At 64.0% G+C, this 53,824-nt stretch carries 63 protein-coding genes (2 of these 63 only partly in view); 24 read left to right on the top strand and 39 right to left on the bottom strand.

The window, feature by feature from the left end; all coding sequences use genetic code 11:
* A protein-coding gene (locus CDQ91_RS11335; RefSeq protein WP_088472838.1) for a molybdenum ABC transporter ATP-binding protein crosses the window boundary here: on the top strand, positions 1-473 show its 3' portion. It extends 148 nt beyond the left edge of the window; only the last 473 of its 621 coding nucleotides appear in the window; the start codon falls outside the window, past its left edge; the stop codon is at positions 471-473.
* Between the two features lie 38 nt (positions 474-511).
* The gene (gene phhA / locus CDQ91_RS11330; protein WP_088472837.1) at positions 512-1,381 is read left to right on the top strand and encodes a phenylalanine 4-monooxygenase; all 870 of its coding nucleotides are present in this window, start codon (positions 512-514) and stop codon (positions 1,379-1,381) included.
* A 29-nt stretch (positions 1,382-1,410) separates the two neighbouring features.
* Here phhA and CDQ91_RS11325 read toward each other — a convergent pair whose 3' ends face one another.
* Genes CDQ91_RS11325 through CDQ91_RS11310 form a run of 4 tightly spaced genes read right to left on the bottom strand, consistent with a single transcriptional unit; the run spans position 1,411 to position 5,246 of the window.
* A complete protein-coding gene (locus CDQ91_RS11325) occupies positions 1,411-1,953 on the bottom strand; it encodes a hypothetical protein (RefSeq protein ID WP_201791890.1) in 543 nt (180 codons plus the stop codon).
* A 35-nt stretch (positions 1,954-1,988) separates the two neighbouring features.
* Entirely contained in the window at positions 1,989-2,960 is a 972-nt protein-coding gene (locus CDQ91_RS11320) for a 50S ribosomal protein L11 methyltransferase (RefSeq protein ID WP_088472836.1), read from the bottom strand.
* Entirely contained in the window at positions 2,957-3,850 is an 894-nt protein-coding gene (gene bla / locus CDQ91_RS11315; RefSeq protein ID WP_164499248.1) for a subclass B3 metallo-beta-lactamase, read from the bottom strand. Before bla ends, CDQ91_RS11320 begins: the two co-directional genes overlap by 4 nt.
* Positions 3,851-3,893: 43 nt before the next feature.
* Entirely contained in the window at positions 3,894-5,246 is a 1,353-nt protein-coding gene (locus CDQ91_RS11310) for a methyl-accepting chemotaxis protein (RefSeq protein ID WP_088472951.1), read from the bottom strand.
* A 207-nt stretch (positions 5,247-5,453) separates the two neighbouring features.
* On the opposite strand from CDQ91_RS11310, the gene ald reads away from it, so the two are divergent.
* The 5 genes from ald (at position 5,454) to sdhA (ending at position 9,642) form a co-directional block, all read left to right on the top strand.
* Complete coding sequence (gene ald / locus CDQ91_RS11305) at positions 5,454-6,569, top strand: alanine dehydrogenase (protein WP_088472835.1); 1,116 nt, start codon at positions 5,454-5,456, stop codon at positions 6,567-6,569.
* Positions 6,570-6,590: 21 nt separating this feature from the next.
* The gene (locus tag CDQ91_RS11300; protein WP_088472834.1) at positions 6,591-6,827 is read left to right on the top strand and encodes a hypothetical protein; all 237 of its coding nucleotides are present in this window, start codon (positions 6,591-6,593) and stop codon (positions 6,825-6,827) included.
* Positions 6,828-7,013: 186 nt separating this feature from the next.
* Positions 7,014-7,451, top strand: coding sequence for a succinate dehydrogenase, cytochrome b556 subunit (gene sdhC, locus CDQ91_RS11295; protein ID WP_088472833.1), 438 nt, complete (start codon positions 7,014-7,016; stop codon positions 7,449-7,451).
* A complete protein-coding gene (gene sdhD / locus CDQ91_RS11290; RefSeq protein ID WP_088472832.1) occupies positions 7,451-7,843 on the top strand; it encodes a succinate dehydrogenase, hydrophobic membrane anchor protein in 393 nt (130 codons plus the stop codon). The genes sdhC and sdhD overlap by 1 nt, the downstream gene beginning before the upstream one ends.
* Positions 7,840-9,642, top strand: coding sequence for a succinate dehydrogenase flavoprotein subunit (gene sdhA / locus CDQ91_RS11285; protein WP_088472831.1), 1,803 nt, complete (start codon positions 7,840-7,842; stop codon positions 9,640-9,642). The genes sdhD and sdhA overlap by 4 nt, the downstream gene beginning before the upstream one ends.
* 44 nt (positions 9,643-9,686) lie before the next feature.
* Here the strand turns inward: sdhA and CDQ91_RS11280 are convergent, their stop codons facing one another.
* The 5 genes from CDQ91_RS11280 to leuC all read right to left on the bottom strand — a co-directional run bounded on the left by CDQ91_RS11280 (position 9,687) and on the right by leuC (position 13,365).
* The gene (locus CDQ91_RS11280) at positions 9,687-9,974 is read right to left on the bottom strand and encodes a hypothetical protein (protein ID WP_088472830.1); all 288 of its coding nucleotides are present in this window, start codon (positions 9,972-9,974) and stop codon (positions 9,687-9,689) included.
* 62 nt (positions 9,975-10,036) lie between these two features.
* Positions 10,037-10,276, bottom strand: coding sequence for a DUF167 domain-containing protein (locus CDQ91_RS11275; RefSeq protein ID WP_272897613.1), 240 nt, complete (start codon positions 10,274-10,276; stop codon positions 10,037-10,039).
* A gap of 41 nt (positions 10,277-10,317) precedes the next feature.
* On the bottom strand, positions 10,318-11,313 hold the full coding sequence (locus CDQ91_RS11270; protein ID WP_088472828.1) for an NADPH:quinone oxidoreductase family protein: 996 nt from the start codon (positions 11,311-11,313) through the stop codon (positions 10,318-10,320).
* 25 nt (positions 11,314-11,338) lie between these two features.
* The gene (leuD, locus tag CDQ91_RS11265) at positions 11,339-11,938 is read right to left on the bottom strand and encodes a 3-isopropylmalate dehydratase small subunit (protein ID WP_088472827.1); all 600 of its coding nucleotides are present in this window, start codon (positions 11,936-11,938) and stop codon (positions 11,339-11,341) included.
* Positions 11,935-13,365, bottom strand: coding sequence for a 3-isopropylmalate dehydratase large subunit (gene leuC, locus CDQ91_RS11260; protein ID WP_088472826.1), 1,431 nt, complete (start codon positions 13,363-13,365; stop codon positions 11,935-11,937). Before leuC ends, leuD begins: the two co-directional genes overlap by 4 nt.
* 91 nt (positions 13,366-13,456) lie before the next feature.
* On the opposite strand from leuC, the gene CDQ91_RS11255 reads away from it, so the two are divergent.
* Positions 13,457-13,975 (top strand): sterol desaturase family protein, encoded by a 519-nt coding sequence (locus CDQ91_RS11255; RefSeq protein ID WP_088472825.1) that lies wholly within the window; start codon positions 13,457-13,459, stop codon positions 13,973-13,975.
* Here CDQ91_RS11255 and CDQ91_RS11250 read toward each other — a convergent pair.
* The 6 genes from CDQ91_RS11250 to CDQ91_RS11225 all read right to left on the bottom strand — a co-directional run bounded on the left by CDQ91_RS11250 (position 13,972) and on the right by CDQ91_RS11225 (position 18,857).
* Entirely contained in the window at positions 13,972-14,652 is a 681-nt protein-coding gene (locus CDQ91_RS11250) for a glutathione S-transferase family protein (RefSeq protein WP_088472824.1), read from the bottom strand. The genes CDQ91_RS11255 and CDQ91_RS11250 overlap by 4 nt on opposite strands.
* A gap of 44 nt (positions 14,653-14,696) precedes the next feature.
* Positions 14,697-15,992, bottom strand: coding sequence for a serine hydrolase domain-containing protein (locus CDQ91_RS11245; protein ID WP_088472823.1), 1,296 nt, complete (start codon positions 15,990-15,992; stop codon positions 14,697-14,699).
* Positions 15,993-16,071: 79 nt separating this feature from the next.
* Positions 16,072-16,524 carry a hypothetical protein gene (locus CDQ91_RS11240; protein ID WP_237245949.1) on the bottom strand — a complete coding sequence of 151 codons (453 nt, stop codon included), beginning with the start codon at positions 16,522-16,524 and terminating at the stop codon, positions 16,072-16,074.
* Between the two features lie 27 nt (positions 16,525-16,551).
* Positions 16,552-17,469 (bottom strand): hypothetical protein, encoded by a 918-nt coding sequence (locus CDQ91_RS11235; protein WP_088472822.1) that lies wholly within the window; start codon positions 17,467-17,469, stop codon positions 16,552-16,554.
* Positions 17,470-17,496: 27 nt separating this feature from the next.
* Entirely contained in the window at positions 17,497-18,147 is a 651-nt protein-coding gene (locus CDQ91_RS11230; protein ID WP_088472821.1) for a CoA transferase subunit B, read from the bottom strand.
* On the bottom strand, positions 18,147-18,857 hold the full coding sequence (locus CDQ91_RS11225; RefSeq protein ID WP_088472820.1) for a CoA transferase subunit A: 711 nt from the start codon (positions 18,855-18,857) through the stop codon (positions 18,147-18,149). The genes CDQ91_RS11230 and CDQ91_RS11225 overlap by 1 nt, the downstream gene beginning before the upstream one ends.
* Before the next feature lie 88 nt (positions 18,858-18,945).
* Here CDQ91_RS11225 and CDQ91_RS11220 point away from each other — a divergent pair, with 88 nt between their 5' ends.
* Both CDQ91_RS11220 and CDQ91_RS11215 read left to right on the top strand, forming a co-directional pair.
* Positions 18,946-19,881: a LysR family transcriptional regulator gene (locus CDQ91_RS11220; protein ID WP_088472949.1), complete on the top strand. Its 936-nt coding sequence runs from the start codon at positions 18,946-18,948 to the stop codon at positions 19,879-19,881.
* Positions 19,882-19,936: 55 nt separating this feature from the next.
* Entirely contained in the window at positions 19,937-20,752 is an 816-nt protein-coding gene (locus tag CDQ91_RS11215; RefSeq protein WP_088472819.1) for a universal stress protein, read from the top strand.
* A gap of 27 nt (positions 20,753-20,779) precedes the next feature.
* On the opposite strand, the gene CDQ91_RS11210 is transcribed toward CDQ91_RS11215, so the two are convergent.
* The 4 genes from CDQ91_RS11210 to CDQ91_RS11195 all read right to left on the bottom strand — a co-directional run bounded on the left by CDQ91_RS11210 (position 20,780) and on the right by CDQ91_RS11195 (position 24,249).
* On the bottom strand, positions 20,780-21,427 hold the full coding sequence (locus CDQ91_RS11210; protein ID WP_088472818.1) for an HAD-IA family hydrolase: 648 nt from the start codon (positions 21,425-21,427) through the stop codon (positions 20,780-20,782).
* Positions 21,424-22,527: a DUF2855 family protein gene (locus tag CDQ91_RS11205; protein ID WP_088472817.1), complete on the bottom strand. Its 1,104-nt coding sequence runs from the start codon at positions 22,525-22,527 to the stop codon at positions 21,424-21,426. Before CDQ91_RS11205 ends, CDQ91_RS11210 begins: the two co-directional genes overlap by 4 nt.
* A gap of 108 nt (positions 22,528-22,635) precedes the next feature.
* Positions 22,636-23,322: a VIT1/CCC1 transporter family protein gene (locus tag CDQ91_RS11200; protein ID WP_088472816.1), complete on the bottom strand. Its 687-nt coding sequence runs from the start codon at positions 23,320-23,322 to the stop codon at positions 22,636-22,638.
* 6 nt (positions 23,323-23,328) lie between these two features.
* Positions 23,329-24,249: an SMP-30/gluconolactonase/LRE family protein gene (locus CDQ91_RS11195; RefSeq protein WP_088472815.1), complete on the bottom strand. Its 921-nt coding sequence runs from the start codon at positions 24,247-24,249 to the stop codon at positions 23,329-23,331.
* A gap of 189 nt (positions 24,250-24,438) precedes the next feature.
* On the opposite strand from CDQ91_RS11195, the gene CDQ91_RS11190 reads away from it, so the two are divergent.
* Together CDQ91_RS11190 and CDQ91_RS11185 are read left to right on the top strand one after the other, a co-directional pair.
* Positions 24,439-25,038 carry a TIGR02466 family protein gene (locus CDQ91_RS11190; RefSeq protein WP_088472948.1) on the top strand — a complete coding sequence of 200 codons (600 nt, stop codon included), beginning with the start codon at positions 24,439-24,441 and terminating at the stop codon, positions 25,036-25,038.
* Between the two features lie 122 nt (positions 25,039-25,160).
* Positions 25,161-26,594 (top strand): NAD-dependent succinate-semialdehyde dehydrogenase, encoded by a 1,434-nt coding sequence (locus tag CDQ91_RS11185; protein WP_088472814.1) that lies wholly within the window; start codon positions 25,161-25,163, stop codon positions 26,592-26,594.
* Positions 26,595-26,742: 148 nt separating this feature from the next.
* Here CDQ91_RS11185 and CDQ91_RS11180 read toward each other — a convergent pair whose 3' ends face one another.
* Together CDQ91_RS11180 and CDQ91_RS11175 are read right to left on the bottom strand one after the other, a co-directional pair.
* A complete protein-coding gene (locus tag CDQ91_RS11180) occupies positions 26,743-27,507 on the bottom strand; it encodes an SDR family oxidoreductase (protein WP_088472813.1) in 765 nt (254 codons plus the stop codon).
* A complete protein-coding gene (locus tag CDQ91_RS11175; RefSeq protein WP_088472812.1) occupies positions 27,504-27,875 on the bottom strand; it encodes a dihydroneopterin aldolase in 372 nt (123 codons plus the stop codon). Before CDQ91_RS11175 ends, CDQ91_RS11180 begins: the two co-directional genes overlap by 4 nt.
* Before the next feature lie 90 nt (positions 27,876-27,965).
* Here CDQ91_RS11175 and CDQ91_RS11170 point away from each other — a divergent pair, with 90 nt between their 5' ends.
* The 4 genes from CDQ91_RS11170 to CDQ91_RS11155 are packed head-to-tail and all read left to right on the top strand — an operon-like array spanning position 27,966 to position 30,895.
* Positions 27,966-28,469, top strand: a complete 504-nt coding sequence (locus CDQ91_RS11170) for a GNAT family N-acetyltransferase (protein ID WP_088472811.1) — start codon at positions 27,966-27,968, stop codon at positions 28,467-28,469.
* 46 nt (positions 28,470-28,515) lie between these two features.
* The gene (locus tag CDQ91_RS11165) at positions 28,516-29,100 is read left to right on the top strand and encodes a DUF1285 domain-containing protein (RefSeq protein ID WP_088472810.1); all 585 of its coding nucleotides are present in this window, start codon (positions 28,516-28,518) and stop codon (positions 29,098-29,100) included.
* Entirely contained in the window at positions 29,100-29,690 is a 591-nt protein-coding gene (locus tag CDQ91_RS11160) for a CoA pyrophosphatase (RefSeq protein ID WP_174688499.1), read from the top strand. Before CDQ91_RS11165 ends, CDQ91_RS11160 begins: the two co-directional genes overlap by 1 nt.
* On the top strand, positions 29,687-30,895 hold the full coding sequence (locus CDQ91_RS11155; protein ID WP_237245948.1) for a CCA tRNA nucleotidyltransferase: 1,209 nt from the start codon (positions 29,687-29,689) through the stop codon (positions 30,893-30,895). The genes CDQ91_RS11160 and CDQ91_RS11155 overlap by 4 nt, the downstream gene beginning before the upstream one ends.
* Here CDQ91_RS11155 and CDQ91_RS11150 read toward each other — a convergent pair.
* Positions 30,868-32,547, bottom strand: a complete 1,680-nt coding sequence (locus CDQ91_RS11150) for a putative bifunctional diguanylate cyclase/phosphodiesterase (protein WP_237245947.1) — start codon at positions 32,545-32,547, stop codon at positions 30,868-30,870. The genes CDQ91_RS11155 and CDQ91_RS11150 overlap by 28 nt on opposite strands.
* A gap of 88 nt (positions 32,548-32,635) precedes the next feature.
* Positions 32,636-34,948, bottom strand: coding sequence for a DNA topoisomerase IV subunit A (parC, locus tag CDQ91_RS11145; protein WP_088472947.1), 2,313 nt, complete (start codon positions 34,946-34,948; stop codon positions 32,636-32,638).
* Between the two features lie 229 nt (positions 34,949-35,177).
* On the opposite strand from parC, the gene CDQ91_RS11140 reads away from it, so the two are divergent.
* Complete coding sequence (locus CDQ91_RS11140) at positions 35,178-35,993, top strand: ferredoxin--NADP reductase (protein ID WP_088472806.1); 816 nt, start codon at positions 35,178-35,180, stop codon at positions 35,991-35,993.
* Between the two features lie 111 nt (positions 35,994-36,104).
* Here the strand turns inward: CDQ91_RS11140 and CDQ91_RS11135 are convergent, their stop codons facing one another.
* Positions 36,105-37,517 (bottom strand): M20/M25/M40 family metallo-hydrolase, encoded by a 1,413-nt coding sequence (locus CDQ91_RS11135; RefSeq protein ID WP_088472805.1) that lies wholly within the window; start codon positions 37,515-37,517, stop codon positions 36,105-36,107.
* A gap of 125 nt (positions 37,518-37,642) precedes the next feature.
* On the opposite strand from CDQ91_RS11135, the gene CDQ91_RS11130 reads away from it, so the two are divergent.
* Genes CDQ91_RS11130 through CDQ91_RS11120 form a run of 3 tightly spaced genes read left to right on the top strand, consistent with a single transcriptional unit; the run spans position 37,643 to position 39,282 of the window.
* A complete protein-coding gene (locus CDQ91_RS11130; protein ID WP_088472804.1) occupies positions 37,643-38,269 on the top strand; it encodes a lysophospholipid acyltransferase family protein in 627 nt (208 codons plus the stop codon).
* Positions 38,270-38,271: 2 nt separating this feature from the next.
* Positions 38,272-38,673 (top strand): ribose-phosphate pyrophosphokinase, encoded by a 402-nt coding sequence (locus CDQ91_RS11125; protein WP_088472803.1) that lies wholly within the window; start codon positions 38,272-38,274, stop codon positions 38,671-38,673.
* 42 nt (positions 38,674-38,715) lie between these two features.
* Positions 38,716-39,282: a Slp family lipoprotein gene (locus tag CDQ91_RS11120; protein WP_158213665.1), complete on the top strand. Its 567-nt coding sequence runs from the start codon at positions 38,716-38,718 to the stop codon at positions 39,280-39,282.
* A gap of 13 nt (positions 39,283-39,295) precedes the next feature.
* Here CDQ91_RS11120 and CDQ91_RS11115 read toward each other — a convergent pair whose 3' ends face one another.
* The gene (locus CDQ91_RS11115) at positions 39,296-40,225 is read right to left on the bottom strand and encodes an isopenicillin N synthase family dioxygenase (RefSeq protein ID WP_088472946.1); all 930 of its coding nucleotides are present in this window, start codon (positions 40,223-40,225) and stop codon (positions 39,296-39,298) included.
* Between the two features lie 126 nt (positions 40,226-40,351).
* On the opposite strand from CDQ91_RS11115, the gene CDQ91_RS11110 reads away from it, so the two are divergent.
* A complete protein-coding gene (locus tag CDQ91_RS11110; RefSeq protein WP_088472801.1) occupies positions 40,352-40,777 on the top strand; it encodes an EVE domain-containing protein in 426 nt (141 codons plus the stop codon).
* Between the two features lie 116 nt (positions 40,778-40,893).
* On the opposite strand, the gene CDQ91_RS11105 is transcribed toward CDQ91_RS11110, so the two are convergent.
* From CDQ91_RS11105 to CDQ91_RS11075, 7 genes are all read right to left on the bottom strand, one after another.
* Positions 40,894-41,217 (bottom strand): PilZ domain-containing protein, encoded by a 324-nt coding sequence (locus tag CDQ91_RS11105; RefSeq protein WP_158213664.1) that lies wholly within the window; start codon positions 41,215-41,217, stop codon positions 40,894-40,896.
* Positions 41,218-41,304: 87 nt separating this feature from the next.
* Positions 41,305-41,895 carry an SOS response-associated peptidase family protein gene (locus tag CDQ91_RS11100; RefSeq protein ID WP_088472799.1) on the bottom strand — a complete coding sequence of 197 codons (591 nt, stop codon included), beginning with the start codon at positions 41,893-41,895 and terminating at the stop codon, positions 41,305-41,307.
* Between the two features lie 7 nt (positions 41,896-41,902).
* Positions 41,903-42,304, bottom strand: a complete 402-nt coding sequence (arfB, locus tag CDQ91_RS11095; RefSeq protein ID WP_088472798.1) for an alternative ribosome rescue aminoacyl-tRNA hydrolase ArfB — start codon at positions 42,302-42,304, stop codon at positions 41,903-41,905.
* On the bottom strand, positions 42,297-42,980 hold the full coding sequence (locus CDQ91_RS11090) for an RluA family pseudouridine synthase (protein WP_088472797.1): 684 nt from the start codon (positions 42,978-42,980) through the stop codon (positions 42,297-42,299). The genes arfB and CDQ91_RS11090 overlap by 8 nt, the downstream gene beginning before the upstream one ends.
* Before the next feature lie 6 nt (positions 42,981-42,986).
* A complete protein-coding gene (locus tag CDQ91_RS11085) occupies positions 42,987-43,775 on the bottom strand; it encodes a DODA-type extradiol aromatic ring-opening family dioxygenase (protein WP_237245946.1) in 789 nt (262 codons plus the stop codon).
* A gap of 46 nt (positions 43,776-43,821) precedes the next feature.
* A complete protein-coding gene (gene wrbA, locus CDQ91_RS11080) occupies positions 43,822-44,424 on the bottom strand; it encodes an NAD(P)H:quinone oxidoreductase (RefSeq protein ID WP_088472795.1) in 603 nt (200 codons plus the stop codon).
* A 92-nt stretch (positions 44,425-44,516) separates the two neighbouring features.
* On the bottom strand, positions 44,517-45,212 hold the full coding sequence (locus CDQ91_RS11075; RefSeq protein WP_088472794.1) for a pirin family protein: 696 nt from the start codon (positions 45,210-45,212) through the stop codon (positions 44,517-44,519).
* A gap of 135 nt (positions 45,213-45,347) precedes the next feature.
* On the opposite strand from CDQ91_RS11075, the gene CDQ91_RS11070 reads away from it, so the two are divergent.
* The 3 genes from CDQ91_RS11070 (at position 45,348) to CDQ91_RS11060 (ending at position 48,025) form a co-directional block, all read left to right on the top strand.
* On the top strand, positions 45,348-46,259 hold the full coding sequence (locus CDQ91_RS11070; RefSeq protein WP_088472793.1) for a LysR family transcriptional regulator: 912 nt from the start codon (positions 45,348-45,350) through the stop codon (positions 46,257-46,259).
* Positions 46,260-46,468: 209 nt separating this feature from the next.
* Positions 46,469-47,176: a response regulator transcription factor CtrA gene (gene ctrA / locus CDQ91_RS11065; protein WP_088472792.1), complete on the top strand. Its 708-nt coding sequence runs from the start codon at positions 46,469-46,471 to the stop codon at positions 47,174-47,176.
* Positions 47,177-47,323: 147 nt separating this feature from the next.
* On the top strand, positions 47,324-48,025 hold the full coding sequence (locus CDQ91_RS11060; protein ID WP_144036758.1) for a hypothetical protein: 702 nt from the start codon (positions 47,324-47,326) through the stop codon (positions 48,023-48,025).
* Positions 48,026-48,245: 220 nt separating this feature from the next.
* Here CDQ91_RS11060 and CDQ91_RS11055 read toward each other — a convergent pair whose 3' ends face one another.
* From CDQ91_RS11055 to CDQ91_RS11025, 7 genes are all read right to left on the bottom strand, one after another.
* Positions 48,246-48,608 carry a PilZ domain-containing protein gene (locus CDQ91_RS11055; protein WP_237245945.1) on the bottom strand — a complete coding sequence of 121 codons (363 nt, stop codon included), beginning with the start codon at positions 48,606-48,608 and terminating at the stop codon, positions 48,246-48,248.
* Between the two features lie 178 nt (positions 48,609-48,786).
* Complete coding sequence (locus CDQ91_RS11050) at positions 48,787-50,103, bottom strand: M20/M25/M40 family metallo-hydrolase (protein WP_088472789.1); 1,317 nt, start codon at positions 50,101-50,103, stop codon at positions 48,787-48,789.
* A 96-nt stretch (positions 50,104-50,199) separates the two neighbouring features.
* Complete coding sequence (locus CDQ91_RS11045; protein WP_088472788.1) at positions 50,200-50,733, bottom strand: hypothetical protein; 534 nt, start codon at positions 50,731-50,733, stop codon at positions 50,200-50,202.
* 196 nt (positions 50,734-50,929) lie between these two features.
* Positions 50,930-51,469, bottom strand: coding sequence for a hypothetical protein (locus tag CDQ91_RS11040; RefSeq protein WP_088472787.1), 540 nt, complete (start codon positions 51,467-51,469; stop codon positions 50,930-50,932).
* 175 nt (positions 51,470-51,644) lie between these two features.
* On the bottom strand, positions 51,645-52,514 hold the full coding sequence (locus tag CDQ91_RS11035) for a glycine zipper 2TM domain-containing protein (RefSeq protein ID WP_088472786.1): 870 nt from the start codon (positions 52,512-52,514) through the stop codon (positions 51,645-51,647).
* 115 nt (positions 52,515-52,629) lie between these two features.
* Entirely contained in the window at positions 52,630-53,133 is a 504-nt protein-coding gene (locus CDQ91_RS11030) for a GAF domain-containing protein (RefSeq protein ID WP_088472785.1), read from the bottom strand.
* A protein-coding gene (locus CDQ91_RS11025; protein WP_237245944.1) for a prolyl oligopeptidase family serine peptidase crosses the window boundary here: on the bottom strand, positions 53,133-53,824 show its end. 1,468 nt of this gene lie beyond the right edge of the window; 692 of the gene's 2,160 nt are visible here — the last part of the coding sequence; its start codon lies off the right edge, out of view; the stop codon is at positions 53,133-53,135. Before CDQ91_RS11025 ends, CDQ91_RS11030 begins: the two co-directional genes overlap by 1 nt.

Here is a 53,824-nt window from a genome sequence, read left to right as displayed (position 1 = left end):
CAGATCGCGGTCATATCCGTATCGGCGATCGCACCTTGTTTGGCGACGGCATCGATCTGCCGCCCGAGGCACGGCGGATCGGTTATGTCTTTCAGGACGGGCGGCTGTTCCCGCACCGCCGGGTGCGCGCGAACCTGCTCTATGGCCATCATCTTGCCGACCCCGCCGATCGCTGGATGGCGCTTGACGAGGCGGTCGATTTCCTTGGCATCGGCCATCTGCTCGACCGCTGGCCGCATGGCCTGTCCGGGGGCGAGGCGCAGCGCGTCGCGATCGGCCGCGCCTTGCTGCGCGCGCCGCAATGCCTGTTGATGGACGAGCCTTTGTCGTCGCTCGATGCCGCGCGGCGCGAGGATATTATGACGGTGATCGAGCGCATTCGCGACACGCTGAAACTGCCGATCCTTTACGTCAGCCACGACCGCGCCGAGGTTGACCGGCTGGCGACACAGCTTATTGCGCTCGATGGATAACGTTTCACTTGTAACTATTTTATGCTAGGTGCGCGTGCATGAAAAAGCCCGACACCCACGTCCATCAAACCCCGCCGCCGGGCGCCGCACCCGACTGGACGATAGCGCAGAATTGGGACGCCTTCTCGGCGGACGAGCATGCGATGTGGGACCGTTTGTTCACGCGCCAGTCGGACATGCTGCCGGGCCGTGCGTCCGAAGCATTTTTACGCGGCATCGACGTGCTGCGGCTCGAAAAGCCGGGGATTCCCGATTATCGCGATCTTAACGCGCGGCTTATGGCGGCGACGGGGTGGCAGGTTGTTGCGGTGCCCGGGCTGGTCCCCGACGCGGTATTTTTCGATCATCTGGCGAACCGGCGTTTCCCCGCAGGCAATTTCATCCGCACGCCTGACCAGCTCGACTATCTTGAGGAACCCGACGTCTTTCACGACGTCTTCGGCCATGTCCCGATGCTCGCGGACCCGGTGTTCGCCGACTATATGGTCGCCTATGGCGAGGGCGGCCTGCGCAGCCTGAAATATGACGCGCTCAAACAGCTCGCCCGGCTTTACTGGTACACTGTCGAATTCGGCCTGATCCGCGAAGACGGGGCCTTGCGCATCTATGGCGCGGGGATCGTTTCCTCTTTTGCCGAGAGTATGTTCGCGCTCGATAGCGACAGTCCGAACCGCATCGGCTTCGACCTCGCGCGCGTGATGCGCACCGATTACCGGATCGACGATTTTCAGCAGAATTATTTCGTCATCGACAGCCTCGATCAGCTGCTGGGCACGACGGTGAATACCGATTTCGCGCCGCTCTACACCGCCAACGCCGCGCTGCCGCCGATCGCGATTGCCGATATCCTGCCCGACGATGCAGTGATCACGCGCGGCACGCAGGATTATGCGACGGCCAAAGCCTGATTTGACCCCAAACTTGGATGCCGGTGCGGCTATAGGTGCGCGGCAGCAGTTGACGCGTGGGAACGGTCACAGTCCGGTTCAGGGTGACCAATAAAATCGCAGTGAATCTGGAAACTTTCCGTATGATTCGGATGAATAAGAAAGCCGGAGGCGATCAAGGCGGCGCGGACGGAATCGACGATTTTGGCATGCTTGTTGTACAGGATTCCCTGGACCCGGATGGGTGTGAAAACGCCCAAGGGTAAAAACCGCAACCTCTTTCCATTTTCCTCGATTGAAACATCGATATGCGTGCCGTCGATGTCGTGCCCATTCGCGCCGAATATTGGGCCGATCTCGTTGCGGCGGTGCGGAAACAAAATTTTAAATGCCAGGATTCCGCCGCTTCTGAACAAAATACGCAGCCGTCCCAGTCGCGATCTTTTCGGCTCATAGCCGCGTGTCAGAATCAGCTGGACTCCGTCGGGCAACATCGCGGCTGCACATTGCAGAGCATGATAGGCACGATCATCGACCGTAACGCATGTCGATGGCCAGCGGGGAGCCATTCTGACCGGTGACAGAGTTTCCATGGCCTTGTCCTTCGAGCGGCGTTGGGCCGCGCCTCTCACCAGCTCCCGAAACTCGCATCCGACGGGCTCGCGCGGTGATAGGCGCGTTCTTTCCGCCGCCAGCCGTAACGGTGGCGCTTGATCAGCAACAGGCATGGCCACTCTGCGCTTCCGCTGCGCGCGGCGAGCCGGAAGCCCTGCGCGCGATAGGCGGCGAGCACCGGCTCCATCTGTCGTGCGATCAGCCCGGCGAGGATCGCATGGCCACCCGGCGCAGTGACCGCAGCGATGTCTGGCGCCAGCGTGATCAGCGGCCCGGCAAGGATGTTGGCGATCACAAGGTCATAAGGAGCGCGATGCTTGATCGACGGATGGTTGGTCCCCGGTGCGACCGCGAGCGCCAGCCCGCCGCCGCCGCGCCCCAGCGGAACGCCATTGATCCCCGCATTGTCGCGCGTCACGAAAATACTCGCGGGGTCGATGTCCGACGCGATCGTCTTCGCGCGCGGCCACAGCGCCATCGCAGCAAAGGCGAGCAGCCCGGTGCCGGTGCCGATGTCGGCGATGTTGCGCGGGTTTGCGCCGGCGTGCTTCAGCTGGTCGAGCATCGCGAGGCAGCCCGCGGTCGTGTCATGTCCGCCGGTTCCGAACGCCTGACTCGCGTCGATCAGGAAGGAGGTGCTGCCCGCGGGAACGCGGTCGGCATAGCTGCTCGTGTGGACGAAGAAACGCCCCGCTTGCACGGGCTCGAGTCCCTGCTGGCTCAGCGTCACCCAATCCTCTTCGGGCAGCTCTTCGACCTTGGGCTTTTTGCCCTTCGCGCTTGCAACCAGCGATACCAGTGTTTCGAGCAGTTCGGCGCCGGGCTTGTCGTCGACATAGGCATCGACCTGCCACTCGTCGCGATCCTCGTTAAGTTCGTGGGTCACCACGACCGGCGCCTGCACCAGCGCATCGAGCGCCGACATATCGTCGTTCAGCGCCTCGGCTTCGGCACGGGTGCAGGGGAGGGAGACGATCCAGCTCATGGTTTTGTTTCAGCTTCTTTGGCGAGGCGCGTGCTCAGACGTTCGCGCGCGCCTTGGGCATAGGTGCGGCATGCGGTCGGTTCGGCGAGCGGCGCATCGCCCGCCAGCCGCGCGAATAAATTGCTCGCGCTCGGGTGCGGTGTGATCAAAATGTCGCAGGGCAGCGCGGGAACCTTGTCCAGCGTCGCGCGCAGCACCGCAACATATTCGGGATGGTCGGTGAAGCGGTAACCGTCAGCGGAAAAGGCGCTCAGGCTGTCGACATAGGCGATGGTGCGGCAGTCGGCGCCTTCGCAGCTTTTCCATGTCCAGCTGGTGCCTCCGGGCGTGTGGCCGGGGGTCGCGTGGAGCGTCAGCTTGATATCGGCGATGGGCAGGGCTTCGCCGTCGCGCAGCTCATCCGAAACCGTCACCCCCTTGAAGGATGATATGCTGCCGCGCTGCGGGTCGGTCGCGTCGGGTTCGCCGCTGGTCAGTGCGGCAACGGCCTCGGCGCGCGCGATGACCTTGGCGCCGGTCGCATCCTGCAGCGCCTTTAGCCCGCCGACATGGTCGAGATGCTCGTGGCTCGCGAGCAGATACCGGACCTTCTTCGGATCGAAGCCCAGCGCGCGAATATTGGCAAGAATTGCGGGTGCGGCTTCCTCGGTCGCCGCATCGATCAGGACCAGTCCGCCGGGCGCATCGATCAATATGGCGGAGATGCCGCAGGTGCCGACATAATAGCTATTGCCGAAAATCTTCGCGGGCGGCGCGGCATCGCTCCAGCCGTCGCGCCCCTCGCAGGCGGCGGCGAGCGCCTTTCCTGTCGGCGCGGGTGATGCGATGGATTGCTGCGGCGCGCAGCCGACAAGCGCGAGCGCGGCGAAGATGGCGATTCTGGTGGACATCCCTCCGCCTTAGGCAGGGGGGAGCGGCTTGCCAAGCCGCCGGTCAGGCGACGCGGCGGCTGAACTCGCTCGCGGCCTTTTCCAGCGACTGGAGCCGCTGGCCCATCTTGCCGAATTCAGCGCTCAGCGTGCTGATCTCGCCCGCGACCATGCCCGAATCATTGCGGATGCTGGCGATCGTCGACGACATCGAATCGGCGGCGAGTGCGGTTTCATCGACCGCGGCGGTGATCGAGGTGACCGTCTGCGCCTGCGCATCCATTGCGTCGCGGATGCGCTGCGCCGACTGCTGGACCTCGACGATCGTCGCCTGGATCGACTGGTTGGCGCTGACCGATCCGCGCGTTGCCTGCTGGATCGCGGTAATCTTGCCCGCAATATCGTCGGTCGCGCGGGCGGTTTCGTTGGCGAGACTCTTCACTTCCTGCGCGACGACGGCAAAGCCGCGCCCCGAATCGCCGGCGCGCGCCGCCTCGATCGTGGCGTTGAGCGCCAGGAGGTTGGTCTGGCCCGCAATTTCGCGGATCAGGCCGAGGATCGACTCGATCGATTCGGCGTGGTGCGACAGGGTTGCGGACATGGCGACGGCTTCGCCCGCCTGTTCGGAGGCGCGAGTCGCGACGCTCGCCGATGCCTCGACTTCGCTGCGGGCATCCTCGATCGCGCGGATCAACCCGGCGGCGGTCGAGGCGGCTTCGCGCATCGCCATCGCCGATTGTTCGGATGCCGCGGCGACTTCGCTCGTCTTGGCGATCATGCCCTTCGCCGCCTGGTCGGCCGAAGCCGCCTGTTTGGCGAGTTGCTGGCGCACCCCGTCGCTGTCCTGCACCAGCGAGGCGATCGAGCGGTCGAAATCGCCCGCCAGCGCCTGACGGTCGCTCGATATGGCGGCACGGTCGAGCTTTTCGGCGTAGCGCTGCATGATATCGACCTCGAGGATCGAGAGGCGATTGATCGCGCTGGTCAACCGCGCGATCCGCGACCCATCACCTTCGCACGCTTCGACGACATATTCGATTGCCAGCCGCTGGCTTTCGGCGAGGCACGACAAGACCGAAGCGAGCGGCACTTTCACGCGGCGCGCCATATGGGTGTTCTGGCACGCAATCGTCGCGACCTCCTGCCCCGCCGGGTCGGCATATTTGGCGGCGGCGTGGTGAGAACTGCCCTGAATATAGGAGGCGAGCAGTTCGCCGTCGATCCGGCGCTCAATGGTGGGCAGGGCGTTGAACGCGTCCCAATAGGCTTTGCCGATCGCCTCTTCGCGCCCGGCGATGATCGCGTGAATTTCGGCGGCGTTCGCGGCCAACTGGCCGTCGAGATCATAAAAAGGGAAGCGATCGGCCATCAGCACCGGATCGATTTGCTGCCTGTGAATCGGATTTTCCTTCACCATGATCCTGTTCCCTTGGACGATCGTTGCCGACACGCGGGTCTTTGCCCGCATTGGCCAGCGAAATTACCGGCCGGGATATGCGGTGTGGATAGTAAAGGCGTCGTTAACCAGCGCCGCTAATTTTCGCCCGATACAGGTCCGCGGCGCTATACATTCGCTATGCCTCGCGCCTATTGTTGCGGTGGAAACCAGTTTGGAGAGCGGCAGATGATCATCGGCACCCCCAAGGAAATCAAGAATCACGAATATCGCGTCGGCCTGACCCCCGAAAGCGCCCGCGAACTCCATGCTCACGGCCACCGCGTGCTCGTCCAGACAGGGGCGGGAGAGGGGATTGGCGCGCACGACCGCTACTATGTCGAGGCGGGCGCCGAAATCGTCGCGACTGCCGAGGAAGTTTTCGCCGCCTGCGACATGGTGGTGAAGGTCAAGGAACCCCAGCCCGCCGAGCGCGCGATGCTGCGCGAAGGGCAGATCCTTTACACCTATCTCCACCTCGCCCCCGACCCCGACCAGACCCGCGACCTGATGAAATCGGGCGCGGTGTGCATTGCCTATGAAACCGTCACCAGCCCGCACGGTGGCCTGCCCTTGCTCAAGCCGATGAGCCAGGTCGCGGGGCGCATGTCGATCCAGGCCGGCGCAACCGCCCTCGAAAAGGCGCATGGCGGCCGCGGCGTGCTGCTCGGCGGCGTCCCCGGCGTCGCGCCGGGCAAGATATGCATCATCGGCGGCGGGGTCGTGGGTTTCAACGCGGCGCAAATGGCGGCGGGCCTCGGCGCCGACGTCACGATCCTCGACCGCGACCCCGAAGTCCTCGAACGCGTCGGCACCTTCTTCGAGGCGCGCGCCAAGACGCGCTTTTCGAACCGCGCGAACCTCGCCGAATGTGTCGCCGAGGCTGATCTGGTGATCGGCGCAGTGCTGATCCCGGGGGCAGAGGCGCCGAAGCTCGTCACGCGCGACATGCTGAAGACGATGCAGGCGGGATCGGTGCTTGTCGATGTTGCGATCGATCAGGGCGGCTGTTTCGAGACCAGCCATGCGACAACCCACGCCGATCCGACCTATGTGGTCGATGGGATCGTCCATTATGCGGTCGCCAACATGCCCGGCGCGGTCGCGCGCACCAGCACCTATGCGCTCAACAATGTCACCCTGCCGCACGCGCTGCGCATCGCCGATCTCGGCTGGAAAGAAGCTTTGCGACGCGACATGCATCTTGCGCAGGGCTTGAACGTTTGGAATGGTAAGGTGACGTTCGAAGCCGTGGCGGAAGCGGTCGGAACCGATTATGTGCCTGTCGAACAGGCGCTCGTCTGACAAAAGGATGCAGAACAGACAATGACCGACCAAAATGACCCCCTCCCCGGGCAGGAAGACGAGCACGAGGAAAATGAAGTGCTGCGCGCCGCGCGCGAGCGTCAGCAGCAGAAGGACGCCGCCGATGCGGCCGAAGCCGAAGCCAAGGCCGGCAAGCGCGGCCGAGGCTGGAAAACCGCCGCCGCCGCCGCCGGCATCGGCATTGGATCGGCCGCAGTGCTCGCCGCGCTGCTCTACGCGAACCGCGACAAGAAATAGGCGCGAAATCCCGGGCGTCGGCCCTGCGAAGGTGGGGCGCGCCGCCGGGCGTGGTTCGGGTCGATGGGCACCCCTGCCTTTGTATGGCGACGGGGCGCATATTTTGTGGCCTAAGCAATTGCATATCGCGGCTACGGCGCTAAACCGGCGCCCATCGACCGATTAGAGTCACAAAACGGGGCTGATATGGCTGGCAAAGAAACAAGCGGACGACCGCGCGCACCGCATTTACAGGTGTATAAATGGGGGCCGCACATGACGGTCTCGATCCTCCATCGCGTCAGCGGTGACGGGCTTGCCATCGTTGGCGCGTGCATGTTTCTGTGGTGGCTTGGCGCGCTCGCGTCGGGTCCCGACGCCTATGCCGCTTTTGTCGCCTGCGTCTGGAACGATCCCGCCGGCGGCGCCTTTCATCAGGTGACCAATATCCTCGGCAAGATCGTGCTGGTCGGCCTGACCTGGGCCTTTTTTCAGCATCTCTTCTCGGGGCTGCGCCATTTGGTGCTCGACACCGGCGCGGGCTATGAGCTCAAGACCAACAAGCTCTGGTCGACCGTCGTGATGATCAGCGGCGTCCTCGCGACCGCCGCGACCTGGCTCTATATCCTCGCAGGGGCACTCTGATGGGCAACGGAACGCATCTTGGAAAAGTTCGCGGGCTCGGTTCGTCGGGCCATGGTTCGCAGCATTGGTTGCAGCAGCGACTGACCGCGCTGGCCAATATCCTGCTCGTCGGCTTCCTCTTCGTCTCGCTCGTCCGGCTGCCGCTGGGTGACCATGCCGCAGTGCTGCGCTGGGCTGCAAACCCCACCGTCGCGCTCGCGCTGATGCTGATGGTGGTCAGCGTCTTCTGGCACCTTCGGCTTGGCCTGACGGTGCTGATCGAGGATTATGCCCATGGCGAAGCGGCACGTCTGTTCGCGCTCGTCGTCCTGAATTTCTACGCGATCGGCGGCGCGGCCTTTGGCCTGTTCGCGATCGCCCGTATCGCCTTTGGCGGGGGAGCGCCGGCATGAGCGACGCCTATAAGATTATCGACCATATCTATGACACCGTCGTCGTCGGCGCCGGCGGTTCGGGCCTGCGCGCCACGATGGGCAGCGCCGAAGCAGGCCTCAAAACCGCCTGTATCACCAAGGTGTTCCCGACGCGCAGCCACACCGTCGCGGCGCAGGGCGGCATCGCCGCCAGCCTCGGCAACAATTCGCCCGACCATTGGCAATGGCATATGTACGACACCGTCAAGGGTTCCGACTGGCTCGGCGACCAGGACGCAATCGAATATATGGTGCGCGAAGCGCCGCAGGCTGTCTACGAACTCGAACATGCAGGCGTGCCGTTCAGCCGTAACCAGGACGGTACCATCTATCAGCGTCCGTTCGGCGGCCATATGCAGAATATGGGCGAAGGTCCGCCGGTGCAGCGCACTTGCGCCGCCGCCGACCGCACCGGCCATGCGATGCTCCATGCGCTTTATCAGCAGTCGCTGAAATATGACGCAGATTTCTTCGTCGAATATTTCGCGCTCGACCTGATCATGGACAATGGCGTGTGCCGCGGCGTGATCGCCATGTGCCTCGAGGATGGCAGCATCCATCGCTTCCGTTCGCAGGCTGTGGTCCTCGCAACCGGCGGCTACGGCCGCTGCTATTTCACCGCCACCTCGGCGCATACGTGCACCGGCGATGGCGGCGGCATGGTGCTGCGTGCCGGCCTGCCACTTCAGGACATGGAATTCGTCCAGTTCCACCCGACCGGCATTTACGGCGCGGGCGTGCTGATCACCGAGGGCGCGCGCGGCGAGGGCGGTTATCTCACCAACTCGCAAGGCGAGCGCTTCATGGAGCGCTATGCCCCGTCGGCGAAGGATCTGGCGTCGCGCGACGTCGTGTCGCGTTCGATGGCGCTCGAAATCCGCGAAGGGCGCGGCGTTGGCCCGCATGGCGACCATATCTACCTGCACCTTGATCACATCGATCCGGCGGTGCTGGCGGAGCGTCTGCCCGGCATCACCGAAAGCGGCAAGATTTTCGCCGGCGTCGATCTGACGCGCCAGCCTTTGCCGGTCGTGCCGACGGTCCATTATAATATGGGCGGCATTCCCTGTAACTATCATGGCGAAGTCGTGACTTTGGGCAAGGATGGCCCCGATACGGTTGTCCCTGGCCTGTTCGCGGTCGGCGAAGCGGCGTGCGTGTCGGTCCACGGCGCGAATCGTCTCGGCTCGAACAGCCTCATCGATCTCGTCGTCTTCGGCCGTGCAACCGGCCATCGCCTCCGCGATATCGTCAAGCCCGGCGCGGCGCAGGCGCCGCTGCCGACCGACAGCGCCGATCTGGCGCTCGGCCGCCTCGACCATTTCCGCCACGCAAATGGCGGCTCGCCGACGGCCGAAGTCCGCGTCGAGATGCAGCGCGCCATGTCGGCCCACGCCGCGGTGTTCCGCACCGACGAGCTGATGGCCGAAGGCAAGGAAAAGCTCGCGAAGACCTATGCCCGGATGCAGGACATCGGGGTCACCGACCGCAGCCTGATCTGGAACACCGACCTGATCGAGACGCTCGAGCTCGACAATCTGATCGCGCAGGCGACGGTGACGATGCACTCGGCGTTCAACCGCAAGGAAAGCCGCGGCGCCCACGCGCACGAGGATTTCCCGAGCCGCGACGATCCGAACTGGATGAAGCACACGATCAGCTGGTTCGACGGCTGGGGCGGCAAGGGCGGCGGCGTGAAGCTCGATTACCGTCCGGTCCACGAATATACGCTTTCGGACGACGTTGAGTATATCAAGCCGAAGGCGCGCGTTTACTGATCAGAACAGATGGGACGCTCCGGCTTCGGCCGGGGCGTCGCCTGTCAGAACCAATGCTCGAACGGGTTGATCTCGGCGAAGGGATGCTCGGCATTCTGGCTCATCAGCCATAGTCTCTGGCACGCGATACTGAAAAACATCAGCGCGATCGACCAGACGATGATCGTCTTGATGATGATCCAGCGACGCTCGTCGGCCGCGGCCTTGGCGCGGGCTTTATGGTCGATGCCCAGCTCGCCTTCGAACTCGGCGACCAGCTGCGCGCGGCGGGTACGCGAAATATTCGCGATACTCGCGTCACTATATTCACGTTTGGAACGGCGAATCGCCATTGTTTCAACCTTGGCCCAGCTAGTTCTGTGCCCCTTGATAGCGAGCAGCCCCTGCCAAAGCGTTAACCGAAGCCAGCGATCCCGATCAGCTTGATCCGCGCCGTCGCGCCGCGCAGCAGCGTCAGGTCGCGCGGTGGACGGCCCAGCGCGGCGGCGAGGAGTCGCAGCACTGCCGCATTTGCGGCGCCATCGGCGGGCGGCGCGGTGACCCGCAGCTGGACGACGCCGTCGGCAATCGCCACCGCGTCGCGGCTTGCGCCCGGGGTCACCCGAACCTCTAGCCGTCCGGTCGGCGCCGCCAGATCGTGCAGCGCCGCCGTCAGCTCGGGGTCGGGGCGGTATTTCAGATGGTGACGACCAGTTTGCCGACCGCGCTGCGATCCTCCAGCTTCGCGATCGCCTTGCCGCCATCGGCCAGCGCAAAGGTTTCGGTGACGCGCGGGCTGATCTTGCCTTGTTCCCACAGCTGAAACAGCCGCGCGATATTGGCGCGGTTGCGCTCGGGTTCGCGTGCGGCAAAGGCGCCCCAGAAGACGCCCGCAACGTCACAGCTTTTGAGCAGGGTCAGGTTGAGCGGCAGGCGCGGAATGCCCGCAGGGAAGCCGACGACCAGATAGCGGCCTTCCCAGGCGATCGAGCGCAGCGCGGGCTCGCAATAATCGCCGCCCACCGCGTCATAGATGACATTGGCGCCGTCGCGGCCGACCGCAGCCTTGAATTTCTCGGCGAGCGCCTTCGACGCGTCCTTGTCGAACGGCGCATGACCATAGACGACGACCTCGTCTGCGCCCGCCTGACGCGCGATATCGCCCTTGGCTTCGCTCGATACGCCCGCAACGACGCGCGCGCCCATCGCCTTGCCCAGTTCGACCGCTGCGATACCGACCCCGCCGGAGGCGCCGAGGACGAGCAAGGTCTCGCCTTCCTTCAGGTGGCCGCGGTCGTCGAGCGCGTGGATGCTGGTGCCATAGGTCATCAACAGCGATGCGCCCTCGGCAAAGTCGCGGCCCTCGGGCAACGGATAGGCATTGTTGACCGACACTACGACGGCTTCGGCCATGCCGCTGTTGCCGCACGCCGCGATCACGCGGTCGCCGGTCTTGAACGCGGTCACGCCTTCACCGACCTCGGCTACGATGCCGGCGATCTCGCCGCCCGGAGCGAAGGGACGCTGTGGCTTGAACTGATATTTATCCTGAATGATGAGCACGTCGGGATAGTTGACCGCGCAGGCCTTTACATCGACGACGATCTGGCCCGGTCCTGCGGTCGGACGCGGCAGCTCACCGATCTCGAGCGTTTCGGGGCCGCCGGTTTGCGTCGACAAGAGAGCCTTCATCATCTTCTCCTTTTGGTTGCTTCTATCAGCTTTCGACCGTCGCGGGCTGGAGCCATGGCTGCGTTTGCGCGATCTTCGCCTCATAGGCGCTGATCGCTGCACCGCTTTTCTCGGTCAGCGAAATCTCGTCGAGCCCGCCGAGCAGGCACATTTTGCGGAACGGGTCGATTTCGAAGGTGAAGCGGTCCTGAAAGGGCGTCGTCACCGTCTGGGTGTCGAGGTCGACATGTACGGGATCGGTCTTCGCGACCTCCATCAACCGGTCGATCGCCGCTTGCGGCAAGACGACGGGCAATATGCCATTCTTCACCGCATTGCCGGAGAAAATATCCGAGTAAGAGGGCGCGATGACGACGCGGATGCCGAGGTCGCCGAGCGCCCATGCGGCATGCTCGCGGCTCGACCCGCACCCGAAATTGTCGCCCGCGATCAGGATCGGCGCGCCTTTGAACTCGGCGCTGTCAAACAGATTGTCGGGGTCGGCGCGCAGGCTTTCGAACGCGCCTTGACCCATGCCCTCGCGGCTGACCGTCTTCAGCCAGTGCGCCGGGATGATGACGTCGGTATCGACATTTTTGAGCCCGAACGGGATCGCGCGGCCTTCGACCTTTTCGATCGGGGTCATGCCATCAACTCCCGCACATCTGTGAGCTTGCCCGTCACCGCCGCTGCCGCAGCCATCGCAGGCGACACCAGATGGGTGCGCGCACCCGGACCCTGACGCCCGACGAAATTGCGGTTGCTCGTCGATGCGCAGCGTTCGCCCGCGGGCACCTTGTCGGGGTTCATCGCGAGGCACGCCGAACAGCCCGGCTCGCGCCATTCGAGGCCGGCCTCGGTGAAGATGCGATCGAGCCCCTCGGCCTCGGCCTGCGCCTTCACCAGCCCCGAACCGGGGACGACGATCGCCCATTTGACATTGTCGGCCTTGTGGCGACCCTTGAGCACCGCAGCTGCTGCGCGCAGATCCTCGATGCGGCTGTTGGTGCAACTGCCGATAAAGATATTCTCGACCGGAATCTCGTTCATCGGCGTGCCGGGGGTCAGCCCCATATAGGCGAGCGACTTTGCGGCGGCGGCCTGCTTCGACGGATCGGCAAAGCTCGCGGGATCGGGGACGACGCCGGTGATCGGGACGACATCCTCGGGGCTGGTGCCCCAGGTGACGCTCGGCGCGATATCGGCGGCATCGATCACGACACTCTTATCATAGGTCGCGCCCGGATCGGTCGCGAGGCTCTTCCAATAGGCGACCGCAGCGTCCCAATCTTTACCCTTCGGCGCATAGGGGCGGCCTTTCAGATAAGCGAAGGTCGTCTCGTCGGGCGCGATCAGGCCCGCGCGTGCGCCACCCTCGATCGCCATATTGCTGACCGTGAGGCGGCCCTCGACCGACAAGGCGCGGATCGCGCTGCCGGTATATTCGATGACATGGCCGGTGCCGCCCGCAGCGCCGATGGTGCCGGTGATATGGAGGATGATGTCTTTCGCGGAAACGCCGGGACCAACTTCGCCCTCGACGCGCACTTCCATCGTCTTGGCGGGCTGGAGCAGCAGCGTTTGTGTTGCGAGCACATGCTCGACCTCGCTGGTGCCGATGCCGAATGCCAGCGCGCCGATGCCGCCGTGGCACGCGGTGTGGCTGTCGCCGCAGACGATCGTCGTGCCCGGCAGCGAAAAACCCTGCTCGGGGCCGACGACATGGACGATGCCCTGTTCGGGCGCGAAGGCGTCGATATAGCGGATGCCATATTCGGGGGCGTTCTTTTCGAGCGCGGCCAATTGCGCCGCGCTTTCGGTGTCGGTGATCGGCAGCCTGTTGCCCGCCGCGTCTTTCCGCGCCGTCGTCGGCAGATTGTGATCGGGAACCGCGAGCGTCAGGTCGGGGCGGCGCACCGTGCGTCCGCTCGCACGTAGTCCGGCGAATGCCTGCGGGCTGGTGACTTCATGGACCAGATGGCGGTCGATGAAGATCAGAGCGGTTCCGTCGGGGCGCTGTTCGACAACATGCGCGTCCCAGATTTTCTCATACAGGGTGCGGGGGCGGTTCATGGGGATCACTTAAGCCTGTCGCACAAGTTTGCAAGCGAGTGGCGAACGAAAACGCAATTTTCGGTCGCGGCAGTTCGTGTATAGTCACCGCATGTCACCCGCCGCCATCATCGCACTCGTCATCGCCACCATCGTGGCAATGGAATGCATCGCCTGGGCGAGCCACAAATATATCATGCACGGTTTCGGCTGGGGCTGGCACCGCGATCACCATGAGCCGCATGCCAAGCGACTGGAAAAGAATGACCTGTTCGGACTCGTCGGGGCCGCGATGAGCATTTCGATGTTCGCGATAGGCAGCCCGATGATCCGGGGTGCGGGCGCGTGGGAGCCGGGGACGTGGATCGGCCTCGGCATCCTTTTCTACGGCATCATCTATACGCTGGTGCACGACGGGCTTGTTCATCAGCGTTATTTTCAATGGGTGCCGCGGCGCGGCTATGCCAAGCGGCTGGTGCAGGCGCACAAGCTCCATCATGCGACGATCGGCAAGGCGGGCGGGGTGAGCTTCGGATTCGTCTTCGCGCGCGATCCGGCGAAGCTGAAGGCCGAATTGAAGAGGCAGCGTGAAGCGGGGATTGCGGTGGTGCGCGAGGCGCTGACAGATTAGGTCTGCCGATAATCCGCAGTAATCGCACCGCAGGCGCGCAACTCTTCCTCATGCCCCACCTCGCGCCAGCTTTCGGCGAGTGCCTGCCTTTCCCATTCCAGCATCGCGGGATGCGCAAGAATATGGTCGACCCATGCCTGTCCCGCGCCGACTTCGAGGCCATAGGTGCGAACGCGATAGGCCACCGGGGCGAAAAAGGCGTCGACGGCGGAAAAGCTGTCGCCCGCAAGCCATGGGCCGCCGAATCGTGCCAGCCCATCCTCGAACAATTCGCGGATGCGTGCGACATTGGCCTTCAGCGCGTCGGACATTGGCTTGGGCGTCACGCGGACCCCGACATTCATCGTGCAGTCGCCCCGCAGCGCCGAAAAGCCGCTGTGCATCTCCGCCGCGGCACATTGCGCCCAGGCGCGCGCGTCGGGATCGGTGGGCCACACGCCATCGTGGCGGTCGGCGAGATAGAGGGTGATGCCGAGCGAGTCGTAAATCGTCCGTCCGTCATGGAGCAGCGCCGGCACCTGCCCGGTCGGCGAAAAGCTACGGAAATCATCATAATTGGCCGGCTTGGTGAAGGGTTCGATCCGATCTTCGAATGTGATGCCCAGCCCGGACATCAGCGCCCACGGGCGCAGCGACCAGCTCGAATAATTGCGGTTGGCGGTGATCAACACATACATGCTTCGCGCTCCTGCTGGGCGATGGGTCCCCATGAAATCAGAGTTCAGGGCGTGGCGAGTTGCCCATTGGAATCCGCGACAATCGGTTTAGCCTTGGCAGCGCCCCCCGTCTGCTGCTGCAGCTCGCTGAGGTCGAGCCAGCGCGCGTCGTCACGCTTGTGATAGCTGTCGATCGCCGCGAACGGGATGCGGAATGGAAATCCCCAATCGCTGTTCCACATGGCCACGACACCGGTCCGCGTGGATGGTTCGAAAATCATCGTCGCACGATATCCCGATACCGCGCCCGAATGACCTTCGAGCCGGTGGCCGTTGTAGGTAAAGCTGCGCCAGCCCAAGCCATAGGCGGCATCGCTAATGACCTGACGCAAAGGGCCGCCATAGAGCCGCGCAGTGCCGACCCGGGGGCGATGGGCAAGCTGCAACACCGGCGCAGGCAGCACATCGGGGCGGCTGCCCATCATCGCCTGCATCCATTTGGCGAAATCGACGATATCGCTTTCGACGCCCGCAGCAGCGGGAACGCGCCAATAGGCCTCCTTGATCGGAAGGACGTGCGTCCCGCGGTGCGGTTTCGCCCAATCTTTGGCGCCCGTCAGCCGCTCCATCCCGTAACCCGCGCTGACCATACCGAGCGGAAGGAAAAATCGATCCTCGACCGAGTCCGCGAAAGCCTCGTTCGCCGCCTCACCCAATATCTCGCTCGCGGTATCAAAGGCGATATTTTGATAGGTGTGGCAGGTGCCGGGGTCGCATTGCAGCGGTGCGGCGGCAAGGTTCGCGCGCAGCAGCGTGGGGCTCTGTCCTTCCTCCAGCTTCTCGTCATAAGCATTTTTGGTAAGACCGGTGCGCTGGGCGAGCACGTCTTCCAGCGTCACCCGCGCCTCGGCGCCGCCGGGCAAGCGCAGCGTCGTGTGCGAATCGGCAACCGGACGGTTCAGATCGATGGCGCCATCCGTGGCCAGCGCGGCTGCGAGCGCACCCGTCGCCGTTTTGGAAACCGAGGCCCAGCGAAACAGCGTCTGCGCTGTGACCGGCGCTCCGGTCGAACTGTCGGAGACGCCATAGGTGCGTACGAAGCGCAATTCGCCGTCTTCCACCACCGCCACCGCCAGCCCCGCCATTTCGGGCCGCCGGACGAGGTCGGACAATTGCTTGTCGAGCGCGCGATAGTCGATTCGGCCGCGCCATTCCGCGGGCGTGTCAGGCAGGTTTTCAGCGGCCCGGATCGGGATCAGGACGCTCACAAGGGGGTGCTTCCCGCCAAAGGCGTGAACACCAAACCAGCCCGCCGTCCCCAGCGCGACGATAGCGATCAAAAGAAGGTAAACGCGCTTCATGGACCCGTGACTAGATTGCGACCTTATATGTGGTGGTCGTCTTAGCCGCGAGTTCCTCCGCCGTCACCCTCGGAGCGGCTTAGGGTGCAAGATGGCGCCAGGCCTTGCATGTCCCGGCGGTGTAAACCGCTCCATAGACAAAGACGATCAGCGAAGACCAGATCGCAAAACTGTCGGTGTGTTGCGGACGCCACAGGTGGAGGGGCACAAAGACGATTGCGCGCAGCAGATAGATGGTCGTGATGACAACCAGCCCGGTTCGCAGCAACGGCAGACGCCGCAGCGAGCCCGCCCCTGAAAAGGCATAGGCGGCCCAGACCAGCAAGATGCTGGCAATCGCCAGCGTGATCAGTGCGGGTGTCCATTCGCCGCGCGCGGCGGCGCGCGCCATATCTTCGCCTGCGCCGAAGAAGCGATACCATTTGGGACCGCCCAATATGCAGCCCATGTGGAGCAACGCTGCTCCCACCGACAACCAGCCGCCAAGCTGTAGCCAGCTGGTTCCGGGGTTGGGTGATATTGTGGTCAGCACTGCATCCCCATCAATCGTCGGCGGGCTTTATTTCGGCCCGGGAAAACCGCCACGCCAATATGTATTCCATTTGACGCTCAGTGACGGCTCTTCGCCAGCCGGTCGGCGGCGCAGCCACACGCTGACATCCGAATCATCCGGATCGAATAGGACGCCGTTGGTCCCTTTGCCGCCATAACCCGCAGCCGTGCGCTTGACCTTGGCGCACAGGGCGCTCTCCTGCTCGGCCGACATGCCCCTGATTAGTACATTGCAACCGTAGTTAAAATTGCCACGCCGAAACATGATGTCGACCGGCAATCCCTGATCCTCGGGCATGAGGTCAAGCTTCGCATCGATATCAGGCGAGATGTCCCACTGCGTCGATACGAACAAATAGCCATAGGAAGGCCGATCGCCTTCGCCGGCCCATTGAAAGCGCGCCGACTTGACGATGAGTGCGCACATCGCAGTGCTGAAGGACGACGAAAATTCTATCTTTTTGCACTCTTCGACCCTGCCATCGGACCGGACGGTGAGCATCAGGTCGGCATCTTCATTTTCCCTGCCGGTCCAGCCCTCCGCCGCGACGTCGGCAACGGTCGGCGCAAACTGAAGCGTGCCCAATTCCTTGATCTGCGGCCCTGCCTTGCTCGCCGGAATCGGCGGCGGCGGCGGTGCCAGACCCATCGGATAACGGGCGGGGGGCGACACCAATATGGCGGGCGACCCTTTGGGCAGTCGCAGCGGAACCGGGGGTGGCGGCGCCTTTTCCCGCATGTCGCGAACGATGGGCGGGGATTTCAATATGGGTGGAGGCGGCGGAAGCCGTCTGATCGGTTTCGGCTTAACGACGGCCTTTTTAACTGCCGCTTTGGCAGCAAGATCGGCGCCCGGAACCGGCACCCCGATCAATAGACCCACGACCGCCACCGCGACCAGACCCGAACGCCCCTTGTTTTTCATCTATCCACCCTGACGCAATCCATCGCGTCACACAATATAATGCGCCGTCGTTTTCTCGGCGACTTCTTCCGCGGTCACTCCCGGGGCAAGCTCGATCAGCTTGAACGGGCTGTCATGATCGTCGCGTTTGAACACCGCGAGGTCGGTGATGATCATGTCGACGACATTCTTGCCGGTCAGCGGCAGCGTACATGCCGGAATGAACTTCGGGCTGCCGTCCTTGGCATTATGTTCCATCACGACGATGATTTTTTTGACCCCGGCGACCAGATCCATTGCGCCACCCATGCCCTTGATCATCTTGCCGGGGATCATCCAGTTGGCGATGTCGCCATTTTCGGCAATCTCCATGGCGCCGAGTACGGTGAGGTCGATATGCCCGCCGCGGATCATCGCGAAGCTGTCGGACGAGCTGAAATAGGCCGACTGCGGCAATTCGCTGATCGTCTGCTTGCCCGCATTGATCAGGTCGGCGTCTTCTTCGCCCTCAAAAGGGAAGGGGCCGATGCCAAGCATGCCGTTTTCCGACTGGAGCGTCACCTCCATCCCTGCGGGGATATGGTTCGCTACCAGCGTCGGGATGCCGATGCCAAGGTTGACGTAATAGCCGTCTTGCAGTTCCTTCGCGGCGCGCGCCGCCATATCGTCGCGGGTCCATCCCTTGATTTCTTGGGCCATTATGCGGCTCCCTTCTGGCGAACGGTGCGGAATTCGATTTTCTTGTCGTAAGGTGCGCCGAGGATCAGGCGCTTCACATAGATGCCGGGCAGATGAATGCAGTCGGGATCGAGGCTGCCGACGGGGACGATTTCCTCGACTTCGGCGACGCAGATTTTCGCCGCGGTCGCCATCGGCTGGTTGAAGTTGCGCGCGGTCTTGCGGAAGATCAGATTGCCGCTCTCGTCGGCCTTCCATCCCTTGATGATCGCAAGGTCGGCGAAGATTCCGCGTTCGAGGATATAATCCTGTCCGTCGAAATTCTTGACCTCCTTGCCTTCGGCGACTGCGGTGCCGACGCCGGTCTTGGTGTAGAAGCCGGGAATGCCCGCGCCGCCGGCGCGGCAGCGTTCGGCGAGCGTACCCTGCGGGCAAAATTCAACCTCGAGCTCGCCCGCCAGATATTGACGCTCGAATTCCTTATTCTCGCCGACGTAGGAACTGATCATCTTTTTGACCTGCTTCGTGCGGAGCAGCTTGCCGAGGCCTTCGCCGTCGATCCCGGCGTTGTTCGACGCAATGGTCAGGTCTTTGGTCCCGGCGTCGCGGATCGCGTCGATCAGCCGTTCGGGGATGCCGCAAAGGCCGAAGCCCCCCGCGCAAATCTGCATGCCGTCGAAGAGAATGCCTTCGAGTGCGGCGGCGGCGTCGGGATATCGCTTGTTCGCCATGAAACGGGTTCCTCCTGTTGTCGGGGGTGACTGTGGCGCATCAAAATCATCAATTCTAATCTTAGTAATTTTAGATTATTCATAAATGATGTCTATCAATCGTATCTCGCTCTATCATCTCGAAACCTTGCTGTGGATCGATCGGCTGGGGACATTTTCCGCGGCCGCCGAGCGGCTCAACACGACCCAGCCAGCGGTGTCGGCGCGGATGCGCGAGCTGGAGCAGCGGCTTGGATCGAAGCTGTTCCGCCGCGACGGGCGTAGCATGTCGTTGACCGCCGCCGGGCGAAAGTTGGTGCGCGATTGCGATCCGTTGCTCCGCGACATGCAATTGGCGCTGCTCGGCAGCGGCGGCTTTGCCGAGGCGAGCGGGGTGGTGCGGATCGGCGCGGGCGAGATTGCGGCGGCGAGTTGCCTGCCGCCCTTCGTCGCCAAGCTGAAGGCAGAGATGCCGAATGTCGGGCTGGAGATCGAGATCGACCTGACCGCGAACCTGATCCAGCAATTGCTCACCGGGCGCACCGATCTGGCCTTCGCGGCGGGACCGATCGCGCATCCGGCGCTCAAGACCAGCCCGATCGGCGCGGTCGCGCTCGTCTGGCTGGCGAGCCCCGTCGTAGCGGCTACGTTCGGCGGCGGCGGCGGCGGCGGCGGCGGCGGCGGCGATGCGGTTCCGGTGCCGGTCTGGTCGCTCGCCAGCCATTCGCCGATCCACGGCCGGATGCGCGACGCGATCCAGGCCTCGCGTATCGCGCCGAAATCGCTGAATCTGTGCAACAATGCCCGGATGATGATCGACATCGCCAAGGCCGATGGCGGGGTCGGCATATTTCCCGAACCGATGGTTCGCGACGATGTTGAGCGAGGCCTGCTGGTCGAGCTCGCCGATATGCCGACGCTCGCGCCGGTTGAATTTCATGTCGCGATGCGTGTCGCCGATACCGAGCCGGTGCTCATGCGGATATTCGAGGAGGCCGCCCGATTGCGCCTGACGACGCGCAGCGACTTTGACGCCGATCAATGAACTGATGCGTATCTCCGTGCATTAGCCTATTATCAGACAACCAAAGGAGGCCGATATGCGCTCGATTCTGGTCCACGCCGACAATGACGCCGCGTCCGAGGGGCGCTATCAGGTCGGGCTTGACCTCGCCCGGCACTTCGAGGGGCATGTCACGCTGATGATCGCCACGCCGCTCCAGCAGTTCGTCAGCTTCGATCCCTTTGGCGGCACCTATTTCGCCGCCGAGGCATTGGCGAAAGCGCAGGCCGACGATCTCGCGCTCGAAAACCGGCTGGCCGACCGTTTGGCCAAGGAAGATGTGCCGTGGACGATTGAGATGGCCGACGGCGATATCATCGGCGGCCTGGCGGGCGCGGCGGCGCTCGCCGACCTGACGATCGTCAGCCTTACGGGCCCGAAACATGATCTTCGTCAGGGGCCGCCCATGCTCGCCGGCGACCTCGCGCTGGCGACCCCGGTTCCGGTGCTGGCGCTGCCCGGCACCACAAATTCGCTTGATTTCGATGCCCCTGCGCTGGTCGCGTGGAACGGCAGTCCACAGGCGGCGCAGGCGCTGCGCGCCGCCCTGCCGCTGCTCGGCGGCGGGCGCCAGGTCGTGCTGGCGGCGGTGGGTGCAGAGGAGGAAGGGGCTTTCCCCGGCACCGATGCGCTACGCTATCTGTCGCGCCACGGTATCCACGCCGAGCTCGATCTCCTCGATCGCGGAGCGGCGCCGGTCGCCGAACGGCTGGAACAGGAAGCGCGCTCGCTCGATGCCGGGCTGATCGTCATGGGCGCCTTCGGTCATGGCCGACTGCGCGAGACATTATTTGGCGGCACGACGCAAAACATGCTGAAAAATAGCGGATTTCCGCTGTTGCTGGCGCATTAGTCCGAGCGGGCCGGTGCCGCCCAAAGCCTAAACCAGCGGCATCTCCAGCGCGGCGGACAGATCGGCGAGCGCCTGTTCGCCGCTCACTACCTTGATCGCATGCATGCCAAGCCCCGCGGCGGGTTTGCAGTTGATACCCAGGTCGTCGAGATAGATGCAGTTTGCGGGTTCGACGCCGAGCGCATCGCACATCATCTGGTAGATGGCGGGATCGGGTTTGCGTACCCCGACCTTGCTCGATTCGATGACATGGTCGAAGCGCGCCATGATGCCCGCCACTTCAGCTGCCATCGCCTCGCTGCGTGCCATCCCCGCCCCCTTGCCCGAGGGCACATTGTTGGTGATGCAGCCGACGGTGAAACCTTTGGTCTTCAGCGTGTCGAGCGCCGCGACCATCGCGGGGCGCACCGCACCGGCGAGTACCGCAAGCACCGCTTCGCCTTCAAGCTCATGCCCCAGCGCGCGCGCCTCTTCCGCAAAGAGCGTGTCGAAGGTCGTAGCGTCGATCTCGGCGCGTTCGAACTTTGCCCAGGCATTGTGATCGGGATCGGCAGCGTTGACGCGGCGGACGAAATCGCGCGGCAACCCGCGTTCCGCCTCCAGCCGGTTGAACGCTTCGAAGGGCGAGGCGGTGATGACGCCGCCGAAGTCGAAAATGACGTGGGTGTAATTCATGGCGTGATGACAATTCCCGTTTTGGGGTCGGCCTGACCCGACAGCATTTCCTGATAGGCGGCGAGTGCGGCCTCCCCGCCGCTGCGCTTGTCGATGGTCGCGAGGCGCGGTGCGACCTTCATGAACGCCAGCCACGCCTCGGCGATCTTCTGTCCGAAGGCCGCGCCGCCCCAGTCGGCGATACGCTTCTGGCTGCGCCCGGGGGCGAAGAAGCCCTGCCGTTCGGGGCCGGGGAGCCCTTCGCCATCGGCCTGCGCATCCCAATGCGACTTGCCGACGATGATCGATGCCTTGAGTTGGTCGCCGAAATGACTGTGCACCGTCCGGGTCACCGCGCCATTGCCCGCCATGTCGACGAGCGCGGCGGGGTTCGCGGCGTTCAGCGTCATGATCTGGTCATAGCTGATGACGCGGTCGTAAATACCCTGCGCGGCAAGGGCCTCGACATTGGCGGCGCTGGTCAGCCCGATCGTCTCGGGCCGTTCGGTGCGCTGCGCAAGCGCGAAGCCCAGCCCGATCGCCGTCTTGCTCGACGCGCTGGCGATCAATATCTGTCCGGCGCCATAGTCGCCCTCATCCTCGAACTGGTCGGCGATCAGCCAGCCGGTGAGGAACAGCGGCCGGAACACCGGCCAATAATCATGATGCTCGGCGCGATAGTCGGGCAGTGCCCCGATGCGCTGATAATTATTATAGATGGGGGGCAGGGTGGTGCGGCGCGGCGTCACATCGACGAAGCCGCCGGGGCCGCGCTTGCCGACCGTCAGCACGGCATGGCTCGCCATGGGATAATAGCCATAGAAGCGATCGCCGACCGCAATATCGTCGGCGGCGCTTTCGGTCACGGTGGCAAAGCCCCAGACCGGCAGCCGTCCCGGTTCGCCGCGCCCGGAAAAGAAATCCCAATAGCCCTGATCATTGCCGAACAGGCCCGACGGCTTACCGAACACCGCATAGGTAATGTTGTTCGCACTCATCGCATAGCTGTCGATCGCAACCCGGATCTGGCCCGGTTCGAGCGACGCGGCGGGTTCGGCGAACAGCACGGCGTGGGTGATGTCGTCGCGATCGATATCGATCGCCCAGGCGGCATCGCTCATCTCTCTCTCCCATTCGAGAATCTTGCCCGCGAACGCGGGAAGGTCGATACAGTTGCAGAAGCGGTGGCCACTGACAATCGTCGAAGGGCCCCATATATGACAGCGGCGCTAGCCGACGCCTCCGAATAGCGACCCGATAGCCATCGTCGCCACCATCGCCAGCGCTCCCCAGAAGGTGACCCGCAATACTGGCCGAAGCATCGGCGCATTGCCTGCCCATGCGCCAAGTGCACCCAGCATTGCGAGGAAGACCAGCGATGCGGCCGAAACGATCCACGGCAGTGACGGCCCCGGAAACAGTAAAACGGTCGCAAGCGGCAGAGCCGCGCCCATAGCAAAGCTGACTGCTGACGCTGCCGCCGCCTGCACAGGCCGTGCCGCCATCGCATCGGTCATGCCCAGCTCGTCGCGCAGATGCGTATCGAGCGCATTATGTTCGGTGAGCTGCACCGCAACCTGCTCGGCGAGCGCGCGGTCGAGCCCGCGCTGCTCATAGATCTGCGTTAGTTCCTCAAGCTCGAATTCGGGATCGGCTGCGAGGTGGCGTTTCTCCAGCTCGACATCGGCTTTTTCGGCGTCGCCCTGCGAGCTGACCGACACATATTCGCCCGCCGCCATCGACATCGCACCTGCGACCAGTCCCGCGATGCCGGTGACGACGATCGATGATGATGCTACGCCCGCCGCCGCGACGCCCGCGATCAGGCTCGCGGTCGATACGATCCCGTCATTGGCGCCAAGGATTGCGGCGCGCAGCCAGCCGATCCGGGTGACGGTGTGGGTTTCTTCGTGCATATTCCCTCAATATTGCAGTTGCAGCCCCGGCCGCGCCCAGCGCGTCTTCACCAGCCGACCGGTGCCCGACAGAGTGATATAGGCATCTTGCCGGTCGGAGCCACCAAAGGCGATGTTGGTGGTGAAAATATCGTCGGTTGCAATAAATTCAACAAGTTCGCCTGCGGGCGACACGACACTGATCCCGCATTCGCCGATCGTCGCGACGCAGATATTGCCCGATGCCTCCATCGCGAGGCTGTCGAAGAATTTATAGCCCGCGGGACGGTAAAGCGGGATGCCGGGGCCGCCGGGTCCGGCGTCGGGCGCTACCTTGCCGGGCGCGGTGATGTTGAACTTCATCAGGCGGCAGGTATAGGTTTCGGCGGCATAAAGCGTGCTGCCGTCGGGCGACAGGCCGACACCATTGGGATTGTTCGACGGGAAAACCACTTCCTCGATGAAGCTGCCGTCGGCCTTGGCATAGAAGATGCCGACAATATCGTGGGCGCGCGCAGCATAATCGATCTTGCCATTGTCGGTGAACCAGAAGCCGCCGTGGCTGTCGAAGGCGATGTCGTTGGGGCCGCGCAAGGTTACGCCATGGTCGCCGGATTTGTAGAGGATTTCCACGTTGCCGGTTTCGATGTCGATCCGTTCGATCCGCCCGCCCGAATAATCCTGCGCGATGCCATGCGGTGCCAGATAGCCGTTCGATTCGACATAGTGAAAGCCGCCATTGTTGCAGCAGTAGAGCTTGCCATCGGGACCGAAGGCGAGGCCGTTGGGGCCGCCGCCGGGGCTCGCGATCACCTCTTTCTTTCCGCCGGGCCAGCAGCGCGTGATCCGCCCCGCCTCAATCTCGACGAGAATGACGCTGCCGTCGTCCATCACCACCGGTGCCTCAGGGAAACGCAATCCGTCGGCGATCAATTCAAACTCGGCCATTTTCTCTCCCTTTTCGTTGAATGTCTTGAGTTCTGAGGCGTTCGCTTTCCGTTTTGTCCTTCGTCACCCCGGACTTGTCCGGGGTCCATCGGGCCGCGGCGGTGGGAATGGATGCCGGATCAAGTCCGGCATGACGAATGGGGGCGTCTATTCCTTGCTCTTGCGCACTTGCTGTGCTTTGCGGCCATCATGCCCGTTCGCACGCTCTTCGCCACAAATTTCTACGAAGCCGATATTGGCTCGCCCGACTTGCTTGAGGAACTGGAGGCAAGTTGCCACCTGTTCGCCGAAGAGGATGGCGCGGGGCGCCGCTGGAGCCGCGAGCATGGCTATAAAGGCTATACGAGCTACGCCAGTCTCGGCGACCTGCCCGAACGCGACCCGGCGTTTTACGATCTGAAGCGCCTGCTCGACAAGGAAGCGAAGGCCTTTGCCAAGGCGTGCCATTTCGACCTCGCCAAGCCGCTCAAGCTCGACAGCCTGTGGGTCAATGTCATGAAACCCGGCGGCACGCACAGCGGGCATATCCATCCGCACAGCATCGTGTCGGGAACCTTTTATGTCGCCGTCCCGCCCGGATCGGGCGCGCTGAAACTCGAGGATCCGCGGCTCGCCATGCTGATGGCGGCACCCGGCCGCACCGACGATGCGCCCGAAAGCCTGCTGCCCTTCGTCTATGCCGAACCCGCCGCGGGCCGTGTCTTTCTGTGGGAAAGCTGGCTCCGCCACGAAGTGATGCCGCACAGCGGCAAGGGCGAACGGATTAGTATCAGCTTCAACTATCGCTGAACGGACCCTATATCGCGTTTCGTCATTGCGAGGAGCGAAGCGACGCGGCAATCCAGAGTCCGCGTAAACCGCCCTGGATTGCTTCGCTTCGCTCGCAATGACGAAGCTTGAAAGGATCCTCCATGACCGCGACCTACGACGCCGACCTGCAACTCTTCATCGCCGGAGCATGGCGGAGCGGCGAGGGGCGCGAGGGGCGGCCGGTCTACAACCCCGCGACCGCGGGAACGATCGCCGAGCTGCCGGTGGCGACCGCGGCCGACCTCGACGAAGCGCTTGCGGCGGCGGACCGCGGCTGGCCTGCATGGCGCGCCAAGACCCCCGACGAACGCGCCGCGCTGATGCACAAGGTTGCAGGGCTGATTCGCGAACGCGCCGACCATATCGCGACGCTGCTGACCCTCGAACAGGGCAAGCCGATCGCCGAGGCGCGCGGCGAGGTGTTGTCGGCTGCGGGGTTGTTCGACTATTTCGCCGAACAGGGCAAACGCATCGATGGCCGCGTGCTCCAGCGTCCGGCCGGGCAGCGTGCGATGGTGCTCAAACAGCCCGTCGGTCCGGTCGCGGGTTTCAGCCCGTGGAATTTCCCGGTCAATCTGATGGTCAAGAAAATTGCCCCCGCGCTCGCCGCGGGTTGCGTCGTGATCGCGAAGGCGCCCGAGGAAACCCCGGGCTGCACCAGCGCGATCATGCGTTGCATCGTCGATGCGGGCGTGCCGGGCGATGCCGTCCAGCTCGTCTATGGCGACCCTGACATGATCAGCCGCCATCTGTTGGCGAGCCCGGTAATCCGCAAGGTCAGCTTCACCGGATCGACCGCGGTCGGCAAGCATCTGATGAAGCTCGCCGCCGATGGTGTGAAGCGGATCACGATGGAACTCGGCGGCCATGCCCCGGTGCTGATCTTCGACGATTGCGACCTTGAAGCCACGCTCGACAAGGTCGTGTGGCAGAAGTTCCGCAACGCCGGGCAGGTGTGCATCTCGCCCACGCGCTTCTATGTTCAGCAGGGCATCTACGACGCCTTTGTGAAGGGTTTTGCCGAGCGGACCGCAAAGGTGAAGATCGGCAACGGCCTCGACGCCGACACCCAAATGGGCCCGCTCGCCAATGCGCGGCGCGTCCCCGCGCTCGAAGCGATGGTCGCCGACGCGAAGGCCAAGGGCGCGCGCGTGATCGCGGGCGGTGAGGCGGGCGACGGCGGTTATTTCTTCCAGCCGACGGCGATCGCCGACGTGCCGCTCGACGCCGATGCGATGAACAATGAACCCTTTGGCCCAATGGCGTTGATCCGCCCGTTCGGGACCGAAGAAGAGGCATTGGAGCAGGCGAACCGGCTCCCCTATGGCCTCGCCGCCTTCGCCTTCACCGAAAATGGCCGCCGTATCAACCGCATCGCCGACGGCATCGAAAGCGGGATGGTCGGGATCAACAGTTTCGTCATCTCGGCCCTCGACGCGCCGTTCGGCGGGATCAAGGAATCAGGTTTCGGCAGCGAAAGCGGGCCTGAGGGGCTGGAGGGTTATCTGGTGACCAAGGCGGTGCATATTTACTGATGCGAATGATCCTCCCTGTGCCGCAGGCATGGGGAGGGGGACCGCCGCCGCAGGCGGTGGTGGAGGGGCCGCAACTTAGCGCCAAAGCCCCTCCGTCAGCCCTTCGGACTGCCACCTCCCCATCGCTGCGCGACAGGGAGGATAAGGATTAATCCCGATCCAGCGCCACAAAATCGCGTGCCATCGGCGCGAGATGCGCGCCGCCGTCGACGAAGATCGTCTGCCCCGTCACCGCCTCGGCGCGGGCAAGATAGACGACGGCGTCGGCAATCTGTGCCGGGGTCGGCAGCGCGCCGAGCGGCATCCGCGCCGCCAGCCGTTCGACCTGCGCTGCGCTATAGTCATCGGTCGCGATGGTCAGCCCGGGGGCAACCGCATTGACGCGGGCCTTGTCGCCGAACGCCACCGCCAGCGTCCGCGTCGCCTGCCACAGTGCCGATTTCGACAGGCTGTAGGCGATCTGGTCGGGCACCGGCTGCGCGACGCGCTGGTCGACGATATTGACGATTGCGGGGCGGCTCGTCGCGCTGCTCGCCGCGACCAGTGCCTTGGCAAGCATCACCGGCGCATGATGATTGACCTGCATCATCGCCGCGAGCGCGTCCGCTGACAGGTCGGTCCACTCTCCTTCACCGAACAGCGCCGCATTGTTGACGAGCAAGTCGGGCGCGCGGCCGAATTTGTCGACCACCGCGGGGATCAGTGCATCGACCTGCGCGGGATCGGACAGGTCGGCCGCGAAGCGATGGCTCTGCGCGCCCGTCGCTGCGAGCGCTTCGGCGAGTATCGGATCGGCCTCTGCCGCGGTTCGTTTGTGCAGCGCCAGCGCATAGCCTTCGTGCGCGAGCCGCGCCGCAATCGCGGCGCCGACGCGGTGCAGGCCGCCCGTGACCAGCGCCAGCTTTTGCGTCATTTTCGTGCGCGCCGCATCGTGATGCCGATCTGTTCGCCTTCCTCGGCGATCGCCAGCTTGACGATCTTCACCTCGACCTCTTCGACCTTGTCGTCCTGCAGAAACAGCGTGTCGATGATATGGTCGGCGACGCTTTCGATCAGCACGAAATGCACGTCCTTCGGAATACCGTCGGTCGCCGCGAATTTCAGGTGCATATAATTTTTCGACGCGCTGAGCGGCGTGGTCGGATCATAATGATCGGCCATCGCCAGCTTCGCGCGCACCGAGATACGCAGCGGCTGCGGCAAATGGGTTTCTTCGGAGTAAATGCCGGTCAGCACCTGGACGGTCAGCCCGTCCACTTCCAGCCACAATATGTCGGTCACGCGATCATCCTGTCGAACGGGGGTGACATTCGGCTTTGCAATACCGACGCCGGACCCTAAAGCGCCGCCGCATTAGCGAAAGGGTGCGCGTTGGTCGAGTTACTTCCATTGGCAGAGATAGATATGCAGGCGGTCGAGGATTTGCTCGATGCGGCTTTTGGTGCCGATCGTTTCGGCCGCACCGCCTATCGCCTGCGCGAAGGAAGCGCGGCGGTGCCGGACTTGAGCTTCGCGTTGGTCGAGGACGGCCTGCTGATCGGCACGATCCAGTGCTGGCCGGTCGTCCATCGGTCGGCTGATGGCATAGTCACGCCGCTCGTCATGGTCGGCCCGGTTGCGGTGCGTCCCGATGTCCAGCGCGGTGGGCATGGCCGCGCGCTGATGGCGCATATGCTGGAGGCGGCGGAAGCTGGCGCCGACGGCGCGCTGATGATGATCGGCGACCCCGAATATTATGGCCGCTTCTTCGGTTTCGACGCCGATGCGACGGGCGAGTGGGATTTGCCCGGGCCGTTCGAGCGCCACCGCCTGCTCGCGCGCGCGGTGAACGGTCATGTCCTGCCGATGGCGGCCGGGATGATCGGGCCGCGCTGATCCGCGCGGGGGTTGCACCGCGCGCCTGTCCGCCTATGTCGGACGGATGGTCAGCCCCGCCCCATCGCTCCCAAAAGATTTTTCGCAACTGTCGCTCGCCGAGGCCGCCGAATTGCTTGCGGCCCGCAAGTTGCCGCCGGTCGATGCGTGGCATCCCGAACGTGACGGAGACAGCGCCATGGAGATTCGCGCCGACGGCAGCTGGTATCATGAGGGCGGCCGCATCAACCGCCCGGCGATGGTCAAACTCTTCTCGACGATATTGCGCCGCGAACCCGACGGCGGCCATGTCCTCGTCACGCCCGCGGAAAGGCTGCGCATTGCGGTCGAGGATACCGCTTTTCGTGCGGTCGAGATGAAGAGCGAGGGCGAAGGCGCCGCACGCCAGCTGGTCTTCCGCCTCGACACCGACGATCTGGTCATCGCGGGCGCCGGTCATCCGCTGAGCTTCGGCGGCGATCCCGACCATCCCGACCCGCGCCTCCATGTGCGCGGCGCGATCGGCAACGGGCTGGAGGCGCGGATCGATCGCGCGCTCTATTATGAGATTGTCGATCTCGCGCTCGCCGAGGGGCGCGATCCGCCCGTCATCTGGTCGAACGGCACCTGCTTTCCGCTGGTGGACATCTGATGCTGTCGGAAAAATTGCGCGCCGCGCTGGGCAATCTGCTCCCGGATGTCGGCGAGGATGAGGCTTATCTGTCCGATGGCGTCAGCGCGCTGCGCGATGCGGCGGTGTTGATCGCCTTCACCGATCGCCCCGAGCCTGGCGTCATCCTGACCCAGCGCCCGCAATGGCTGCGCAGCCATGCGGGACAGGTCGCCTTTCCCGGCGGCAAGATTGACCCCGGCGACCGGGACGCCGTCGATGCGGCGCTGCGCGAGGCCGAAGAGGAGATAGGGCTGAACCGCCGCGACGTGATGATCGCGGGCGCGACCGAACCCTATCGTTCTGGCAGCGGCTATCACATCACCCCGGTATTGGGGGTCATTCCGCCCGACCTGCCGCTCGATCCCAACCCCGACGAGGTCGAAGACTGGTTCGAGGTGCCGCTCGACGTTCTCTTCGATCCCGGAAATTATGTGCAGCAACATGCCCATTTTCAGGGCCATGACCGGCATTATTACGACATGGAATGGCAGGGGCGACGGATTTGGGGCGTGACGGCGGGAATCATCATCAATCTGGCGCGGCGGATGCCGGCGGGTTGGCACCGGTGACGGTACTTCCGAACGCCGAATGGCGCACCCGTCCGGGGCTGCGCCGGATCGTTGCCGCGCTCTCCGCTGATGGTGATACGGTGAAGATCGTCGGCGGCGCGGTGCGCGACACGCTACTCGGCCTTGCTGTGAGCGACATCGATATGGCGACCCCGCTGCTCCCCGATGAGGTGATGCGGCGGCTGACTGCGGCCGACATAAAGGTCATCCCGACCGGCATCGCACATGGCACCGTCACCGCGATCGCCAGCGGCGACCATCATGAAATCACGACGCTGCGCCGCGACGTCGAAACCGACGGACGGCGCGCGACGGTCGCCTTCGCCGATGATTGGCGTGAGGATGCGGCGCGGCGCGACTTCACGATCAACGCGCTTTATGCGGACCCTGAAACAGGCGCGGTCGATGATTGGTTCGGCGGCCTCGCCGACCTTGCTGCCGGACGCGTCGCCTTTATCGGTGATGCTGCAACGCGGATCGCCGAGGATCATCTGCGTATCCTGCGCTTCTATCGTTTCGCTGCGCGCTTCGGACGCGGTGAGCTCGATGCGGTCAGCCATGACGCGGTGATCGCGGCCCGCCAGTCGCTAAAAAGCCTGTCGCGCGAACGCATCGCGGATGAGCTGCTCAAAATTTTGGCGCTGCCCGATCCGCGCGCGATCGTTGGTCAGATGGCGACTGATGGCATTTTCGAGGTGCTGTTGCCCGAACTGGACGCGGATTTCGCCGCCGTCTTCGACCGGCTGCTCGCGAATGAAACCGAAACCGCAGTGGAGCCCGCATCGCTGCGTCGCCTGTCGGCGCTGCTTCCCGCCGATCCGGCCATCGCCGAACAGGTGGCGAGCCGGTTGCGGCTTTCGACGCGGCAGAAAAAGCATCTGGCTGCCATCGCCCGGCATCGCAGCGATATCGTGCGCCCGGCGCGGCAACTTGCCCATGCGATCGGGACCGATGGCGCGCGCGATATTCGCCTGCTTTCCGGCGATCGGGCGTCGGCGCGGGCTGCCGTTGACGCGCTCGACGGGTGGGAGGTGCCGGCGCTGCCGCTGAAGGGCGGCGACATCGTCGCGCGCGGCGTGACGGTCGGGCCCGATGTTGCGCGCATCCTGAAGGCGGTCGAGGCGGCGTGGGTGGCGGAGGACTTCCCCGGTGCTGCGCGCGCGGCAGAGCTTGCCGATCAGATGATCGGCCGCACCAGCGACTGACGCCAATATTGAAGCGCGGCGGCGCTATCCATCGGCCGCGCGAACAGGAAACCCTGACCGAAATCGCATCCGAGCGCAGATAGCAGCCGTGCCTGATCGGCGGTCTCGACACCCTCGGCGGTCGTCTTCATCCCCAGCACTTCGGCGAGACTCTGGATCGTGCGGACAATGGCGACCTTGTCACGGTCCTCGACCATATGTTCGACGAAGCTGCGGTCGATCTTGAGCACGTCGAGCGGCAGGCGCTGCAAATAGGCGAGGTTCGAATAGCCGGTGCCGAAATCGTCCATCGCGACGCGGGTATCGAGCGTCTTCAACTCGCTGAGCACCGACATGGCCAGGTCGGGGTCACCGATGATTGCGCTTTCCGTCAGTTCGATCATCAGCCGCTCGCCGCCGATACCATTGTCGGCGAGCGCATTGCGCACCACCGCGGCGATATCGTCGCGAATGAGCTGGATGGCCGAGACATTGACCGAAAAATAGCAATCGACCGGCTCTCCGCCATTCTGGCGGTCCCAGTCGGCGATTACTGACGCCGCCTTGGCGATTGCCCATTGGCCGAGCGGGACGATCAGGCCCGAATCCTCGGCGATCGGGATGAACTCGGTGGGAGAGACGGCGTGGCCGTCATCATGGTCCCAGCGGGCGAGCGCCTCGAAGCCGGCGACGCGGCCCGATGCCAGCTCGATCAGCGGCTGAAAGGCCAGACGGAGCCGATCTTCTTCGATCGCGTTGCGCAGCGCGGTTTCAAGCCCGAAGCGATTGTCCGAAAGGATCGCGGCCTCGGGTTCGTAAATTTCGATCCGGTCGGTCTGCTTCGCGCGTTTGAGCGCGATCTGCGCATGACGAATCTGGTCTCCGATAGCGGTGTCAATTGCGGGCTGAATCGCACAGCCAAGCGCGCAATCGACGCTGACTTTCAATTCGCCAATGCGAAAGGGGTGATCGAAGCATCCGCGGATGCGCCGCGCCATTTCGCGGACATCGGCTCTTCCGCCCGCAACGCGTGATGAAATCGCAAATTCGTCGCCGCCCGTGCGCGCCAATATGTCGCCGCTGCGCAGGCTCGATTTCAGCCGCCGTGCAACGGTGATGATCAGCTCGTCGCCCGCCATGGGGCCGATATGTTCGTTGATGCGGCTGAACCGCGCGAGGTCGAGCAGCAGGATTGCATGATCGGCGGGGCCATCGCCCGGCGCGCGATGTTCGACCAGTTCGGCGAATCCGGCGCGATTGGGCAGGCCGGTCAGGCTGTCCGACACGAGTTCGCGGCGCAGGTTGCGCTCGGTCATCATTTCCTGGGTGCGGTCGATCAGGGTCAGCAGGAACAGTCCGTCGTCGCCGGTTTCGGTCGGCAACGGTCCGATCGACCCGCGCAGGTCGCGCGCCGCGACGCCTTCGCCGAGCTGGCAGGAGAATTCCTGGGAAAGGTCGGGATATTGTTCCGCGCGTTCGATTGCGCGCAGCAATTCGATCGGAGCGTCGGCCCCGGCGGGCGACAGCTTCAATCGGTCGAATGCGGTGTTGCTGGCATGAAGACGAAAATTGCCGCGGGTCAGCGGACGGATGAGCGCCGCCGGAACCGGCAGAGCGTCGATCCAGCCGACAAACAGCAAGGGCCGGTCTTCACCGGTTCTATCAATAGGCATAATAGCGGGTGTTGCGCGACCTTTCCCCATTGGCAAGAGCCTATGCCGCTCAAGTAAACAAGCTATTTACGGCTACATGAAAATAGGATCAGCCGAAGCGGTTGTTGCGTGGGAAGCCGGTGGGGGGCATTCGGCCCGCAGCACCGCGCGCGACACGCCACGGCATCAGGTCGGTTTCGGTGCGTGTGCGGCCGGTGTCGCCGCCCATCGCCCAGCTCAATCCCTCGGCAAAGGCAAAGCTGATCGCGTCGGACAAGCCGCCGTCGCGATAGCGTTGCAGCATCACGCCCTGGCCGCGCGCCATCACCGGCACCTCGGCGATCGGGAAAACGACGAGCTTGCGATTCTCACCGACCACCGCGACGCTGTCGTCGGTTGTCGCGATCGGACGCACGATCGCCAATTGCGCCTTGGGCTTCAGATTGACGACGTTGCGGCCCTTGCGCGTCTCGGCGATGACTTCGCTCATCTGGACGACGAAGCCATGCCCGCTGGTCGAGGCAAGCAACAGGCGGCCGTCGGCGCTCGCCGGGGTCATCGCGACGATTCGCGCCTCGGGGTCGATATCGACCATCAGGCGCAGCGGCTCGCCAAAGCCGCGTCCACCGGGCAGCTTGTCGCAGCCGATGGTGAAGAAGCGGCCGTCGTTCGCCGCGATGAGCAATTTTTCGGTGGTCTGGGCGTGCGCCGCGAACAGCAGTTCATCGCCTTCCTTGAATTTGAACTCGGCCCACTGATCGGGGGTAACATGGCCGCGCTGGGCGCGAATCCAGCCGCGCTTCGACAGGATCACCGTCACCGGTTCCTTCTCGATCATCGCGTCGAGCGGAATATCGCGCGCCGGTGCGGCTTCGGAAATCGTCGTGCGGCGGGCGCCGAGCAGCGTCTCGAGGCCATAGACGGTGCGCAGTTTTTCGAGGTCCTTGCGCAGCCGCGTGCGCTGCCGTGTCGGGCTCTCGACGAGCTTCGCCAGCTCTTCGCGTTCGGCGGCCAGCGCAGCCTGTTCGCGCTTCAGCTCCATTTCCTCGAGCTTGCGCAAACTGCGCAGGCGCATGTTCAATATCGCTTCGGCCTGACGGTCGGTCAGGATGAATTCGGCGATCATCACCGGCTTGGGTTCGTCCTCGGTGCGGATGATCTCGATGATCCGGTCGAGGTTCAGAAATGCGATGATGTAACCCGCGACCAGTTCCAGCCGGTCGTCGATCTTGGCGATGCGATGCTCGGCGCGGCGGACGAGGACGATGATCTGGTGCTGCAGCCATTCGGTGAGCAGCTGATGCAGCCCCATCACCTTGGGCGTGCGCGTCGCGTCGAGGACGTTGAGGTTGAGCGCGAAGCGGCTTTCGAGGTCGGTCAGCCGATAGAGGCTTTCCTTCAAAATATCGGGGTCGACGTTGCGGCTCTTGGGCACGATCACGATGCGCAGATCCTCGGCGCTCTCGTCGCGAACATCCTCGAGGATCGGCAGTTTCTTGTCGGCGATCAGCTGGGCAATCTGTTCGATCAGCTTGCCCTTGGCGACGCCATAGGGAATTTCGCTGATGACGATCTGCCAGGTGCCGCCCGCCTGTTTCTCGATGCCGCTGTCTTCCCAGACGCCATCCTGTTTGCCGGTTGAAAAACGTGCGCGGACACGAAAGCCGCCGCGCCCGGTCTGATAGGCGTGGGCGATCGTTTCGGGACTGTCGACGACGATTCCGCCGGTCGGGAAATCGGGGCCTTTGACATGCTCAAGCAGTTCGGGAAGCTCGGCATCGGGCTTTTCGATCAGCAGCAGCGCGGCGCCGATCACCTCGGCGGCATTATGCGGCGGAATGTTCGTCGCCATGCCCACCGCGATCCCGCTCGCACCATTGGCGAGCAGGTTGGGGAACAGGCCCGGCATGATTTCGGGCTCTTCATCCTCGCCATTATAGGTCGGACGGAAATCGACCGTGCCCTCGTCGAGCCCCTGCATCAGGTCAACGGCGACGCGCGTCAGCCGCGCTTCGGTGTAGCGATAGGCGGCGGCATTATCGCCGTCGATATTGCCGAAATTGCCCTGGCCGTCGACGAGCGGGTAGCGGAGCGAGAAATCCTGCGCGAGGCGGACCATCGCGTCATAGACTGCGGTGTCGCCGTGCGGATGGAATTTACCGATGACGTCGCCGACGACGCGTGCCGATTTCTTGTAGCCCTGGCTCGGATCGAGTCGCATTGCGCGCATCGCCCACAAAAGGCGGCGGTGGACGGGCTTCAACCCGTCGCGCAAATCGGGCAGCGAACGCGCGGTGATCGTCGACAGTGCATAGACGAGATAGCGTTCGGACAGCGCGCTGCCGAACGGCGTGTCGACCATGCCGGGGACTGGGCCAGAATCGGGAGCGCTATTGTCGGGATCGTCGGTCGTGTTCGCCATGGTCGCCGCGCGATAGCAAGGCTGGAGCGCCAAGGCAAAGGGGCTGTTGCGATTGGCGCCTGTGCGCCCGCGCTGAAACTAGGCGATGCCCAAGAATAAGTTTATTGCAAATGATTTGCAATAAGAGATAAAGGCGTCGCGATTCGATATGGGCCGCCCTGTCCTTGCGACATTCGGCGTGATTCGATCTGTCCGCCGACACCATGCAACATGAAGAAAGCTGAAATAGATGAGCGACCGTATCGCTGCCGCAGCCAAATTGGCTCCCTCCGCGTCGTTGACCGTCGAGGAAGTGCGCTCGGTGCGCCATTGGAACGAACATTTGTTCAGTTTCACGATCACCCGGCCGCCGTCCTTCCGTTTCCGCTCGGGCGAATTTGTCATGATCGGCCTGCCGGGCGAGGGGCGCCCGCTGCTTCGCGCCTATTCGATCGCCAGCCCCGCCTATTCCGACGAGCTGGAATTTCTGTCGATCAAAGTGCCCGATGGCCCGCTGACCTCGCGGCTTCAGAAAATCCAGCCCGGCGATCCGGTCTATCTCGGTCGCAAGCCGACCGGCACATTGGTCGCCGACGCGCTGCTGCCGGGCAAGCGGTTGTTCCTGCTGTCGACCGGCACCGGCCTCGCGCCCTTCCTCAGCCTGGTGCGCGATCCCGATATTTATGACCGCTTCAGCCAGATCCAGCTCGTCCATTGCGTGCGGCAGGTCAGCGATCTTGCCTTCCGCGACGAACTGGAAAGCCAGCTTGCCGGCGATCCGCTGGTCCAGGATCAGGCGCTGCTGCAATTCCATTACCTGCCGACGGTGACGCGCCAGCCCTTCCGCACATCGGGCCGCATCGATGCGCTGATCGAAAATGGCTCACTGTTCGGTCACCCGCTGACGGGGCCGACGCAGTTCGACCCCACCATGGACCGCATCATGATGTGCGGCAGCATGGCCATGATCCGCGACCTCGAGGCGCGCTTCGAGGCATTGGGCTTCAAGGAAGGCTCCAACGCCGCGCCGGGTGACTTCGTCATCGAGCGGGCCTTTGTGGGGTAATAAACCTCGTCATTGCGAGGAGCCGGAGGCGACGCGGCAATCCCCAGTGGGCAACCTTGCGCACGGCTGAGGGCTGGAGATTGCTTCGCTTCGCTCGCAATGACGATGGAGTCAGGGCTTGTCGGCGTAAGCCTTCACCAGGTCGAACATATAGTCGCGCCCGACATAGACCGAACGCACTTCCATGCGTTCGTTGAGGCCGTGCGCGCCATTGCCGTCCGAATCGCCCCACATGCCGGGGATGCCATAGGTCGGGATGCCCACCGCGCCGAGGAAGGTCGCGTCGGTATAGCCATTGGCCATCGACGGGATGACCTTCAGCCCCGGCCAATATGTGTCGACCAGCTTCTGCATCGGCCCGATGATTTTCGGATCGAGCGGCGGCGCGGGCGGGGCGGGGCGCTTTGGTGGCAACTGCGTGATGGTGACCCCGGTATCGTCGATGACCTTGGCGAGCTCGTCCTTGATCGATTCGATGCTGTGGCCGGGAAAGATGCGGCAGTTGATATTGGCGCCGGCGCGCTGCGGCAGCGCGTTGGCGGCGTGGCCGCCGTCGAGCAAGGTCGCCACGCAGGTCGTCCGCAAATTGCTGTGTAGGAACGGGTCCTTGTTGACGACCGCCTCTGCGTCCTTGTCGGCCAGATTCTTCGACAAGGCGATCATCGCCTTGCCTGTCGCGTCGCCGCGCGCCGCGCCGGCTTCGGCAAAGAAGCGCCGCGTCGTGTCGGTCATCTCGACCGGAAAATCATATTCACCGACTTTGGTGAGCGCGCGTGACAGCTGATAGATTGCATTGGCGGGGACCGGCGCCGAGCTGTGGCCGCCCGGATTGCGGGTTTCGAGGCGGAAATTGGCGAAGGTCTTTTCACCGACCTGCACCGACTGGCCGATGACATGGCCCTTGCCGTCGCTGTCGCCGCCGCCGCCTTCGTTGAGCGCGAATTCGGCGTCGATCAAATCGCGCTTGTTCGCGGCGAGCCATTCGACCCCGTTGAACGCGCCATTGGTCTCCTCGCCGCAGGTCAACGCGATCTTGACCGTGCGCTTGGGCTTATAGCCCTCCTTGTGAAACCGGATCAGCGTGTCGACCCACACCGCCGCCTGCGCCTTGTCATCGGCGGTGCCGCGGCCATAGAAATAGCCATTTTCCTCGACCATCTTGAACGGGTCGCGTTCCCAATCCTCGCGCTTCGCCTCGACGACGTCGATATGCGCGACGAGCAGGATCGGTTTCGCGGACTTTGATGTGCCGGGATAGACGGCGACGAGACCGCCCTCCTTCGGGTTCTCGGGGGTGGCGAACAGGGTGAGCTGACTGTCGGGCAAGCCCGCCGCCTTCAACCGCGCCGCCATGCGTTCGGCCGCCAGTGTGCAACTGCCCGACGACAGCGTTGTGTTAGTTTCGACGAGTTCGCGGTAAAGATCGCGAAAGGCCAGCTGATCGGGGCGCGGTTGCGTCTCGGCCGCGATCGCAGGAACCGCCAGCAGCATCGTTGACGTCAGCAGCGCGGACAATTTTTTCATCACGAAAGCCTCCCCATTTTCAAAGCGAAAGGAGCAGAAAGCACTCCGCGCCGCAAGCGGTGATCGCCGCCCCTTGCGAACCGGCGTAGTTTCGCGCAATCGGCAGGTCTGGAAGGGGAGATTTTGTGGCGCGTGTCGACGATGATCCGCCGGGGCCGGTTGCGCGGGCGGTGCGCGGGCTCCTGCTTTTGATGTACCGCCTGCGCGGCTGGAAAGTCGTGGGGGTTGTGCCCGAACCGCGGCGCTTCATCATCATCGCGGCGCCGCACACCAGCAATTGGGACTTCGTCAACTTCCTTGGCCTGACCGCCGATCTTGGTATTCGCGCGCATTTCATGGGCAAGCTGTCGCTGTTCAAATGGCCGCTCGCGCGCTTTATGAAACAGATGGGCGGCGTTCCGGTCGACCAGCGCGGCGGCGGCAATATGGTGCAGCAGATGGTCGATGAATTTGCGCGCCGCAGCGAATTCATGCTGACCGTCGCGCCCGAGGGGACGCGCGGCAAGGCACAGAAATGGCGCACCGGCTTCTATCAGATTGCAATGGCGGCAAAGGTGCCGATCGTTGTCGGCTTCATGGATTATGGCAAGAAGACCGGCGGGTTGGGCCATATGATCTGGCCGACCGGCGACTTTCGCGCCGACATGATGAAGGTGTTCGACGTCTATAAAAATTGCACGGCCAAATATCCCGAACGCACGGCGCGTTCGATCGACGATATCGTCGGCAGCGACGAAGGGCGGGAAGCCTAGCGATGCCGCGCGACGAGGGCATGGGCGATGCGCCGGTCCCGGCGGACGTCAGCGCCCTCGGCGACGCACCGCGCATCCGTGCGATATTGATCGAGGCGGCGCGCGAGGGGCGCAGCGTCAGCTACTCCGAACTGCTCGGCGACCTGGGTTTCCGTTTCACCCGGCCCAAGATGCGCGCGGTGTGCAAGACGCTGGGCGAGGTCGACCGCCTCTGCGCGATGGACGGCGAGCCTGACCTTGCGGTGCTCGTGGTGCGCGAGAGCGACCGCCTGCCGGGGCAGGGCTGGTGGGTTGGCGGCACCGCGTTGCTGCTCGGCTATGACGGCCCGTGGGAGGGCGCGGCGGCGGCGCGGTTTATCAGGGAGCAGCAACAATTGGCTTATGATTATTGGGATGGGCGGTAGCGTGAAATGACAAACGGTCTGATCCAGCCGATCCGCCGAAAGATGATCGGTGCGCTTTGCTGCGGCCCGGTTCTGCTCGCTTGCGCCCAGCCCATGGCCGCGTCTGAGCAGAAGGGAAGCCAAACGGCGGTCGAAGATCCCACGCCGGCGCCCACTCCGGCGCAGGAAATCGAGATGCTGCAAAGGATCGCGGTCGTCCCGCTAACGCCTGATCAGGCGGTCGGCGAACGGCATATTGGCAAGCGCGTTCGCTGGGCTGGCAGCGTGCATCATATGTCGCGATCGGACAATGGGGCGTGCTTGACGATCCTGTATGCCCTGAGCGGCGATTATGGCGAGCCGCGCTGGACACTCGACCCGACCTATCAAAGCTTCGAAGCCTGTGCGACTGGTTCCTACGACCCGGAGCTTGTCCACGATTCCACCAATGTCACGATCGTTGGCACAGTTTCCGGCGAGACATATATCGGCATGGGCGGAGGCGGCAGTGTCGGGCCTGTCATCAAGATCGAAAAGCTGTTTCGCTGGTCCGATTGCCTTGCCGGGGATAGCAGCCCGGTCTGCAAATACGGGTTTCTGACTCCGGAAGCGTCTGCCGACGTTCAATAGCGGCTCTAGCCGCTTACTTTATCAGCCCGATCTCGCGCAGCCGCTGCTGCAGATATTCATCCGCCGTAATCGGCGCCGGATACAGATTCGGGTGCGCCGCATCGATACAGCTTTCGAGCGTCTCGATCGGATAATCCGAGCGGAAGTGAAGGAAGAAAGGCATCGAGTAACGCGCGACGCTCGCTCGCCCCGCGTCGGGGTTGCGAACCCGGTGGGTGGTCGAGGGCAGCTTGTTGTTGGTCAGTCGTTGCAGCATGTCGCCGACATTGACCGCCATCGCGCCCGCGGGGGGGCTGACCGGCAGCCAGCTGCCATCCTTGTCGAGAATTTCGAGCCCCGCCTCTTCGGCGCCGAGCAGCAGGGTGATCGTATTGATATCCTCATGCGCCTCGGCGCGGATGCCCTTGGCGGGGGCTTCGACGGGCGGATAGTGGAGCAGACGCATCACGCTGTTGCCGTCGGCGATCGTGTCGTCGAAGAAATCGGGGGCGAGGCCGAGATAGGTTGCGATGCCCGACAGCAAACGCCCGCCGACGCGGTCGAATTCGGCGAAGAGCTTGTCATAGGCGGTACGGAACCCTTCGACCTCGGCGGGCCAGACATTGTTCGGCTGTTGCGCGGCGAGGCGGTGTCCGGCGGGCAGGTCGCGGCCGACGTGCCAGAATTCCTTGAGGTCGACTTCCTTTGCGCCCTTGGCGATTTCGGTGCCGAACGGGGTGTAGCCGCGCGCGCCGCCGCCGCCGGGGATATGATAGGCGCGCTTCTGATCTTCGGGCAGGGCGAAAAAGGCTTTCGCCTTGTCCCACGCCTCGTCGATCAGCGCGGGGTCGATGCCATGGTCGGTGATCATCGCGAAGCCGAAGCGTTCAAAGGAGGCGCCAAAATCGCGCGCGAAGCGGTCGGCAGGAAGCGACATCGAAATGGTCGGAACGGCGGCGGTCATTATGTCATCCATTTTTGCAGCGGGCGCGCAGCCCGCGAGTCCATGGCCCTGCATTTAGGACGGTCGGCGATGCAGGGAAAGGGGCGCCGCTCTTTTCAAACCGGGCGCAGACGGTAAGAGGGGCGCATGAGCAAAAACTACTGGCTGATGAAATCCGAACCCGACGCCTATCCGTGGGAGCAACTGGTGCGCGAGGGCACCGGCATGTGGGACGGCGTGCGCAACCACAGCGCCAAGCTCAACATGATGGCGATGAAGGTCGGCGACGAGGCGCTGTTTTATCACAGCAATATCGGCAAGGAATGTGTGGGGATCATGAAGATCGTCGAGGAACATTTCCCCGATCCGACCGCCGATGCAGGATCGCCCTGGGTCGTCGTGCGCGTCGCGCCCGTCCGCGCGCTCGAAAATCCGGTGACACTCGCCGCGATCAAGGCCGATCCGAAGCTCGCCGACATGGACCTCATCCGCCTGTCGCGCCTGTCGGTCGGGCGCGTGCGCCCCGACGAGTGGGATCATATCCTCAAGAAATCGCAAACGCCGGGGGGCTGACCGCCCCTTTCGTCCTTGCGAGGAGCGCAGCGACGAAGCAATCTCCAGCCATCGCCTCAACATGGCCGAGAGCTGGGGATTGCGTCGCTTCGCTCGCAATGACGGAGCTTTAGGGTCTAGCGCAGCTTGACCTGCAGATGCTTCGCCACCGACGGGTGGAGCGGATAGATGAACTCGCAGCCATATGCATTGCCGTCGGCGCGGCGGACGATGGCTTCCAGGGACTGGAGGCCGGGCAGGGTCACCCAAATATGCTTGCCGATCTGCGGCCGGGCAAAGGTGACCATGCGAAAGCCGGAGAAGGACAGGTCGAACAGCTCGACGTCGAACGGGTTGAAGCCAGCCTCGCGAAAACGCGCGCGCGCGGTCACCGGCGCACGCTCGGCGCGGCGTGTGCTCGCCGGTTCTTCCTTGACGTTGGCGGTGCGATTCCCCGGCACGGTCCCTCTTCCCAGTGGTCATCGAGATTCGCGCGAATTTAGGGGATCGTTGGTTATACCAAAGTGAAGAAATTTGATGAATTTTTGCTATACAGGCGGAGTGTCGCCGACCGCCATCAACTGGCTGGGATAGGGGGCGGCCAGCCGCACCGCGTCGCGCCACTCGCCGGACAGCCAGCAGGCATAGTCCTCCGGGTGCAGGATCACCGGCATCGCGCTCGGGTTATGATGTTCGACCAGCCGGTTGGCATCGGTAGTCAATATGGCAAAGCACGGCCAATCCTCGCCTTGGCGCAGGACGCCGGCAAAGGCGAAAACCGGCTGCGACGGCACCGAAAACCAGCGCTGCTTCTTCGCTCCCGCCTGCCCCGACCATAGCGCAAAGGCTGTCGCGGGCACCAAGCAGCGCAGTTCGGCGTGGCGCAGCGTGCCGATCCAGAAGGGGCTTTCGAGGTTGCGGACGGAGGTCACCGGCCGGTCGCCCTGCGGCGGAGGCGGGACGCCCCATAGTTTCGGGCGCAGATAGCGGCGCGATCCGCTGCGCCCGTCGCTGACGATGATCGGGGCGGGCCGGGCGGGGGCGACATAATCGCCGGTCCAGGGGTCGCCACCGGCTTCGGCGCCGAACGTCGCGGCAATCCGACTGGCCGGTGCGTCAAGGCGGTAGAGGTTGGTCATCGCCGCGCTAGTCGGTTCCGCGCACCCGTCCGCGTCCGGCCTTCACGCTGCTGCGCGCTTTCTTGCTGTCGACGCGGCGCGCCTTTGCGGCCTTGCTCGGCTTGGTCTTGATCCGTCGTTCGGGGCGGACCAGCGCGGCATCGATCAGGTCGGACAGGCGTTCGCGTGCGTCGGCGCGGTTCGCCTCCTGGGTGCGATAGCGGCGCGCGAGGATGATCAGCTCGCCCTCGGTCGTCATCCGGCTGCCCGCGAGGGTCTTCAGCCGACGATAAGCCTCCGGGTCGAGCCCCAAGGCATAGACGTTGACGCGCAGCTGGCACGCGGTCGCGACCTTGTTGACATTCTGGCCGCCGGGTCCCGTCCCGGCGAGAAATTTTTCGCTGATCGCGCTTTCGGGAATCTCAGCCACGGGTCGGCGCGGCGCCTTCGGGTGCGGTGAAGCCCAGCGCGATGAAGCTGTCGGGGAAGGGCGCCTCGGCGACAATCGACGGCTTGGCGTCACGTTTGACCACCAGCCGTTCGGCGTGGAGCAGCGTGCGGGTTTTGGTGCCACCGCGCCCGTAAACGGGATCGCCGACGAGCGGAAAGCCAAGGCCTTCGAGCGCGTGGACGCGCAGCTGATGGGTGCGGCCGGTTTCGGGGCGGAAGCGCAGCAGGCTGCGGCCGTCGACGACCGCCAGCTTTTCCCAATGCGACACCGAGGGCTTGCCCTTCGGGTCGCCGACCATGCGCCAGCCCTCTTCGGCGGTCGATATTTTGGAGAGCGGCAGCTCGATCGTGCCGCTATCGCCTTCGACCACGCCGTCGACGATCGCGAGATATTGCTTCTCGACCTCACGGGCTTCGAATGCGCGGGTAAAGCGGCCGTGCGCCTTGGGGTTGCGTGCGAGAAGCAGGCAGCCCGAAGTGTCGCGGTCGAGCCGGTGGACCGCGAGCGGCCACCGCTTGAAGCCGAACTTCAGCAAATCGAGATGATTTTCGAGGCTGATGCTGCCGTCGCGCGGGGCGTCGACGGGCAGGCCAGCGGGTTTGTCGATAACGAGGGCCTCGCCATCGAGGAACAGGACACGGTCTGAAAGGAGCATGGCGCGCTATAGGCGCGCTGTCTCCCCACCGAAAGCGTAAACGTCCATCGCGAGCAGGCCATAGGTTATGCTGGCGTGAAGGCGCTCGGACTCGAATGGAAGTCCGCCCGTGCCCGCCCCGGCACCCATGGCGACGAACAGCGGCAATATATGCTCCATCGTCGGGTGATTGTCGTGCCCGTGCGGCGCGCGTTCGACCGCGTGGAGGACATCGTCGATCACGCCCTCCGCCATGCGTTCGGCGACCCAGTCGGTGAATGTCGTCACCCATTCGGGCGCAGGTGCGTCGATCGGCAGCCGCGCCGCGAACAGCGCGCGCAAATTATGGGTGATGCTGCCCGATCCGATCACCAGCACGCCCTCGTCGCGGAGCGGCGCTAGTGCCTGTCCCTGCGCATAATGCCATTCGGGCGAGGCGTTGGAGGCGATTGAAAGCTGAACGACGGGGACATCGGCTTGTGGGTAGATGAGCGACAGCGGCACCCAAGCGCCATGGTCGAGCCCGCGATGTGGATCGGCGGTGACCGGAAGGCCATGCGCGCCGAGCAGGTCGACGACGCGTTCGGCAAGCGCCGGATCGCCCGGCGCTGGATAGCGCATCGCGAACAGTTCGTCGGGAAAGCCGCCGAAGTCATGGATCGTCGGCGGGGTGGGGGAGGCGGTGACGGTTGCCCGTCCGCCGTCATACGCCGCGTCGTGATGCGCCGAAACCATAAGGATCGCGCTGGGACGCGGTAGTTGGGCACCCAGCCCGGCGAGGAAATCCCGCGCCGGGCTGGGCTCGAGCGCCATCATAGGCGAGCCGTGGGAGAGGAAGAGGCTCGGAAGACGGCGCATCGGATCAGGCGATCAGCTTGGTCGCGGTCCGGGCGACGCGTTCGCCCAGATAGCGGGCCCCGCCGAGATCGGCTTCGCTCGGCTGCCGCGATCCATCGCCATCGGCCAACGTCGTTGCGCCATAGGGTGCGCCGCCCTTGACTTCATCGACGCCCATCTGGCCTGCATAGCCATAATCGAGCCCGACGATCGTCATGCCGAAGTGCAGCAGGTTGGTGATGATGCTGAACAAGGTGGTTTCCTGGCCGCCATGCTGCGACGCCGACGAGGTGAAGGCTGCGCCGACCTTGCCGTTCAGTTTGCCCTGCGCCCAAACGCCACCGGCGGTGTCCCAGAAGCTCGCCATCTGGCTCGACATGCGGCCAAATCGCGTCGGGGTGCCGACGATGATTGCATCATAGTTCGCCAGTTCATTGGGATCGCTGAGCAGCGGATGCGCGGTATCGGTTTTGAAACCTGCGGCCTGAACGACCGCAGCGGGCGCGGTTTCGGCGACGCGGCGGATATCGACATCGGCGCCCGCCGCGCGCGCGCCTTCGGCGACGGCATCGGCCATCTGCTCGATATGGCCGTAGGAGGAATAATAGAGCACGAGAATTTTTGCCATTGTCTTTGTCCTTTCAGTCTTTGTCATCAAAATGGGGGTGGGCCGCCGCCGCAAGGGAGGGGGAGGCAGGCGGCGGCCCGGGGGGAGGCTCGTTAGAGGCTGTCGACCAGCACCAGTTCGGCGTCGTCGATTGCTTCGACCTCGATTGTGCCGACATCGCGGAGTGCGATGCCGTCGCGCGGATCGGCTTCCACGCCATTGACGCGGATGCGGCCTTTGGCGGCGACCAGATAGGCGTGGCGACCGGCGCCAAGCTCATAGCTGACGCTGTCCCCGGCGTTCACCGTTGCCGCGGCAACGCGGGCGTCGGCGCGGATCGGCAAAGCGTCGTCGCCCTCGATCCCGCTGGCCAGCGTCACAAACTGGCCCGAACGATCGGCCTGGGGAAACTGGCGCGCGCCCCAGCCTGGATTGCCGCCGTCTCGGTCGGGCATGATCCAGATCTGGAACAGCGTCGTTTCCTCATCCTCGAGGTTAAACTCGCTGTGGGTCACGCCGCTGCCGGCGCTCATCACCTGAACGTCGCCCGCTGCGGTGCGGCCGGTGTTGCCCATCGAGTCGCGATGGGTGATCGCGCCGGTGCGGACATAGGTGATGATTTCCATGTCGCGGTGCGGGTGCGGGGGGAAGCCCGCCTGCGCCGCGATGGCATCGTCGTTCCAGACACGCAGCGCCCCCCAACCCATACGGCCTTCGTCATAATAGTTGGCGAAGGAGAAATGGTGACGGGCATCGAGCCAGCCGTGATTGGCATGGCCCAGCGTTTCGAATTTGCGAATGTCGATCATGGCCGTTCCTTTCCATCGGCCCGCTCACTGGCATCATGCCCGGCGGCGCCGTCTTGTTGATGCCAAGATAGCGATTGGGATCGTTTCTAAAATAGCGTAGATGGAAAATCATCGTTTCCATTTATGAGGTGTTTTATGGCGCTTCCCGATTATGAAGGCTGGGCCTGTTTCGTCGCGGTCGCCGATGGCGGCAGCTTCACCGCCGCCGCCGCCGCGCTCGGCCTGTCGAAGGCGAGTGTGTCGAAAGCGGTGACGCGGCTTGAGGCGTCGCTGGGTATCACCTTGCTCCACAGAAGTTCGCGGGTCGTGACGGTATCGACCGCGGGCGTAGGCCTGCTGGGCGAAGCGCGCGCGATGGTCGCGGCGGCGACCGCGGCGACCGAAGCGGCGCGTGGCGATCGGCTCGACCTCGCGGGACCGATCCGCCTCGCCGCGCCAATGAGTTTCGGGATCAAGGTGCTGGGCCCGCCGCTCGCGGCCTTTCTGGCGCAGCACCCCGCGGTCGAGATCGAGGTTCTGCTGAGCGATGCGCGGAACGATCCGGTCGCCGAAGGAATCGACCTGACGCTGCGCATCGCGCCGCTCGCCGATTCCAGCCTGCTCGCGCGGACGATCGCGCCCGTCGCCTCGTCGGTGATCGCGAGTCCGGCCTATCTGGAAAAACATGGGGTGCCGAAACATCCGCTCGAACTCGCGGACCACCGGCTGATCGGATATGGCCACCGCCAGCGCGCGATGCCGCTGCATTTTCATCGCCAGGGTGAGGAAGTGACGGTGCTGCCGACGGGGCCGTTGTTCGCCAATAATGGCGATATTGCGGTGCCGCTGGTCGCTGCGGGTGGCGGGATCGCGGTGCTGCCGGACTTCATCGCCGCCGCCGAACTGGCGTCGGGGGCGGTCGTGCCGATCCTGACCGACTGGTCGCGGCCGCAGGCGCATCTGCACCTTTTGTCGCCGCCGTCGCGGTTGCGCCCGGCGCGTGTGCGGGCGCTGTCGGACCATCTGGTCGATGTGCTGAAACGATCATGCGCAGGCGCGCACCAGTAATATCTGGCGCTCCACCGGCTGTGAAATACTGTTGCAGATTGGTCGCGACTCGCGGGAATCCCACGGTTAAATCAAAATTAACCTTTTCCCTTCATTAGTTTCGTGGTTAATGTTCCGGCAGTCCCGCAACAGGGGTCGGTCGGTGGCATCACATGACGGTCACGCGGACGAACTGCAGGGCTATCGTGGGAACAATCAAGGGGCGCCCAATGCGTGTACTGCTGATCGAGGACGAGCCGACGACCGCAAAAGCGATCGACACGATGCTCACGACCGAAGGTTTCAACGTCTATTCCACCGATCTCGGGGAAGAGGGGTTGGACCTGGGCAAGCTCTATGATTACGATATCATCCTGCTCGACCTGAACCTGCCCGACATGCACGGCTATGATGTGCTGAAAAAGCTGCGTACCGCCAAGGTGCAGACGCCGGTGCTGATCCTGTCAGGCGTTTCGGAAATGGATTCGAAGGTGCGCTCGTTCGGTTTTGGCGCCGACGATTATGTCACCAAGCCCTTTCACCGCGACGAGCTGATCGCCCGCATTCATGCGGTCGTCCGCCGTTCGAAGGGGCATAGCCAGAGCGTCATCAAGACGGGCAAGCTCGCGGTCAATCTCGATACCAAGACGGTCGAGGTCGATACGACGCGCGTGCATCTGACCGGCAAGGAATATCAGATGCTCGAGCTTCTGAGCCTGCGCAAGGGCACGACGCTGACCAAGGAAATGTTCCTGAACCATCTTTATGGCGGGATGGACGAACCCGAACTCAAGATCATCGACGTCTTCATCTGCAAGCTGCGCAAGAAACTGGCGCTCGCTTGCGAAGGCGAAAATTATATCGAGACCGTCTGGGGCCGCGGTTATGTGCTGCGCGACATCGACGACGAAGGCAATGAGGTGCGCCGCGTCGCCTGACGCCGCATTTTTCCACTATCCTGTCGGATGGTCGGCGCGGAGCAATCCGCGCCGGTTTCTGTTTGTGGGGCTGGCTTTCGCTGGAGGGCAAGAGGAGGCAGCAAACGACCACTTGCGGACCTCCGACAAATGGGAAACCATGCAAGCGTGAAACGCGCCCACATCACCGTCCTCGCAATCGCATGCATCGGCGCGGCAGCTATTGCTGAATCCTATCTCGGCTCTACGCGCTACCAACTGAATGACGCTACCTACGCTGTTCCCCACAAATACGAGTTCATGCGCAACTTCAGAGTGCCGTGGCTCGCAAGCGTAAAAGGGCTAGATAAGGAGCCCGATGAGTCCGTGTGGCTCTTGCTTCCGGCCTCTGAACTTCGCGGCGGTGTGCAGGGCTACAAACGCATGTTTCACGGCTATTCGAGCGATGTTGAAGCCGACATGGTGGTCCAAGTGCTTGGCGGAAAGGAAGCGCGCGAGTTTCCTGCCGACCGGAGCAGCGACATTACGAAGGTTCGACAGGAACTCGCCAAAGACGGACTTCGACAGCGTGACCCCACGACCGGGTGGGATAGGGTGTATTGGCTAGTCGGCGAGGAAGGGACGCCGGGAGAGGGCGGTTCACTTTTCTACCTCGTTCCCCGCGATGGGGTTGAAAGCCTGCCGCCCAACTGGCGAGTTCCATCGTGCCAAGGTTCGCCAGACGTCAAGGGGCATGAGAGGTTCGATTGTAGCTTCACCATCAGCGATAAGGGCCTGGTGTTCGACTTCACTCTGCGCCAAGAGAATGTCGGCACTGCAAGCCGTATTGCTGCTTACGTTTTGAGGCGCTTGGCGAGCTGGCGGGCCTGAGCTTCGGCTGACCGCTTCCCACCCCAATTCAGACATTCCCTCTTCGTCATCCCGGACTTGATCCGGGATCCAGAAAGCGAAGGCTGCCATGGACCCCGGATCAAGTCCGGGGTGACGAGATTTGGTGAGGGGCTGTGGCGGCCCCCATTGCCGACTTGTTTGCCGATAGAGCTCCGGCTGGCCGGAACATTGGGCACCCCGGTCACGCCCGATTCGCGCCCTACCTCTTGCGGCCGAAATGGCCGGGGACGTTGGTCGCGATGGTTAGTCCCGGGCGCCAGGTGGTCGCCTTGGGCGGGTTGAAGAGCTGGAATTCGAGGCTGCTGTCGGCGGCGACGAGCTGTTCGCCACTGGCGGTGCGCAGACGGCCGGGTTCAATTTTCACGTCGGTCTCGACACCGAAACGCCGATCGACGACCCAGCGTACCGTTCCCATCATCGGGGCATGGCCGGGAAGATAGACCGTCACCCGTTCGCCGATCAGCAGCGCGTGCGGCGCCTGTCCGCCGACGCCGGTTTCCGACACATTGCGGATGGTGATATCGAAACGGCCGAACCGTTCGCAGCCGAACGCTGCCTTCACCAGACGCGACTGACGCGGCTGGCGCTTTTCTGATGCGGCCTTAGAGGCTGTATCCGCCCCATTATGCGACATTGGACGCGACCCGGTTCTGCCCGTCTGTGCCCCACGCCAGACGGTAATGATGGTCCCCATCCAGTCATAAACGGGGAAGGTAAATTTTGGTATATCGTGTTTGTTATTATTTTGCGGGCAGCCCGCCAAAGGTGACGATGCTTTCGGCGCCGTCCGCCGATACCGCCGACACGCCGAAGAAATGATCGTCGACGATCACGCCGGGCAGCATCAGTTCGGTCGCGCCGCCGGCCTGCACCACCCGGCTGTCGGTCCAGTCGGGGCGATCGGCCCGGCGCCAGTGGATGCGATAGGCGGCGGCATCCTTCACCGGAGACCAGCTTATCGTCGTGTTCGAACTGACTGCACCGTCGATGCTGACGCTGGCGGGGGCGGGCGGTGCATCGGCGAGTTCGCGTGCCAAGGCGACGTTGAGTGCGGTTACCCGCGCCAGATAGGGGAAGTCCATCTCGTCGATCGTGTCGCCATATTTGCGGCCATTCTCGGTGCGTAAATCCTGATGCTGATGATCATAATCCTCGATCCCGACGGTGAAGCGAATCGCCGGATAGCCGAGTTCGAGCGAGGGCAGATGATCGCCGCCGCGGCGGAAGCGGTCGGGGCGGCGCACCGCGAGTATTTCCAGTCCGATTGCCGGGGTGCGTTCGGCGGCGCGTAGTGCCGCCTTGGCCAGCGCGCGCGACGGGCCGTCATCCTCGCCGCCGATGCCGCGGCGGGCGAGCTGCGCCGCGAGATCTTCCGACGCGCGGATGCCTTCGCTGAACACACGCACGCGATTGGCCACGATCGTGCCGTCGGTGCCGTGGGTGCCGCCGACGATATCGTTGTTGAGCATCGCCGCGACCTGCCAACTCTGCTCCTTGGCATGTTTGGCGAGCAGCTTGCCGCCCCACAATCCCTGTTCCTCGCCCGAGAGCAGCGCATAGACGATCGTTGCGCGGTGCTTCTGCTTCGACAGGAGGCGCGCCGCCTCCAACACCAGCGCGGTGCCCGATCCGTCATCATTGGCGCCGGGGGCATCGCTGGTGAAATCCATCGGATCGGTGACGCGGCTGTCGATATGGCCGGCGATCATGATGACATGCGCGGGATCGCCGGTGCCTTTCTGGATCGCCAGCACATTTTCGACGATCACTCCGCTGGGCGCGCGCGGCCCTTCGAAGCGGTCGCTGATCCGCGAAATGGTCAGGCAGCCGCCGCAATCCTTCGCGATTCGTTCGAATTCGGCGGCGCCCCAATTGCGCGCGGCACCGATGCCGCGTTTGGGATCGGTGGCCGAGGACAAAGTGTGGCGGGTGCCGAAGGAGACAAGTTTCTCGACCGACGTCTTCAGCCGCGCGGGGTCGGCGGTGGGATCATCCTTTGCCTGCACCGCAACGGGGGCGGCGAGCAAAAGGGCGGCGAGCAGGCTGTGCTTGATCATGCCGCATCATGGCGTTCGCCCGATGCCGATGCAAGCGGCCCGCCGCGTGCCGGAACACGGGCGGGCCGAGGTTGTTTGCTTCAGAGCGTCAGCGGTTTAGCGCAGGCCCGAGAAGCGGACGTCCTGGACGCGACCATAACGGATGTCGCAGCTGAACTTGCCCTTGTCGTAAGAGCCGCCGCGGCCCCAGCGCCCGCCATAGCCGTCGTTGACGGCGACGCGGCCCTTGATGCGATAGCCGTCGCGCTTGCGGTCGATGCTCGTCACCTGGGTGACGTCGGTACGGCCGTAACGGCTGCTGCCGCGTTCGACCGCGCGGACGCACTGGCTGACCGCGCTGCGGCTATTGCCATAGCGGTTATAGTCATAGCCATAACCATAGCGCGCGTCGTCATAGCGGCCGCGATCATTATAGCGATCGTTGCGGTCATAACGGTCATTGTCGCCGCTCGACAGGATTGCGGCGAGGCCGCCAATTACGACCGCGCCGGCGATGATTTCGCCTGCGCTGATCCCGTCGCGGTCATGGCGGTCGCGCGCCGTTGCGGGGGTGGCGCTCATCAGCATCGCGCCGGCGGTGGCCGCACCGATTGCGGCCTTGGTGAAAGATGATGTGGTCAGCAGTGCCATGGTTCGGTCTCCTCAAAAGCGCAGGCGGCGTCGATTGCTGCCTGTTGGAGACTTTTTACCGGTCATGGCGTGACGCGGTGCTGAACCTGCCGCTTATCTGGGGTTCAGCCTTGGTTAGGCCGGGGTTCATAAACGGAAAAGGCCCTCCGCCATCGCTGGCGAAAGGCCTTTGCCAATGTCGGGAGGGTTGGAGGCGTCAGCCGAAATTGACGTCGACGACGCGGCCATTGCGATAGCTGCAGCCAAAGCTGCGCACTTCGCCGCCGAGCCTTGATGCGGTACCGGTGACGTACCAGCCGCCATTATTGGGATCGGTGCCGGTGATGCTGTCGACATGGGCATCGTCGCCCATTTCGCCTTCGACCGCCCAGCTGCACGCGTCGGCGGCGCGGGCGTCGGCGGCACCACGGCCATAGGAGCCGGGCTCCGCGCCCGGATCATTGTCATTCCGGGGTTCGTAGCGGGGAGGATTCCGATCATCATTGTCGCGATAGGGCGGGATATAGCGATCGTCGCGGTCGGGCCGGTCGCGCTTGTCCTTGCTCGCGGCGCTGGCGATCGCGGCGATGGTGCCGATGACGAGCAGGCCACCGAGCACGTCGCCGACGCTGATCCGGTCATTATAGCGATGACCCCAACCGCCGTGACGGCTGCGCGCCTCGGCGGGCGTGGCGCTGAACCCGACTGATGTGACGACGACTGCGGCAGCGGCGGCAAGGCTGGTGAAACGACGCATCGAGGATACTCCCCACGCAATGGGCAAAGGACGGTCCAGCCCACAATCCATGAGGCTTAGACCCGCAATGCTTTCGCGCCGCTGAACCGTTGCGAACGCGCGATGAGCCGCTGAAATGCAAAGGGCCCGCCATCCGGCAGGACGGCGGGCCCAAAGGCCTTGGAACTCCGTGGGTTCAGCAGGCGCAGCGCGGTTTGGCTTTGGGTGTCGGTTTTTTCCGGGCGGCATAGCGTTTGCGCACCGGAACATTTTCATAATAGGTCCGGGTGCTCGTCTCGACCCTTTCGGTCACGAGCGGGGCGCCCTGGGTCGTCGTCGTCATGACGATGACTCCCGGGGTGTAATAGCCGTAGCTATAGCCGCCCTGATACATGCCGCCCTGATACATACCGCTCTGATAGGCGGCGCTGCGGCTTGCCCACCAGTCGTCGCACCGCTGCTTGTCCGATGCATGGCCGATTGCGCCGCCGGCGATCGCGCCCAGCGCGCCACCGACCAGCGTTCCCGCGGTGCGGTTTCCGCGTCCAGCGATGCGGTTGCCGGCCAAGCCTCCCACGGCTCCACCTACAACCGCACCGCCCGCTGTGCCCCCCCGGCCACAGCGTTGTTCCATCTCTGCTTCATAGCGCGGGTCATACGCATATCGGCTGCGAGTCGCGCCGTCATAAACCGGACCAGCGGCCGGCGGCGGCGCATAGTCCGTGCCCGCGCGGCGCTCGACCGTGCCTTCATAGCTGCCGTCATAGCGGCGGCCGTCGGGTGTTTCATAAGTGCCGGTCCAGGTGCCGGTCCAGCGACCCTCGGCGTCATAACCTTCGACGCGGCGATATTCGGCTTCGCTCGGCACGCGGTCGGGATAGCCGGTATAGACGCGGACATCGGTCGATAAGGGTGTGCCATAATCCAACGTCGGATGCGGGTTGGCGCCTATATTCGCGGCGGTGGCGCGGGGCGGCGCAGCGGTCGCTGAAAGCTCGGCGCTTCCCGCGCGTCCTGCCAGCAACAGTGACCCGACGGCCACTCCCAAAAGCAAAACGATACGCATGCCAAACTCCCTGCTTCGACGGTCGCCGCCGTTGCGGGATAACCGAATACTTAACAGTTTGTTAGCAAATTCACCGATCTATCGCGAATCTATTAACCTTCGATGGGCTGCCCCATTATGGGGCAGGCGATGCGGAGGCGAGCGCGGCGGCGATGCGTGCGATCAACGCCTCGGCCCCCGTCTGGTCGGCGGCGGTGAAGCGCGACGAGGTCGGGCTGTCGAGGTCGAGCACCCCGATCAGCCGGTCATCGGCGACGATCGGGACGACCAGCTCGCTGCGGCTGTCGGCGTCGCAGGCAATATGCCCGGGAAAGGCGTGAACATCGTCGACGCGCTGGGTGGTGCGCCGCCGCGCCGCCGCGCCGCACACGCCCTTGTCGAGCGCGATGCGGATGCATGCCGCCTTGCCCTGGAACGGGCCGAGCACCAGCTCGGTGCCGTCGAAGCGATAGAAACCCGCCCAGTTGAGGTCGGGGATCGCCTGCCAGATCAGCGCTGCGACATTCGCCATATTGGCGATGCCGTCGGGCTCGCCCGCGACGAGCGCAGCGGCGGCATCACCCGCCTCGGCCCAGAGCGCCGCAGGATCGGTGGCCGAAAAGGACAGGGCGTAGGACATTATTCGACCACCAGCCCGGTCCATTTGGCGGCGAAGGCATATTTGTCGGCGGCCTCGGCGATGATCTTGTCGGTCGGCTTGCCCGACCCGTGGCCAGCGCGCGTTTCGATGCGGATCAGGTGCGGCTTGTCGCCGACATTCGCGTGCTGGAGCTGCGCGGTATATTTGAAGCTGTGCCCCGGGACGACGCGATCATCGGTGTCGGCGGTGGTCACCAGCACCGCGGGATAGGCCGTGCCATCCTTGATATTATGATAGGGCGAGTAGGACAGGAGGTTACGGAAATCGGCCTCCTTCGCCGGAAAGCCATAATCGTCGGTCCAGTAACGCCCGGCGGTGAAGCGGTCGAAGCGCAGCATGTCCATCACCCCGACTGCGGGCAGCGCCGCGGCGATCAGGTCGGGGCGCTGGTTGGTCACCGCGCCGACGAGCAGTCCGCCGTTCGACCCGCCCTCGATCGCGAGCTGGCCCTTGCCGGTGATGCCCTCGGCGATCAGATATTCGCCCGCGGCGATGAAATCGTCGAAGACATTCTGCTTGTTGGCGAGGCGGCCGCCGTCGTGCCATGCCTTGCCATATTCGCCGCCGCCGCGCAGATTGGCGATCGCGAGCACGCCGCCCTTGTCGAGCCAGGCGAGCTTGGTCGGTGCAAAGCCCGGGACCATCGACACGTTGAAGCCGCCATAGCCAT

The sequence above is a fragment of the Sphingopyxis witflariensis genome (genome assembly GCF_002205635.1).
GTDB lineage: Bacteria > Pseudomonadota > Alphaproteobacteria > Sphingomonadales > Sphingomonadaceae > Sphingopyxis > Sphingopyxis witflariensis.
Note: the sequence above shows the minus strand (reverse complement) of the source record. Positions and strands in the feature narration are given on the sequence as shown.

What these genes read in the sequence shown, in the direction of transcription:
- CDQ91_RS11160 (WP_174688499.1), top strand. Translation starts at nt 29,100, where the DNA reads ATGCTGTCGGAAAAATTGCGCGCCGCGCTGGGCAATCTGCTCCCGGAT.
- CDQ91_RS11205 (WP_088472817.1), bottom strand. Translation starts at nt 22,527, where the DNA reads ATGAGCGATGCCGCCTGGGCGATCGATATCGATCGCGACGACATCACC.
- CDQ91_RS11150 (WP_237245947.1), bottom strand. Translation starts at nt 32,547, where the DNA reads ATGCCTATTGATAGAACCGGTGAAGACCGGCCCTTGCTGTTTGTCGGC.
- CDQ91_RS11320 (WP_088472836.1), bottom strand. Translation starts at nt 2,960, where the DNA reads ATGAGCTGGATCGTCTCCCTCCCCTGCACCCGTGCCGAAGCCGAGGCG.
- ctrA (WP_088472792.1), top strand. Translation starts at nt 46,469, where the DNA reads ATGCGTGTACTGCTGATCGAGGACGAGCCGACGACCGCAAAAGCGATC.
- phhA (WP_088472837.1), top strand. Translation starts at nt 512, where the DNA reads ATGAAAAAGCCCGACACCCACGTCCATCAAACCCCGCCGCCGGGCGCC.
- CDQ91_RS11075 (WP_088472794.1), bottom strand. Translation starts at nt 45,212, where the DNA reads ATGATCGACATTCGCAAATTCGAAACGCTGGGCCATGCCAATCACGGC.
- CDQ91_RS11255 (WP_088472825.1), top strand. Translation starts at nt 13,457, where the DNA reads ATGTCACCCGCCGCCATCATCGCACTCGTCATCGCCACCATCGTGGCA.
- CDQ91_RS11200 (WP_088472816.1), bottom strand. Translation starts at nt 23,322, where the DNA reads ATGCACGAAGAAACCCACACCGTCACCCGGATCGGCTGGCTGCGCGCC.
- leuC (WP_088472826.1), bottom strand. Translation starts at nt 13,365, where the DNA reads ATGAACCGCCCCCGCACCCTGTATGAGAAAATCTGGGACGCGCATGTT.
- CDQ91_RS11040 (WP_088472787.1), bottom strand. Translation starts at nt 51,469, where the DNA reads ATGCGTCGTTTCACCAGCCTTGCCGCCGCTGCCGCAGTCGTCGTCACA.
- CDQ91_RS11245 (WP_088472823.1), bottom strand. Translation starts at nt 15,992, where the DNA reads ATGAAGCGCGTTTACCTTCTTTTGATCGCTATCGTCGCGCTGGGGACG.
- CDQ91_RS11135 (WP_088472805.1), bottom strand. Translation starts at nt 37,517, where the DNA reads ATGAAAAAATTGTCCGCGCTGCTGACGTCAACGATGCTGCTGGCGGTT.
- CDQ91_RS11110 (WP_088472801.1), top strand. Translation starts at nt 40,352, where the DNA reads ATGAGCAAAAACTACTGGCTGATGAAATCCGAACCCGACGCCTATCCG.
- CDQ91_RS11195 (WP_088472815.1), bottom strand. Translation starts at nt 24,249, where the DNA reads ATGGCCGAGTTTGAATTGATCGCCGACGGATTGCGTTTCCCTGAGGCA.
- CDQ91_RS11030 (WP_088472785.1), bottom strand. Translation starts at nt 53,133, where the DNA reads ATGTCCTACGCCCTGTCCTTTTCGGCCACCGATCCTGCGGCGCTCTGG.
- CDQ91_RS11190 (WP_088472948.1), top strand. Translation starts at nt 24,439, where the DNA reads ATGCCCGTTCGCACGCTCTTCGCCACAAATTTCTACGAAGCCGATATT.
- CDQ91_RS11220 (WP_088472949.1), top strand. Translation starts at nt 18,946, where the DNA reads ATGTCTATCAATCGTATCTCGCTCTATCATCTCGAAACCTTGCTGTGG.
- CDQ91_RS11180 (WP_088472813.1), bottom strand. Translation starts at nt 27,507, where the DNA reads ATGACGCAAAAGCTGGCGCTGGTCACGGGCGGCCTGCACCGCGTCGGC.
- CDQ91_RS11325 (WP_201791890.1), bottom strand. Translation starts at nt 1,953, where the DNA reads ATGGAAACTCTGTCACCGGTCAGAATGGCTCCCCGCTGGCCATCGACA.
- CDQ91_RS11125 (WP_088472803.1), top strand. Translation starts at nt 38,272, where the DNA reads ATGCCGCGCGACGAGGGCATGGGCGATGCGCCGGTCCCGGCGGACGTC.
- CDQ91_RS11215 (WP_088472819.1), top strand. Translation starts at nt 19,937, where the DNA reads ATGCGCTCGATTCTGGTCCACGCCGACAATGACGCCGCGTCCGAGGGG.
- CDQ91_RS11165 (WP_088472810.1), top strand. Translation starts at nt 28,516, where the DNA reads ATGGTCAGCCCCGCCCCATCGCTCCCAAAAGATTTTTCGCAACTGTCG.
- bla (WP_164499248.1), bottom strand. Translation starts at nt 3,850, where the DNA reads ATGTCCACCAGAATCGCCATCTTCGCCGCGCTCGCGCTTGTCGGCTGC.
- CDQ91_RS11235 (WP_088472822.1), bottom strand. Translation starts at nt 17,469, where the DNA reads ATGAAAAACAAGGGGCGTTCGGGTCTGGTCGCGGTGGCGGTCGTGGGT.
- CDQ91_RS11045 (WP_088472788.1), bottom strand. Translation starts at nt 50,733, where the DNA reads ATGGCACTGCTGACCACATCATCTTTCACCAAGGCCGCAATCGGTGCG.
- CDQ91_RS11085 (WP_237245946.1), bottom strand. Translation starts at nt 43,775, where the DNA reads ATGATGGCGCTCGAGCCCAGCCCGGCGCGGGATTTCCTCGCCGGGCTG.
- sdhC (WP_088472833.1), top strand. Translation starts at nt 7,014, where the DNA reads ATGGCTGGCAAAGAAACAAGCGGACGACCGCGCGCACCGCATTTACAG.
- CDQ91_RS11115 (WP_088472946.1), bottom strand. Translation starts at nt 40,225, where the DNA reads ATGACCGCCGCCGTTCCGACCATTTCGATGTCGCTTCCTGCCGACCGC.
- CDQ91_RS11300 (WP_088472834.1), top strand. Translation starts at nt 6,591, where the DNA reads ATGACCGACCAAAATGACCCCCTCCCCGGGCAGGAAGACGAGCACGAG.
- CDQ91_RS11230 (WP_088472821.1), bottom strand. Translation starts at nt 18,147, where the DNA reads ATGGCCCAAGAAATCAAGGGATGGACCCGCGACGATATGGCGGCGCGC.
- CDQ91_RS11120 (WP_158213665.1), top strand. Translation starts at nt 38,716, where the DNA reads ATGATCGGTGCGCTTTGCTGCGGCCCGGTTCTGCTCGCTTGCGCCCAG.
- CDQ91_RS11090 (WP_088472797.1), bottom strand. Translation starts at nt 42,980, where the DNA reads ATGCTCCTTTCAGACCGTGTCCTGTTCCTCGATGGCGAGGCCCTCGTT.
- CDQ91_RS11210 (WP_088472818.1), bottom strand. Translation starts at nt 21,427, where the DNA reads ATGAATTACACCCACGTCATTTTCGACTTCGGCGGCGTCATCACCGCC.
- CDQ91_RS11070 (WP_088472793.1), top strand. Translation starts at nt 45,348, where the DNA reads ATGGCGCTTCCCGATTATGAAGGCTGGGCCTGTTTCGTCGCGGTCGCC.
- CDQ91_RS11225 (WP_088472820.1), bottom strand. Translation starts at nt 18,857, where the DNA reads ATGGCGAACAAGCGATATCCCGACGCCGCCGCCGCACTCGAAGGCATT.
- sdhD (WP_088472832.1), top strand. Translation starts at nt 7,451, where the DNA reads ATGGGCAACGGAACGCATCTTGGAAAAGTTCGCGGGCTCGGTTCGTCG.
- CDQ91_RS11280 (WP_088472830.1), bottom strand. Translation starts at nt 9,974, where the DNA reads ATGGCGATTCGCCGTTCCAAACGTGAATATAGTGACGCGAGTATCGCG.
- sdhA (WP_088472831.1), top strand. Translation starts at nt 7,840, where the DNA reads ATGAGCGACGCCTATAAGATTATCGACCATATCTATGACACCGTCGTC.
- CDQ91_RS11310 (WP_088472951.1), bottom strand. Translation starts at nt 5,246, where the DNA reads ATGGTGAAGGAAAATCCGATTCACAGGCAGCAAATCGATCCGGTGCTG.
- CDQ91_RS11250 (WP_088472824.1), bottom strand. Translation starts at nt 14,652, where the DNA reads ATGTATGTGTTGATCACCGCCAACCGCAATTATTCGAGCTGGTCGCTG.
- CDQ91_RS11035 (WP_088472786.1), bottom strand. Translation starts at nt 52,514, where the DNA reads ATGCGTATCGTTTTGCTTTTGGGAGTGGCCGTCGGGTCACTGTTGCTG.
- CDQ91_RS11050 (WP_088472789.1), bottom strand. Translation starts at nt 50,103, where the DNA reads ATGATCAAGCACAGCCTGCTCGCCGCCCTTTTGCTCGCCGCCCCCGTT.
- leuD (WP_088472827.1), bottom strand. Translation starts at nt 11,938, where the DNA reads ATGACCCCGATCGAAAAGGTCGAAGGCCGCGCGATCCCGTTCGGGCTC.
- CDQ91_RS11185 (WP_088472814.1), top strand. Translation starts at nt 25,161, where the DNA reads ATGACCGCGACCTACGACGCCGACCTGCAACTCTTCATCGCCGGAGCA.
- CDQ91_RS11100 (WP_088472799.1), bottom strand. Translation starts at nt 41,895, where the DNA reads ATGACCAACCTCTACCGCCTTGACGCACCGGCCAGTCGGATTGCCGCG.
- CDQ91_RS11270 (WP_088472828.1), bottom strand. Translation starts at nt 11,313, where the DNA reads ATGAAGGCTCTCTTGTCGACGCAAACCGGCGGCCCCGAAACGCTCGAG.
- ald (WP_088472835.1), top strand. Translation starts at nt 5,454, where the DNA reads ATGATCATCGGCACCCCCAAGGAAATCAAGAATCACGAATATCGCGTC.
- CDQ91_RS11140 (WP_088472806.1), top strand. Translation starts at nt 35,178, where the DNA reads ATGAGCGACCGTATCGCTGCCGCAGCCAAATTGGCTCCCTCCGCGTCG.
- wrbA (WP_088472795.1), bottom strand. Translation starts at nt 44,424, where the DNA reads ATGGCAAAAATTCTCGTGCTCTATTATTCCTCCTACGGCCATATCGAG.
- parC (WP_088472947.1), bottom strand. Translation starts at nt 34,948, where the DNA reads ATGGCGAACACGACCGACGATCCCGACAATAGCGCTCCCGATTCTGGC.